Here is a 57,671-nt window from a genome sequence, read left to right on the forward strand (position 1 = left end):
CCACCTGATCCCTTGCCGAACTCAGAAGTGAAACGCAACATCGCCGATGGTAGTGTGGGGATTCCCCATGTGAGAGTAGGTCATCGTCAGGCTTCTAAATACAAAAAAGGCCACCCCGGATGGGGTGGCCTTTTTTGTATTTAGGATACGATGAATCACTGCCACTACCTCGCAGCGCAAAGCGCTGCCATGTGAAAGGTCGTGCGCGACCCCGGCCGCTCCGAAGGAGCGGAGGCACGGGCGCCGAAAGGCGCCGGGATGCCGTATCACGCACAGCGATGGCGAGCGTAGCTCGACACCCAGTGTAGGCCATTGTCAGGGCTTTTTTCATTGGGCTCTTTTTTGTACCCAAGCCTACGGGGAGCTTCCTGCGTTTATTTACTCCCGGCAAACCAACCATTACAGCCAGCCGAAATTCTTGAAAGAAGTGGCGAGGGCTACCGCCCAAGGCTCACAAAAATATCCGTCCCGCTGTTGCGGGAACTTTTTATCGAAAAGTCTCCGCTGAACAGCTCCACCCGATCACGCATGCTGCGGAGTCCGAAGCCGTCTCGCTCTGCTGCACAAGCCTTATCCACGTCAAAACCGACACCGTTGTCTGCGATACACAGAGTGACACGCTGATCCGTGCAGGTGAGCCGAATATCGATAATGCTCGCTTTACTGTGCTTCTGCGCGTTCGTCAACGCTTCCTGCGCAAGTCGGAAAAGCAGGGTTTCTATGTCTGGTGGAAGCCGGTTTTCCAACCCGGAAATACGCAGTGCTACCTGGATTTCAGTCTGATCCTCAATAAGCTGGCAGAGCCATTCGAGTGCGTGGGACAAGCCAAGGTCATCCAGCACTGCTGGACGTAACAATCGCGCAAGCTGGCGGGCTTCACTCAATGCAATTTCGGTAATTTCCAGGACTTCGGTTTTTTCGGCAGAGGCTTCCATGGTCGCGAGCCGAAGTTTTAAGGCCGTCAGTGTCTGCCCGATACCGTCGTGAAGCTCGCGTGCGAGCCTTTTGCGCTCCTCTTCCTGCACAGACCAGACACTGCGGGCCAAAGCGCGAAAGCGCTGCTCCCCATCAATCAGCTTGCGTGTTAATTTGTCCTGCTCGATGGACAGGCGTTGCAGGCGATCCATTACTTCAAGCTTATCCATCGAGTGATCTCCACGCTTCTGGAACCCACGGCAGTTTTAAAAACTCTTTGAGCTGGTCCTGTTTGATTGTACGGAGAAACCAGTGAGGAAGCTCCGAGCACGACCCGGAATTACACTCTCGCGCACTCTGCCGGATAGCGAACCAGGATTCAGCCGGAATCGTTTCAGGTTCCAGCCCCCGAGCCCAGCGCCAGATCTGGTTTGCAGGATCTATGGCATCCCGCTCGAGCTGCAAGCTATTTACGAGATACTGTCGCCAACTAGATTCCCAAGCAGGTAATGGTTGACCGAGCAGCTCCCTGATGACCGGTTCACTTTCTGCCGCGCGCCCGTTTTCAAGGAGCCACTCCGCTTTAATAAGTTGTTGGCGGGCGAGTTGGTCAGGAGTTGCACTATCCGTTAAAAGATCAAATTTGAGTTTGCCGCCATAGCGCAGAGTCAGCTCTGCGCGTAGCAAGGTGATTTCGTGTTCGGCTCGGGAATCTTGGAGTTCCGACGCCACCGAACTCGCTCTTACAAGCTCCGCTTCGGCCTTGGCCGGCTGGCCTCGCCATAGACTTAGTTGTGCGAGGTGAATTGATGTTGCAAGTTTCGCCTGCTGGTCTCCAATTTCTTCCGCTTCTCGTCGGCTCTGAAGCCATGCTCTGGTAGCCTGAGGCCAGCGCCCTTCCCGAGTATCCAGACTGGCAAGATATTGGCTGACATAGAGCATGCCTCTGCGATCGCCAATATTCTGGTGCCCCAGAAGAGATTGCTGAAAGTAGACCCTCGCACTTTCGTTGTCACCCGCCAACATCGCGATATAACCTACATTTGCCTGACTTTCCGCGATCAGGCCGAGATCGTCCAGTTCGCGGCGCAGCCCTAGCGCCTTCATATATTCTTGCTTGGCTGCGCTGTAGTTGCCGGACTCTTCGAGCAATACACCTTTATCGTTGTGAATACTGGCTTGAAGTCGTGGTGCATTCTCTAAGGCGAGTAAAGAAAGTGCGTCGTCGAGGTGCTGTTGTGCTTTATCCGGTGAGCCTGCGATGGCATTTAGGTAGGAAATATTTGCCAGCAGCCCTGCCTGACCAATCTTATCCCCAAGTGACCGCCTCTTTTCCAGAGCCTCCTGATAATATTTATCGGCGTGCCCCAGTTCACCTAGCCGTTCCTGGGCAACACCAATCGCCGCGAGGGTGTCCGCCTCAAGTTTCAATTGCCGCTGACTGCGAGAAAGCACAAGTGCGCGGGACAGCGGCTCTTCGATTGCCTTTAGTGCCGCGCCACTTTGAATCAGCTGGCGCCCGAGTATGTACCAGCCTCGCGCATCTGTGGGACTGTTGGCGAGCCAGCTTCGTAAATAGTCAATGCTCGCTTCCAAACTCTTGTGGTCTGCCAGTAGATCCGCGTGTAGGTGTGCTAAACGACTGTTGAAAGGCAACCGCTCGCTAAGAATTTCAAGAGAGCTAAGTGCTTTTTTACTGTTACCCGCGAGCCTCTGTCGCTCAAACTGGATTTGCAAGGCGAGTGTTGAGCTCGGGTTGTCGAGTAAGCTGTGGGCTTCATCTATGGCTTTTGTTGCTTCGCGGATATCACCGAGCCCATCGTTTGCCCTGAAGTGCAGGTACGAGCTCAAAGCGTGGGGCCATGTTACCGTTAGCCATTGTGAGAGTTTCGCGGCGAGTTCAAATTCTCCCATGTCGAGGTGGCGTCGTACCTGTACAACCTCGGCGCGAAACTTATCTGGAATGGCGATGGCCTGGGGCGCGCGCTGGTCCAATTGCGTAAGTAGCCTACTCCCTGCCAGATCGAGCGCAGAGAGCACATTCTCTGGCTCTATCATCTGGTGTATGGTGTGCGCCTTTTTTTGCCCGGGTGGACCGTAGCTGACGGTGAGGCTCCACTCATCCCCTATAGGTCTGATTTCAGATGTCACCACCCACACGGCCCCAAAGGCCTGTAGTAACTCTTCCTGCTGACTGGTTGAAAGAGGGAGTGGCCAACTGACCTGGCTGATGTAGTTCAAAACCGGTTGCTGCTCTGCCAGCCTCACATTCGGGGAAGACGCAAGCTGACTGTGTAACTGTTCCGCCGCTGTGCGGGAAAGCCAGGCTGGTACCGGTGGTGAGTATTCTGCGGGCAGCACCAGCAAGGTGGGCGAGGTGTGTTTACCTGTATCGGACGGTGCAGGTTGATACTTCCAGAGTGATAACCCCAAAATCACGACGAGCGGAAGTGCCCAGCCCCAGCGATAATTGCGGGGCGCCTGCGCAATACGCAAGCGAGCGTTACGAGCGCTTGTGGGGCGCCTGCTGGGACGTTTACTGAGCAGCTGGAGGATAAATTGACTGAGTTGTCTGGGCACCTCTTTACACCTTTCACAGGGTGCCAGCGGACGGACGCTTAACCGGGCGATCATCCGAGCACTACTTTCTTCACCGTCAAACGGAAGAAATCCGGTAGCTGACTCGTACAGAATCACCCCGAGGCTGTAGAGGTCACTGCGGCCATCGAGGGCTTTTCCCTGAATTTGTTCGGGAGAAGCATAATCTGGCGTGCCAGACGGGGCATCGGCTTTTTCACCCAGAGCGCGAGCGACGCCAAAGTCGGTAATAAAAGCCTGCCCTTCCGGGTTGATCAAAATGTTTTCTGGCTTCAGATCGAGGTGTACGACATTGTTCTGGTGCGCTTGATCCAGCGCGTCCAGCAAGGAGTGTGCGAGTGAGACTACGACCTGCGGTTTAAGTCGCTTTTCCCGGTCGAGCTTGGTTGCCAGGCTTTCGCCGGGAATATAGTCCATGGTGTAAAAGTAACCGTGCTCGGACTCGAAAATATCGTGCAGGCGAACCACATTCGGGTGGCTGATTTTTCGCGCAAGCAAAACTTCTCTGCGCAAGCTTACTCCTGCTTGCCGGTCGAGAAGTTTTAAAGCCACTTCAATCCCAAGTTGCTCATCCATTGCCAGGTACACTGAGCCGTAACCTCCACGGCCTACCAAGCACTGGATAACAAAACGATTTGCAAGGCGCTCACCGCTTTGCAGGGGATGGAAAAGATTGCTTATTGTTTTTGTTGTATCAGGATCTGTTTCCACTAGTGGAAAAACCTCATTTCCAGGCTGAAAGACTGGGAAAATGCGTTTCAGCAGTGCTCCGGTTCAGTTGATCAAGATCCGCTTTAAGCAATGTTGCCGCAATTGCCATGGATGCATTGTCTGCCATGGCCTCGAGAATACTTAAATCAAGCTCAGTAATCCCTTTTCCCATTAACAGGCTATCCGTATAGAGGACGCCAAGTTGTCTATCGTCCATCACCAGCGGCAAGCAGGCAAGGGCACGAATGGCATTGAGCTGGATACTGGGCTGGCTGGAAAGAAACTGATGGTCAAGACTGTCAGAGGTTACCAGCGGGCGGCCGGAGCTGAGCACTTCGGCTACCGCACTGCGCGACCCGGCAAAGTCAGCGCGTTGCAAAACTTCGGGTGTTACTCCATGCATTGCACTAACCGATAGATTACCGGTAGTACCTTTAAGTAGGATAAAAGCGCGATCGGTGCCAGCCAGCTGGATGACGCCTTCCAGTATTCGGGCGAGCATCTGCTCCAGGTCACCGCTGTTGGACAGTTGCTTGCCTATTTCTTCACAGTGCTTCCAACGCTTGTCTGCTTGGCCTTCGAGGTGATCCAGCTGCTGTATCCCCAGGAGTTGGAAACGCGTCTGAATCTCACCGATTGATAGCCAACAGTCATCCGTTAAATTGGCGAAACTGACATTTGCGCCGTGAATTCTCGTGCCATTTTTAGATCCCAGATCACGAAGCGTCCAGACATTATTCACCTGTTTCAGCTCAGCGTGACTCCTGGATACGGAGGGATTATCTATATGTAAGTTGCAGTCTGTGCTGCGGCCCAGTCTGTAAGTCCTGTTATCCTCTAGGCAAATTTCTTTCACTGGACGGCGAGGATAGTAAATACTGAACTGAGCCGGCACAGAATTAACCTTGAGAGAGACTGAAACGCAGGGTTGAACTTGCGCCGAGTAAATCACCAGCGGTGTTGGTCAGCGGGGAAGTGGCATGCCAGACATTACTGATTAATGAGCCGGCGAGGCTATCTATCAGGCCAATCACCAGGTCCAATGTGGCGATTGCAAGTAGGATATTTCCCTGTTCCCAAAAGAGCCGGGAAAGATTTAATTGGCCCAGCAGGCGGTTAGTGGTCAACCAGCTCAGCTTACTGGAGCTGATCGCGTTGCTTAACCTTTGATACTTGAGCGCTATTACGTCGTTTGGGTCTCTGTTGTCGCGGACCACCATCCACTCGGAGAAGTTGCCAGTTCTGAGGCGGGCGCGGTACGAGCCTTCACTGTGCTCGGCGGTTAAATCCTGAAAGGTCTCACCTTCGTGCGACTTGAATACCCTGAAATTGTTGTCAAAGTGAATATCGTGGGTATAGACCATGACATCGGCGGCTCCGCGAAAAGAAAGTTCTTCACTTGCGGGAGGTTCAATAACAATCATGACTGGGAAATCTGCAATCGGCTCGACGCCCTCGGGTAACCTGGCGACGACATTGGGGTCCGTCACGGAGAAGATATAAGAGTCCACTCCTGCGCTCGTTGCATCCAGGTTTTTTACTGAGTCAAAAGTGAGGGTGAGTTCAACGGAATTGCTGCCTTCGGAGATGGTGAATTGCGCACTATTCTCCGTAATTTCCGTTTCGGTAATGGTGGCCAAAGACGGCAGGCTCAAGGTACATCCGAGAATAAATGTAAGTAAGCGCGACATGCTGTGCTACCCCGGAATCGTTATCGGAAATATTGTGTTCATTTTGATCACTTTTACATCTAACTACATCCGAAAATAAAAATAAAGCCAATTTGAGAGGTGTGTCATGGAATTTTGTCAATAGTGCGACATTGATTCTCATCACTGAAATTAAAACTGGAAAGTGCAGATATCGAATCACCGCAAAGAAGTCTGCCTCTGTTCTCCGTTGAAATTTTAAGCGCCGCCTGTAGCGTAATAGCCGCGCCATTCCGGTCATATATCCCAAACTTATCCCCAGCTCTGTCCAGTGTTTCTGTGAGTAACCGGGTTGTGCATAACCCGGAAAACTCTTAAGAAATCAAATTCTCCACTCACACCGACGAGAGGCATCTGCCGGGGCTGAGGCTTGTGGATCGCGCCAAATGAGTTGGGCTGTGCACAGTTCAAATGGCAGGTGCGCTAGAAATGAACACTCCAGCCCAGCGATGCGGATTCCACCTGATATTCTCCCCGAAGTTCCTCGCTGCCGACTTCAGGGAACAGCTCCCACTCCGCGCGAATAGTCCAACGATCTCGCAGTTGATAACTCACCCCTGCGCCATACCCCCAATGAAAACCACTGCCCGTTTCCGAAAACACGCCTTCCACGGGAATGGCCACCGGTTGCAGAGACCCGTCCTCAAGCTGGAATACTGCCAGCGCGTCTCCTCGCTGCAGCGAACGCAATTCATTAAACCAGAAGCCGCCACCCAGCTTGCCAAAGACACTGAATCCCGAGCGCCCCACAGGCAGGTGGCCGACAACAAAAGCATTGCCCATCCGGTTGGTTATACGGTCCTTGATGGCGAGTCGCGGAAATTGCGGATTGCCGACGACGAAATTTGATGTGGATGTTGCCGTCTGTCGTAGATCGGCTTCTACCGCGAAATTAGGGCTCCAGCGCCACCCCGCGTAGAGTTTGGCTCCCTCGCCCGCGTCACTGCAGTTGGATAGCGTTGCGACCTGACTCTCGCTGTTGAGCCGGTCAACGAAGCTACTCGTGTCACTACATATATCATTGAGGGCGGTTGCCTGGAGTGCGAGACCACCGTAGCGATGGGAATAGAAATCGGCACTGGCAAGGCTGCTGCCCAGCAGTGTAAGGGGTACCACAAGCAGAAGGAGGGGCCTGACCATGGCGATACCTGCTCTGGAGTCGGAAGAATCGTGTCTTGATGGCCGGCTTCCGTAAATCCGTGGAAACTGGCCTGTGCGCTGAAGCTCAGCCCACCCATCACATCATATTTTGAGGTGCGCGCGCAATTCCGCCAACTTCTTGGCATTTTCAGCTTTCGACAGCGGTTTCGCCGCTTGATGTTCCAGCTGGACCTGTTTTGGCGCGGGCAAGCTTTCGCCCGCCATCAAGCGCTCGCAAATTTTTTTATAGTGGCTGGCGAATACGGGATAAGCGGAAGCTTCCGGGTTGTTCGCCAGGAAAAACCAGTCGGCGGCGCGGCCCGCGTGGTATACGGCGGGATGACTCCACTTGTGGTTGGCCTTGGGGCTGGGGGCATTGCAGGCCTCGCGGTAAGCGGCGCGCGGATCCGGAAGACCGTTATCGCCCTCGGCGCAGAACTGCAACATCTTGTGGATAGTAGGCAAATATTCGGATTGCTTGATGGCGCGTTTGGCACCGGCAACCATTTCCTCGGGGGAGAATCCGGCCAGGGACTCCAGCCACAGGCGCTTGGCATGGTTCAGCGTCTGTACGTCCTGAAAAGCGGAGTTGAACTGGTTGTGGTAGCTCAATTTCAGCAGCCCGAAAACTTCATTCAGTGCCCGCTTGCGCGCTTCCAGCTCGGGATTACCAGTTTGTGTCTGTGACGATGTCCCAGACTGACGTGTCTCTGGTGCGCTGGTTACCTGTGTTCCCGGATTCTTGTGGCTTGCCATGTTGTTGTCCTATCGCGAACTTGTTGCGTTCGGCCCACTTGTGCCGCGCATGGCGCACAAATACCGCGTCCCAGCTTTTGCGGGCGGCATTCTGGCTGCGCCAGTAAAGGATGAATTCCGGAACCAGCGATAGTGCAAAGTCCCGATCAATTTCACACTGGTTCAGCAGGTGCCCGAGGCAGTCGCTGGAGGGCTGCCAGTTGCGGGAAATGGGTTTAGCCACCGGGTTCTTTTCGATGCCCTGGCAGTAGTAAGCCCACTCCGTGCGCGCATACTCGATAAACTGCTCGCCCCAACGGGCGCTGTGGCCGCCACGCTCCAGCCATTTGTAAATGAACTCGGGCAGTAATTCTGCAGCAAAATTGGGGTTGATGGCCAATCGGCGCAGTTGTTCCCAGGTATTTTCGCTGGGCTGCCAGTCCCGGGTCATGGGCTCCGGCTTGCGCTTTTCGATAAACGGGGTGTCCTGCTTTTCCCAGTCCTCGGTTACCCAGTCGTTAAATTCAAGATCCCAGGAAACGGATTGCTTGGCACTGTTGCGGTGGTATTCCACAAAACGCTGCAGGCAGCGCTGAACGAAAGTACTGGGCACCCCCTCGTCTGAAAGCTTGCGCAGGGTTTCCTCCCCCGGGCGCCAGTGGTCAGGCAGCGGTTGTTTGCGCCCCTGGGTAGCCCGGAAGGACTCCCACTTGTTTTTTACCTGCTTCAGAAACAGGGAGCCGAAAGAGTGCCGGCTCTCACCGCGGTCTCGCCAGTAGGTCACGAACTCCGGTAACTGCTCCCGCACGAAGTGCTCCGGCACGCCCAGCTGCGCGATGCGCGCCATGGTTTCATTATCAGGCTGCCAGCTGGGCGAAATGGTATTGGCCGCGCGGGGAGCGGGGGCCTGAGCTATTGCAGGCCTGTTGGAGCCCTGCCCAGCTTGTAGCGAGAATTTGAGCATGGCACTGCTGCCGTAGGGGGCCGCGCCAAGTAAGAGGGCCCCCTGATTACGTAGACTGGTGGAGACCCGCTGGATATCCACAGGCTCCCAGAATGGCAGCAATTGTTGAAGCTGCTCGCCCCCTACGGTGTACCAGTCCCGACCGGGGTGTGACTCCACGGGCAAAAACGGTAGCAGGTCGCCCAGTGCGCCCAGCAATACTGCCTCCTCCAGGCCGAGGGTGGTGGCCAGAGTGGGGGAGATCACGAGGGGGCGTTCCGGGAGCAGGGGGTGTTTCATGCCGCGATGATACCACCCGAGGGGATGTCACCGGGAGGGTAAATGGCCCCTGGACCGAGGGGAATCCCCGACTCATGGGTTCCCACATCGCGCCTGAGACGTCCGGAAATAGTCTCTGTAACGCACATTCGGTCGGCGGCAGCTCGGGCTCGGGTTAGACGCCCTGCGCCGAAATACGGTAGGCGCAGCGCCTTGCTCCGTTTAGCAGGTATTCGCATCGATCCACCTGCGCGCCGGGCAGACACTGGCGGAAAATTTCCAGCTCCGAGCGGCAGAAGCCCTGGCACTGCCGGGCGGCCGCGCAGATCGGGCAGTGGTTTTCCAGCAGTAGCCATACGCCGCGCTTCTCGCGTACGGCCTGTGCCATGTAGCCTTCCCGATCGCGCAGCTCCGCCAGTTTTTTCACCCTGGCGCCGAGGCTGTGACACTTGGCCAGCGCCGATTGGTACTCTGTCAGAGACTCTTTCTCGCGCTGGCCAATCAGCGCGTCCAGTCCCTGCTCACCAAAGACTTCCCGCACGTTGTCGATCAGCCGCACCGTGAGGTCGCCGTGGCGATCGGGAAAGCGTTGCTGGGCCTTTTCGGTCAGCTCCCAGTAGCTGGTGGGGCGACCGACCTTTTCCACGCGATCAAAGCGGCTGAGGAGCCCACCGTCTGCCAGTTGATGCAAATGCTGGCGCGCGCCCACGGCGGATATCCCGAGGCTTTCTGCAATAAATGGTGCTGACTGTGGCCCGCGGGTTTTCAGCAGGTAGAGGATCTGCTCGCGGGAATCGCCGGCGGAACTCGACGTCGACTTTTTTGATGTTGCCCTGGTCATTGTGCGTCCGCCTTTTGCGGCCATGCATCCGCTGTGCGCTGAATAAATGCAAACCAGATCGCGCCGGCAATACACAGCAGGCCGCCAAGCATCAGCGTCCACTGGCTGCCGAGTAGCGCCACACTACTCCCCAGCAGCGCAATCATGGTGCTGGTCAGGCAAAAGTTGGCGGTGAGCAATCCCATCACGCGGCCCTGGCCGTAGTGTTCGAAGCGTTCCGACATGGTAGCGGGGAAGACTCCGTTTACCGTCGCGATACCCACGCCAATCAGGGCAAACAGGGCAACGGTGCCCTGGGCGCTGGTTAGAGGTAACAATATCAGCAGTAGCCCGAGGGCGAGCGCACCCCTGAATATGAGGGGCTCGCCACCGAATCTGCGTTTCAGCGCCGGTATCGCAATGACGCTGGTGGCAATCATCATGCCGGTGACCACGACGGTATTCCACGCAATCTGATGGGGCTGAAAGCCAAATTTTTCCACAAGCCAGAAAGGATAAAACTGGTAAAAGGCATTCACCCCAAGGGTGAACAGAAGATTGAACAGTGCCAGGGTACGAATCGCGGGCTCGCGCCAGAGTGCGAGGGAGTTCTTTGTGCGCACCAGTTGCAGCAGGCTTGTTTCCTCTACATTTTGTGCCACATCTGCCGGTATCAGTAGCCGCGAAATAAAGGCACAGGCGAAGACCGCCAGAGCACCCGTCCAGAACACGGTGACCGGGCCACTGGCCGCCAGGTATCCCCCTGTCAGCGGCCCCAGTAGCCAGCCGGCGTAAGAACAAGCCATTGCCAGCGACAGCGCGCGGGTCCGATCAATCGCGGGATGCAGGTCTGCGGCCATGGCCCGCGCTATCGCAATATTGCCCTCACACAGGCCGGTAACAAAACGCGCAAAGGCAAACAGCAAGTAGTTCTCCCAGCTGAGTGCCAGCGCCGACAACGCATATCCCGCAGCGGCCAGTACAAGGGTAAACACCAGCGTGCGCCGGCGACCATACTGATCCGATAAGGCACCCACCACACTGCTGCCGATCAGTAACCCCAGTGGAAACAGTGCCAGCAAAATACCGAGCAGCAGTTGGGGTGGCAGCCCCATAAACCGCGTCAGTTCGTTCGCCGGTCCGTCCAGAAATAGCGGCGCCAATACCGGGTAGGGCAATGCGATACCGGCGGTGCCGATTAGGGTGACCAGCATGACGGCGAAGAGAGTAGCTTTGGGGTTAGGCATGGGCATGGCGATATAAAATAAGTAATTGCTTTTTATATTACGGTAGCACGTCTCTTTGATAAGAAAAGCAAATGCTTATTTATTGTGGCCATAGCGCTGAGCAATAACCCTGCGCGATGATCTCACTAGTCTGCTTTCCGCTACCCTGAGTGGGATCAAAGGTTTGACTACCTGATGCTTGCATTCCCCCTGCGGTAAGCTTTTACCATCACTGTTAACAAGCTTTGAGAAGCGCGATCGCACTTATTCATTGAATTCAGGCACGAGGAACTCATGACCAACAAAACCGCTTCGCCCGCCAAGACCTTTCAGTTACAGGGTGTCAGCTGCGCCGGCTGCGTGAAAAAAATCGAGTCTGCACTGGCGCAGGTGGAGGGGGTTAATGACGCGAGGGTGAACCTGGGGGACAAAACCCTGGTGGTTCATGGCGATGCTGAAGCGCAGGCCTGTATCAGCGCGGTGGAGTCCGCCGGCTATGGCGCGGAAGTCGTGCAGGCAAATGCACGGGAGCTGCGTGAACAGCAGCGGCAAGAAGAGCAAAGCCATTACCGGCAGCTGCTCTGGCGGGCGGGCATCGCGCTGGGTATTGGCGTGCCCCTGATGATCTGGGGACTGGTGACCGGCGAAATGGGCGTGCACAACAGCTTTCAGCAACTCGCTTGGGGAGCAGTCGGCCTCGTCACTCTTGCGGTACTGATTTTCTGCGGCGGCCATTTCTATACAGGCGCCTGGCGGGCCTTCCGCCATCACAGTGCCACCATGGATACACTGGTCGCACTCGGCACCGGCACCGCCTGGTTGTTTTCCATGCTGGTGGTCTTGCTGCCACAAGTCCTGCCTGAATCTGCACGCCACGTCTATTTCGAGGCCAGCGCCATGATTATCGGCCTGATTAATCTCGGCCAGGCACTTGAGGTGCGCGCCCGCGGCAAGACCAGCGCGGCGGTGGAAAAACTATTGGAGCTGCAGGACACCAGCGCACGGGTAATCCGCGATGGGGAGGAAGTGGATATCCCCATCGAGCAGGTGCAGGCCGGCGACAAACTGCGGGTACGCCCGGGAGAAAAAATTCCCGTGGATGGCAGCGTGCTGGAAGGCGAAAGCCGCGTCGATGAATCCATGCTCACTGGCGAACCGGTGCCGGTAAAGAAAGCGGCGGGCGATGGACTCAGTGCGGGTACCCTGAACAAAAATGGCAGTCTCGTATTCACCGCGGAGAAAGTGGGCGCGGATACCCGACTGTCGCAGATTGTTCAGATGGTCAAAAACGCCCAGAGTTCACGGGTGCCCATCGCGCGGCTGGCGGACACCATCTCTGCCGTCTTTGTACCCAGCGTCATGATCATCGCGGTGGTGGCCGCCCTGGTCTGGTACAACTGGGGCCCCGATCCAAAAGTCGTCCATATGCTGGTGGTGTTGACCTCGGTGCTGATAATCGCCTGCCCGTGCGCCTTGGGGCTTGCCACGCCCATGTCGGTCATGGTCGGGGTTGGTAAAGGCGCTGAGAATGGCGTACTGGTGCGCAATGGCAAGGCACTGCAGCAGGCTACCGATCTCGATATCCTGGTGGTGGATAAAACCGGTACCCTTACCGAAGGTGCACCAAAGCTGACGGATATCGAAAGCGAAGGTGACGAGGACGAATTGCTGCAACATCTGGCGAGCCTGGAAAGCCGCTCCGAACATCCACTGGCGGAAGCGATTGTCGCAGCGGCAAAAGAAAAAAGCCTGCCGTTGGGTGAGGTAAAAAATTTCGAAGCGATAACTGCCCACGGAGTACGCGGCGAGGTCGATGGCAAAACCATTCTGCTGGGTAATCGCAAACTGATGCAGCGTGAAGGCATTGAAACCGGACAGTGGCCGGAGAAAGCAGAAGCGCTTGCCGCACAGGGGCGCACCGCCATGTATGCGGCAGTGGATGGGGCCATGGCCGGTGTGATCGCCGTAGCCGATCCCATTCGCGAAGACGCACAGGCTGCGGTAAAACGTTTGCAGGAACTCGGCCTTCGCATCGAAATGCTGACCGGTGACAACAAGGCTACGGCAGAGGCGGTCGCCAAACAGCTGGGTATCGAGCATGTGCACGCGGACCTGCTGCCGGAGGACAAGGAAAAGATCGTGGCCGACCTGCAAAAGGGCGGCGCCAAAGTGGGCATGGCCGGTGATGGTATTAACGATGCGCCAGCATTGGCGCGCGCCGATGTGGGCTTTGCCATCGGTGCCGGTACCGATGTGGCGATCGAGTCCGCGGATGTCACCCTGATGCGCTCGTCCTTGCACGGGGTTGCCGATGCGGTGGAGTTATCCCGCGCGACCCTGCGCAATATCAAACAGAACCTGTTCGGCGCATTTATTTACAACACCCTCGGTATCCCCATCGCCGCCGGTGTGTTTTATCCAATCACCGGCACACTGTTGAGCCCGGTGATTGCCGGTGCCGCCATGGCGTTTTCCTCGGTGACTGTGGTGAGTAATGCCAATCGGCTGCGGTTGTTCAAGCCGTCTCACGACTCGGCAAAATCCAACGGAGGTGACGCCTGATGGAATCCGTGCTGATTAATTCACTGGGTCTGGCCGCCATCGCGTTTACCCTGTGGTGGTTCTGGTTGGCGCCCAAGCAGCAGAAATCGCAGGCCGCTGAAGCCAGTGAAAAACTGGAAATCCTGGTCAAGGACGGTGTTTACGAACCGGAGCGGGTGCGCGTGGCCGCGGGCAAAGAAACGATACTGCATTTCCGGCGGGAAGACGCGTCGCCCTGTGCCGAGTGGGTGTTGTTTCCCGACCTTGAGGTGAGCGTGCAGTTGGCGGTGGATAAAGTTACCCAAGTAAAAATCCCCGCGGCGGACGCGGGAGAGTATCCATTTCACTGCCAGATGCAGATGTATCGCGGTAAGCTAGTCGTCGAATAAGGATCACTTTCCTGTAGGAGCCTGTTTGTAGGCGAACTATTCCGACACCGCGGGTGTCCGCCTGGCAGCAGGCTCCTACAGATCAGATATTAAAACCAGGCATGCAGCCCGATCACCCATAAAGTATCACTGACCGATTCTCCGTCCTGCCGCACAAAGTCTGCGGTATTGCCGAATTTCTTTTCGTAGTTCACGCCGATATAGGGCGCGAACTGCGGGGTGAACTCGTAGCGCAGGCGCAGGCCGGCTTCAATATCAGAAAGGCCGGAGCCGGTGTGCTGTTCGGGAGAATTCTGGCCGAAGAAATTCACTTCGATTTCCGGGCTCAGGATCCACTGCTGGGTAAACAACAGTTCGTACTCGGCTTCCACTCGAAACGCGGTATCTCCGTCTTCGCCGATAAACAGTGACGTATCCACTTCGAAGAAGTAGGGCGCCAGACCGTTCAGGGTAATAACGCCCCAGTTGCGGCTGTCGGTTTCCAGTTCAAAGTCGTGGCGCACGCCCAGCTGCAAATCCCAGTAGGGGGCGATGGCACGGCTGTAAAGCGCCTGTAGCTCGCTTTTCTCTGTTGTTCCATCTTCCCGTTCAACCTCAGTTTTCAGCCACAGTTTATTGAAGTCGCCACCAAACCACAGGCTGCCCTCCAGTGCGCTGCCATCGTGCTCGCGCGCTTCCAGCTGGTCGACGGTGACCTTGGTTAGTAGCACCTCGTGATCCATTACGTGATCCGGCTGGTTCGGCGCATGTTCCAGGTTCGATACGGCTGGTGCCGGCGAACGGTCGTGATGTTCGTGTTGCATGTGGTGATGCTGATGTTCGTCTTGATCAGCGAGGGCGCAGGCGGGAGCGATCGCAGCCACCAACAAAAAGTTTTTCATTGACCTCATCGTTAAACCACCCTCACTTCGCGGAACATCCCCGGCATGTGATACAGCAGATGGCAGTGGTAGGCCCAGCGACCATAGGCGTCCGCCGTTACCAGGTAGCTGATGGTGGAGCCGGGCTGCACGAGTATCGTGTGCTTGCGGGGAATAAATTCCGGGTCACCGGTTTCCAGTTCACTCCACATGCCGTGCAGGTGAATGGGGTGGGTCATCATGGTGTCGTTCACCAGGGTGATCCGCAGGCGCTCGCCGTATTTCAGTAGCAGCGGTTCGGCATTGGCAAACTTGATCCCATCCATGGACCACATATAGCGCTCCATATTGCCGGTCAGATGTAGCTGGATTTCCCGCTGCGGCTCGCGCCGGTCGATGGTGGGGGTGAGGTTACGGATATCCGCGTAGGTGAGCACGCGGCGGCCGTAGCGGCTCTGGTGATCGCGCAGGCCGATACCCGGGTCATGCAGACCATTCGTCGGCATGTCCGCGCGCATATCGACACCGGGGCCGTACTCGCTGGCGTGGTGTCGCACCAGCGCGTTGCTGCCGAAGCCGGCACGGCCGAGGCCGCTGGTTTTTCCCGGCATCTGGTGGCCGGCGTGCTGGCCCATATGCTGGCTGTGATCCATGGCGCTCATATTGTGGCCAGAGTGATCCATCGAACTCATGTCAGTCATGTCATGACCGCTGTGGTCCATACCCTGCATGTTGCCCATCTCGTGCGCAGAATGATCCATGCCCATATCGCGATGGGTCAGCACCGGAGCGTAGTCCATCGCCGGTACTTCGGCGCGCAATTCTGGGTGCGGTGTCAGCGTGCCGCGGGCATAACCGCTGCGATCAATGGTCTGGGCGAACAGGGTGTAGGCGCGGTCGTCGGCGGGTTCCACCACCACGTCATAGGTTTCCGCCACGCCGATGCGGAATTCGTCCACGCTCACCGGTTCGATGTTCTGCCCATCGCTCGCCACCACGGTCATTTTCAGCCCCGGAATACGAATATCGAAAATCGACATGGCGGAGCCATTGATAAAGCGCAGGCGCACCTTTTCGCCCCGTTTGAACTGCGCCATAAAGTTGGCGTCCGGCGTCTGCCCGTTCATCAGGCAGGTGTAGGTGTAACCGGTGACGTCGGAGATGTCGCGGTCGGACATGCGCATCTCGTTCCACATCTTGCGGTCGCGCCAGGTCTGGGCCACGCCCTTCTGGCGGACTTCCTCCCACAGGTCGCCGGCGGTGCGACGGCGGCGGTTGTAGTAGTGGCCTTCCTTCTTGAGCTTGGCGTAGATGTCGTGGGGCGACTCGTCGCTCCAGTCGGTGAGCAGGATCACGTGGTCGCGATCATAGGTCACCGGGTCCGGTTCGGCCGGGTCAATCACAATGGCGCCGTAGTGACCCTGTTGCTCCTGGAAATCCGAGTGGCTGTGGTACCAGTAGGTACCGGACTGGGTGATCGGAAACTCGTAGGTGAAGGTTTCCCCGGGACGAATACCGTTGAAACTGAGCCCGGGTACGCCGTCCATATTGCTCGGCAGGATCAGACCGTGCCAGTGGATGGAGGTGTCGTGAGCCAGGTGGTTGGTGACATTGATGGTGACGGTGTCCCCTTCCTTCCAGCGCAGCACCGGCGCCGGTACACCACCATTGACCGCCACTGCGGTGCGCTCGCGGCCGGTGAAGTTGACCGGCAGATAGTTCACGTGCAGACCAAAGCGATTGCCACGTAAAACGTCGGGTAGCGGGTTGACCGTTTGTGCCGCGGATTCCCGGCTCGCGGGCAGTCCCGCGAGCGCCGCACCGGCGGCCATGCCGGTGACAAAACGCCGCCGGGAGACCGGCAGCGTGGTGACGGACTGATCAAAAAGATGCTTCATTACGCGACTCAGAACTGTTGCTCGGCGTTTTCGATGCGGGCGTAAACGCTGTGTCCACCGTCCTTGTGCAGCAGCACCACGTCATAGGGGGTAAAGCGGTCGCCCACTTCCATACCCGGACTGCCAAGCGGCATGGCCGGAACCGCCAGACCTCGGGCGTTGGCCGGTGGGCTTTGCAGAAACTGGCGGATAAATTTGGCCGGTACGTGACCCTCAAAAACATAGTCGTTGTCGGAAACACTGGTGTGGCAGGACTGGAATTCCGGGGCGATATCGAAGCGGTTCTTCACACCGTTCAGGTCATCCACATCCTTTGCGTCCACCGCAAAGCCCTGTTCGTTGGCGTGATCTACCCACAGTTTGCAGCAGCCACAGGTGGCGGATTTGTACGTGGTCAGTGCAATGGACGGTTGAGTGGAAGCCGCTTTGGTTGCCGGGGTTGATGCGGTGTTCTGGGTCTGATGCGCGCGGTCGCAGCCGGCACTGAGCAGGGTAGCGCCCAGCAGTAATGCAGTAAAAAATTTCACGGTACTGGTCTCTCAAATTGGAATGCGATCGATTGCCGGATTTCCGGCGAGGGATCGGATTGTCAGGAAATCAACAGAGAGGCAGCATGCGCCAGCGGTGGGCGCACCTGTCCTGTGTCAGGCAGGGATGGGTGGGCGAATGTCGGATTCCGGCGCCGGGGAAGAACCCAGCGGCCGGTAGGCAGTAGAGGATAAATTGCGGATAAGGAATTCGGTGTCTGCCGCCGTGGTAGGCAAGGCGCTGGCACAGTGGCCCGGGCAGCAGCTGCAAGCCTGGTCACAGTCGTGTGGCGCGCCCGTGGCAGAGGCATCCTCGCAAGCGCGATTACTGCAGAGAGCAGCTTCTGCGGGCTGGTGATGCTTGGGGGAGGAAATACTGTGGCTGACTTCGGCGACCGGCGTTTCGACCTGTTCGCCCTCATGGCACGGCTGCGCCAGCGCTTCGCCACCAAGGGCAAGCAGTGCGAGCAGCAGGAATGTGCGGAAGACGTTGGTCATTGTGCTGGTTGATAGTATTGGTTGAAAGCGCCGGTTGAGTGAAATTTATCCGACGGGAATCTTAGGTGGGAATACCTGCTGGTGCAAGTCGACGGCTTCCTGTGGCTCAGCCGGGAAGGCCCCGCAAGATACGCTCCTGACTGATCTCGCCAATTCCGCCATCGGTGCCTGCGACCGCCAGGTGCAGGTGGGTTGCATCCGGCAGCGGCAGCATGGCGTAGTGAAATTGCCAGGGGTCGGCAGCGCCCGGGAGGTCGTCGGCAAACTGGATACCCTGCCCCAGGTGGAACCCCGCCAGATTAATGCGCGAGAGCCCTTCAGAAATGCCGGTACCGCGGCCCTTGAAGAACGCCTCTTTCATGGTCCACAGGCGGTAAAAGTGCACGGGTAACAGTTCGGGCGGTGAGGATGTCAGCAGCGACTGTTCGTCCGGGTGAAAATAGTGATTGGCGATACGCAGAAAATTGCGCGGCCTGACGGGCTGCTCGATATCCACACCGATATCGGATTCGCAGCTGACCGTCAGTGCAATCCACTGGCCACTGTGGCTGAGACTGAAGTGCAATTCGGGTACTTCAAGGAGCCGGGGCTTACCGGACTCCGCCACCTGAAATTGCAGGCTTTCCGGCGCCTGCCCACTGATATTGCCCAGTACCCGCCGCAACAGTGCGCGACTCAGCAGGAACTGGTAGCGGGCTTCCTCGCTCTTGTAACGCTCCCGTCGCGCGTGTTCATCAATGCTCAGTAGCGATTCAAGGGCGCGGGCTTCAGCGCTGCCCGCGGGAATATCGTCGGTATGTAAAAGCCAGACTGCGGGTAAGGTCATCGCGCTCAAAAAATCAGAAACTGTGAAGTCATGCTAATACCTGATCGGGAGGGCTGCCAGTGCTTTGAGTATCCCTGCGTTATTTGTTAGCTTTGCTGGCTCTATTAACAGTCCTTCCGTTTTGACGGTTTTTGCGACATGCCAAAACTTTCCATTAATGCCCTGTTTGGCTATCTGCTGCTGACGCTGCTGGTGATCCAGCAGGCGACGGCGTGCTATGACGGCCATGGGGATTTGGCAGAGCCAGTTGCAAATGCGGTCGCGGCGCAGCCGCTGGTGGACTGTAGTGATTCAGACTGCGGCAGCCCCTGTGACACAGCGGAGCTGGTCGGGCTGGATCAGGAATGCAATCACTGCTGTCACTGCCATGCCGGTACCAGCCTGTGCCTGCCCGCGGGTAACTATACCCAGTGGAGCATTCCCGGTATGCGCTGGCTTGCTACGGCAGACAGCACTTTCCCTCACGAGATTATCTCCGCCCTCTATCGACCTCCCATTGCCTGAGTGAACTGAAAATTCCGCGGATTCAAAGCGTTTCCGCTCACTGAACTTCAACCCTCACTCGGGAATTGTTTTATGTCTTGTTTTGCGACACCACGCTGCTGGTGTCTGTCTTTTGCTGCGCGTGCACTGTTTGCGCTCGCTGCGTGCATCCCCTTCTTGTTTATTCCTGTGCAGCCTGTGTCTGCTCAGAGCCACGATGCGCGGCCGTCGATCACCCTGTCCGAGGCCATCGCCAGGACCCTGGACCACCACCCCTCGCTCGCGGTGTTCGACTACCGCCAGCAATCTCTGGATGGCCGTGCGCAAACGGCGAGTCTGCGTCCTGCGCTCAACCTGGATACCGAGCTGGAAAATTTTGCCGGCACCAATGGTACGGACAACACCGAATTTACTGTCGGCCTGTCTTCAGTGATCGAACTGGGCGGCAAGCGCAATGCGCGCGGAGAGGTCATCGCCAGTGAACGGCGGTTGCTGAATCTGGAGCGTGAAATTCAGGCGCTGGATCTGCTCGGTGAGGTGACTCGCCGCTACGTTCAGGTGCTCTCGGTTTCCGAGCAACTGGTGCTGGCAAGAGACAGCGTGCAGCTCGCCGAGGGCGCGCTGGCTTCGGTGACGTCGCGGGTTCGCGCCGGGGCCGCACCCACAGCAGAGAAACTGCGCGCATCGGCAGCGCTTTCCCGTGCACAGCTGCAGCAGCAGCGTCTTGAAAAACAGTTGCAGGCCGAGCGGATCGCACTGGCGGCTATGTGGGGGGAGACCAATGAGGACTTCTCTGTAGCCGGAGGGCAGTTGTACCGGATGCCGCAGGCCGACGATTTCCAGAACTATCTCGACCGCGCCAATCGAAACCCCATGCTGATGCGATTTGCTTCCGAGGCGCGCGTGCAGCAGGCGCAGTTGCGGCTGGCAAGCAGCGCCGGCCGCGCGGATGTGAGCTGGGGGCTTGGGGTGCGCCAGAGCAATGAGACCGACAGCACCTCGCTGGTGGCGGGGCTAAGTGTGCCACTGTTCAGTGGCCGTCGCGCCCGGGGCGAAATTGCCAGCGCCCGCGCCGCCCTGCAGGGCACCGCTGCTCGAGAGGACGCTGTGCGTTTGCAGTTGCATACCCAGCTGTATCGCGCCTATGCCGGCCGCGCCCAGGCGGTGCAATCTGTGCAACACCTGCGCGAGGAAATTATTCCGACACTGACCCGCGCTATGGGAGAAACCGAGACCCTGTATCGCGCCGGTCGCTACACCTATCAGGATTGGGTTGCGGCGCGGGAAGAATTACTCGATGCCCGCCGCGCACTGATCGACAGTGCCACGCAAGCGCTGCTGGCGGGGGCTGAAATGGAACAGCTTACCGCGGCACCGCTTCTCGCCAATCATCCTGTGCCCTCGATTGCACCAGCGACAGTGAATGAAAAATGATTTCAGGTAACACCATGTTCAAAACAGCACACATTGCCATGTTTCTGCTCGCGCTCTCTGTTCCAGGCTGGGCCAGCGACGACCATCACCATGAAGGCGACGGTCATCACGAAGAAAGCCACCATGACGAAGGCGTGGTAGAGCTATCCGATGCCGCGCTTGCCCGCGCCGGGGTGGCAATTGCCGTGGCCGCGGCCAGAGAAATCGAATCCACCGTCACTCTCTACGGAAAACTGCAACCGGAGCCCACGGCGATCAGCCATATTCGCGCGCGCTATCCGGGGCTGGTTTCCAAGATTGCTGTCAGCATTGGCGACCCGGTGAAAAAGGGACAGCTGTTGGCTTCGATCAATTCCAATGAAAGCTTGCAGGAATACACACTGCGCGCGCCCTTTGACGGGGTGGTGATCGAGAAGCACGCGGGACCCGGGGAATTTGTCAGCGAACAGGTGCTGTTTACCGTGGCGGACTACAGCAAGCTGTGGGCAGATTTGCAGGTGTTTCCCGAGCGGCTTGGCAACGTGCAGCGCGGTCAGCCGGTCGAAATTATTGCCGGTGAACAGACGTTTCAGGGAGAGGTGCAAAACCTGGTGCCCGCTGCCAATGGTGCGCCTTTTCAGCGCGCGCGGGTACCATTGGATAACAGCTGTGGTAGCTGGTCATCGGGGATTTTTGTTCAGGGGCGCGTCACCGTTGGTGAAAAAAACGTGGCAGTCGCCGTCGACAATCGCGCACTGCAGACCCTGGACGGTGAGACAGTGACTTTTCTCGAAACCAAACCCAACCACTTTGAACCGCGCCCGGTGCACCTGGGTTTGCGGGGAAGCGAATTCAGTGAAGTACTGGACGGAATCAAGGCGGGTGAACGCTATGTGGCGGAGAACAGCTATCTGATCAAAGCCGAGCTGAAAAAATCTGCCGCCGGCCACGCGCACTGAGGAAATACTGCATGATTGAATCCATATTGCGCTTTGCCATCGAGCGGCGCTTGCTGGTGCTTTGCAGCAGCCTGATTATCGTTGCCCTGGGGTTGTGGAGCTATCAACGACTGCCTATCGACGCGGTGCCGGATATCACCAATGTCCAGGTGCAGATCCTGACCGAGGCGCCGGGCTATTCACCTCTGGAATCGGAGCAGCGGGTGACCTTTCCAGTGGAAACCGCGCTGGCGGGTCTGCCTCAACTTGAATATACCCGCAGCCTGTCGCGCTACGGTCTGTCTCAGGTCACCGCGGTATTTCGCGAAGGCACTGATATTTACTTCGCACGCAACCTGATCGACAACCGGCTTACTTCCATTCGCAGCCAACTGCCCGCAGGGCTGGAGCCCACCATGGGCCCTATCGCCACCGGCCTCGGGGAAATTTTTCTGTACACCGTCAGTGCGGCGGACGATGCACGACAGCCGGACGGGACGCCCTACGACAGTACCGCACTTCGGGAAATTCAGGACTGGATTATCAAACCGCAGCTGGCACTGGTGCCAGGGGTGACAGAGGTAAATGCCATCGGCGGATTTCGCAAGCAGTATCACGTCACACCGGATCCGCGGAAGTTGCTGACATTTGGCGTCACTATGGAGGATGTGATTACCGCGCTACAGCGCAGTAATCAAAACCGTGGTGCCGGCTTTGTTGAAGTTGGGGGAAATCAGTTACTGGTGCGTTCTCCTGGGCAGTTGGCGTCGATTCCCGATATTGAAAGCGTCGTCGTGAAACCCGCTGCAGGCAGCGAGCGCGATGGCTTCCTGGCCCCGGTCACCGTTGCCGATATTGGTAGCGTTGCGATCGGCAGGGAATTGCGAACCGGCGCTGCCACAGAGAATGGTCGTGAAACCGTGCTCGGTATGGCGATGATGCTGATGGGAGAAAACTCCCGCAGGGTTGCCGCTGACCTGGGTGAAGCCGTGCATAAAGTGCAGCATTCTTTGCCTCAAGGGGTAAAAGTTGAGGCCGTCTACGACCGCACGCGACTGGTAGATCGCGCCATCGATACCGTTCAGAAAAATTTGCTGGAAGGCGCGCTGCTGGTGATTGCGGTGCTGTTTCTGATGCTGGGGAATTTCCGCGCGGCGCTGATCACTGCCGCGGTTATTCCCCTGGCGATGCTCGCCACACTCACCGGAATGTTGAGTACCGGTATCTCCGCAAACCTGATGAGTTTGGGTGCACTGGATTTCGGGTTGATAGTGGACGGTGCAGTAATCATCGTGGAAAACACCACCCGGCGTCTGGCGCAGGCCAGTCATGGCCGCGACTCGGAGCTTCCACTCAGGCAGCGTCTGGACATAGTGTATAACGCCACCAATGAGGTTATCCGGCCCAGTGTACTGGGGGTGCTGATTATTACTCTGGTGTACATCCCGCTGTTTTCACTGACCGGCGTGGAGGGCAAGATGTTCCACCCCATGGCGGCCACTGTGGTTATGGCGCTGCTCGCGGCTATGGTGATCTGTTTTACCCTGGTGCCGGCGGCAGTGGCGATATTCCTGCGCGGGAACATTCGCGAGCGGGAGAATGTCGCGGTGCGCAGTCTGAAATCTCTGTACAGGCCGATATTGATTGCCGCCCTGCAGCTGCGCTGGCTGGTAGTTTCTGTGGCGCTGCTATTTGTGTTGTTTTGTGGCTGGCTCGCCACCACTCTGGGTTCGGAGTTTGTGCCACAACTGAACGAAGGTGATATCGCCACCCACGCCCTGCGCATTCCCGGCACGGGTTTGGAACAGGCGGTGAAAATGCAGAAAGAGCTGGATGTGTCACTGGGCGCAGTGCCTGAAGTCGCACGGGTATTTTCCCGTATAGGCACCGCGGAAGTCGCAACAGATCCGATGCCGCCCAATGTGGCGGATACGTTCATTACCCTGAAACCGCAATCGGAATGGCCCGACCCGAAGCTTCCTCGAGAGGAGTTGATCGAGCGTTTGAAGGCCGCGATTGAGGCGGTGCCAGGAAACAATTACGAATTCACCCAGCCCATCCAGATGCGTTTCAACGAACTGATTTCCGGGGTGCGCGCAGATCTGGCGGTGAAACTCTACGGTGACGATCTCGTCCAGCTGCGACGCTCCGCTGAAGAGATTCTTGCACAGGTGCAGCAGGTCGAGGGTGCGGCAGACGCCCGCCTGGAGCAGGTGGATGGTCTGCCAGTGCTTTCCATAACGCCGCGACGTATGGCGCTCGCCCAATACGGTTTGGACGCGGAATCTCTACAGGGCTACGTGGCCGCTGCTATCGGTGGCACCAGCACGGGACTCATGTATTTCGGTGATCGCCGTTTCGAATTGATGGCGCGGCTGCCGGAAGACATTCGACAGAATATCGACGATTTTTCCTCGCTACCGGTTCCCCTTCCCAATGGTGGCTTCGTTCCACTGGAAGAAGTTGCCGAGCTGACGTGGACGGAGTCACCGGCCCAGGTGAGCAGGGAAAACGGTAAGCGACGCATAGTGGTTACCACCAATGTACGTGGTCGCGATCTGGGATCATTTGTGCAGGCGGTGCGTGAGCGTATCGACTCGGAAGTGTCACTGCCCGCTGGCTACTGGCTGGATTACGGTGGCACCTTTGAACAGCTGCGTTCCGCCGGCGACCGGCTTTCCATTGTGGTACCGGTGACGCTGTTGATGATTCTGCTGTTGTTGATGATGGCGTTCAGCTCTCTGCGCGATGCATTGATTATCTTTACCGGGGTGCCTCTGGCGCTGACCGGTGGTGTGCTGGCGCTGTGGCTGCGAGATATGCCGCTATCGATTTCTGCAGGTGTAGGCTTTATCGCGCTTTCGGGGGTGGCGGTGTTGAATGGTCTTGTGATGTTGTCGTTTATACGTGAGCGCTGGCGCGAGAGTGGGGAGTTGTATACCTCAATCGTAGATGGCGCCATGTTGCGGCTGCGGCCGGTGTTGATGACGGCGCTGGTGGCGAGTCTGGGTTTTGTGCCGATGGCGCTCAATACCGGAACCGGTGCGGAGGTACAGCGGCCACTGGCGACGGTGGTGATTGGGGGAATTATTTCGTCCACACTGCTGACACTGCTTGTTCTGCCTGTGTTGTACCGATGGGTGCATGGGCGATCCCGCAAATTTTCCCCTGTGGCAGAGGGAGGGTAGAATTGTCGACTTTCCGGGGTTCCTTGTCTGAGAACTCCGGGCGCCTTGACCGGTATCTTCTCCCCGGGACACGCCGTAAACCCATCCATGGGGGCTCGGCTGCGGCCATCCGGGCCGCAGACGGTCCCGGGGAGAAGATCCCGATCAAGGCTTAATTTCAAACCCAAGTGCTACTTGCTACCAGTAGATATCTTGGGATATCCGGTACAGAGAGAAACCCTTGGCCAAAAAATCCAAAACTGCGTTTGTCTGTAATGACTGCGGAGCCGACTACACCAAATGGGCGGGGCAGTGTAATGCCTGTGGGGCCTGGAACAGTCTGAGTGAAGTGCGGCTGGGGCCTGCGCATACCGATAGCCGTGCGGCGAATTTTACCGACGCACAGGCGGGCTACGCGGGTGCCGCGGGGCAGGGCAAGGTACAGAAGCTTTCCGAGATTGATCTCAGTGAACTGCCCCGGATTCCCACCAATGCCAGTGAACTGGATCGGGTACTGGGCGGTGGGCTGGTGCCGGGTTCGGTGGTGCTGATTGGCGGACATCCCGGCGCGGGCAAGTCCACGGTACTGCTGCAGACCCTTTGTCATCTCTCGCAAAAGCTGTCGGCACTGTATGTGACCGGTGAAGAGTCCCTGCAACAGGTAGCCATGCGCGCGAAGCGTTTGGGGCTGCCGGCAGATCATCTGCAGATGTTGTCCGAAACCAACGTCGAGCAGATCTGTCTCACCGCCGGTGAGGTGAAGCCCAAGGTGATGGTGGTGGATTCCATTCAGGTCATGCATATGGCCGAAGTACAGTCCGCGCCCGGCTCCGTGGCGCAGGTGCGCGAGAGCGCGGCGTATCTGACGCGCTTCGCCAAGCAGACAGGAACCGCATTGATCCTGGTGGGCCATGTCACCAAAGACGGCACCCTCGCAGGGCCAAAAGTGCTCGAGCACATCATCGACTGCTCCATCATGCTCGAAGGCACCCACGACTCCCGCTTCCGCACCCTGCGCGCACACAAAAACCGCTTTGGCGCGGTCAACGAGCTGGGGGTGTTTGCGATGACCGAACAGGGTCTCAAGGAAGTCTCCAACCCCTCTGCGATCTTCCTGCAGCGCGCCGATGAAATCGCTGCGGGTTCGGTGGTGACTTCCGTCTGGGAAGGTACTCGCCCGCTACTGGTAGAACTGCAGGCATTGGTGGACGACAGCAGCCTCGGCAACCCGCGACGCGTTGCGGTGGGGCTAGATCAAAACCGCCTGAATATGCTGCTCGCAGTGCTGCACCGCCACGGCGGTGTCCTTGTGGGCGATCAGGATGTGTTTATCAATGTGGTGGGCGGTGTAAAGGTGATGGAGACCAGTGCCGATCTGACCCTGCTGATGGCCGTGGTGTCCAGCTTCCGCAATCGCACCCTGGACCGGGATCTGATGATATTTGGCGAGGTAGGTCTGGCTGGTGAAATTCGCCCGGTACCTTCTGGTCAGGAACGGCTGAGAGAAGCGGCCAAACATGGCTTCCGAAAAGCTATTGTTCCGGCAGCCAATCGGTTAAAAACCGATATTGAGGGGATGCAGGTGATAGCGGTGAAAAGCCTGTCAGAAGCACTGAGTGCATTGGATATGGCTTAGTTTTCTCTGGTACTGAAAAACCTAATTAGCAAAAAAACCAATGCTTTTAAGTAGCGCTAACAATGCCATGCTGAGGCCAGAAATCATGAAGGGCCAAAAAAAAGAAATTGCCAAAATCTTATCGAACCGGTTTGTATGTTTGTTCAATAGCTCGGAGTTGGCGTGGAGAAAAGAGACGGGGCTATTTTCTAGAATTTTGTGTATTTTTCTTGGTGTTGCGAGAGCTTGGGCGATGTTGATAATGTTCCAGCCGCTCATAAATTCCATGCCTAAATGCTGCTGAAGATCTGGATTTTTTCTCAGCTTTCGCCCGGTTACTTGTCCGAAAATCACAAAAAGAATACAGCTGATGAAGCCTGGGATGAAAGCGATTCCGAGTAATGCCGAAAATGTACTCATGACTATTTTAGGGCCTCCATAATAAAGTCGTACCAGCTTCCGCCGCTTTCTTGAACGAGACTATTCATCGCCATTGACGATCCTGCAGATACTGCCACAACGGCAACGCCGCCGACTATCAACCCCACCCAGCCGACGGGTGTCGCAATCATAAGGAGCCCAAGTGCTGCGGCACCAGCCTTAGCTGTAGCTACTCCTGTTATAGCACTCGCAGCGAAGCTGCTCGATTCGACGAAAAGGTCTCGCTCCCAATGCCCCCCAGCCTGATAGCTATTGTGGACCTTACCAACGCGGGACCCAAAATCAATCACGGCCAAGCCATTACCCAATAGTTTGGTGTGTTGACTAAGTTTGACTAACCTGTGTGCCTCAATTTCACTACTCAGCTGCAATTTCGCCACATTCCGGCTGCTGCGAGCGATATTGGTGCCGCGCTCGGCACTGGTCAGCGGTGTGCCACGGCGTGAGCGAATATGGCTGGTTACTACATGTAATTCCGCGCGAAACTGTGTCTGCATCCGGTTGAAGGCGGCGTGCGCGCTCTGTTTCAGCTGGGCCTGGTTACCCGCTTTGCTCTGCTTGGCATCCCGATAGGTGAGTAGCGCTACCTGGTACTCCTTTACCGATTTGGCAAAAGTACTGATTCGCTCGCCGTAGACACTAGTCGAAGCGCCAGCCAGGGCGATATTGTAATCCTTGAGTTGCTCCATCATGGCTGCTATCGCCAGTGTATTATCTTCACCAAAGGTTAGCGACAGCTCGGTAACGGGCTGGGATATGTGCTTTGGTGCCAGTAGCGTTTGGATTCGCTTGCCCTGAGCGTCGCTGTGGCCATTTAACAGGTACGGGGTGTTGGCTTTGGCAAATTTGGGCGTGGGGCAGTGCAGTTCGGTGAGCTGCTGGATGTTAACGCTACATGCCTGTTGAAGGGCGGGCGAGCTGAGGCTTTTGTTGCAGAGGTATACGGTACTCACTTTCAGATCCTTTGAAAATGTGCGAAACAGGAAGGCTGAAAATTTTACCGTCAATAAAATCGTTGTTGAAGCGAAATTCGGAGTATGAGCGTACCAGTCAGCGGTATCTGTGAGGGGTAGGCCGCTCGCAATTCGAGCGGCCTTCGGGCTCTGCTTTACATTTTCCAGTTAAACCGCAGCCCCGCGGTACGGGGTTGTCCCCATACCCCGTAACCCCAGTCTGCCCCGAGCGTATTCTGGTAAGTAAAATACTCTTCGTTGGTGAGATTACGGGCGAAAGCTTCCACGCTATATACATCGGAAGGTGAATGCCAGCTGACCTTGGCGTTTGCGAGGCCATAGGCGGACTGCATGGAATAGGGGTCGTTTTCTACCTGCAGGTAGTGATCATCCTGCCATGCATAATCGCCCTGGAATACGAGCTCGCCGTTGCTGCCCAGGCTCTGGTAGTAGCGTGCGACCAGGTTGTAGGTGAAACCCGGCGCGGAGGGAAGTTCGTTGCCGTCGAGGGTGTAAGTATCTGCGGCGACGACGAAGGACTGTTCGGAATCAAACTCGGTACTGAGCCAGCCTGCCCCGGCAATCACTTCAAAGTTTTCGGTAATCGGCGCGGTCAGCTCCAGTTCCGCACCGCTACCAGTGACATCACCAGCGTTGGTGATGACACTGCCCTCGGCGACGCTGATAAATACCTGCGCCTGAAAGTCCTGTACCGAATAGTGGAAGGCGGCGGCGTTCAATCGGTAGACATCGGCAATGGTGGTTTTCAGGCCCAGCTCGAAATTATCGATGGTCTCTGCGCCGACGGGATCGGTGGCGAGATCGTTGCGGTTGTAGCTGCCAGAAAAGCCACCGCTTTTAAAGCCGGTAGAATAGCTGGCGTAGGCCAGTGTCTTCTCGGACGGACGCCAGTCGAGGCCGATGCGGCCGGTGGTGGCCTGGTCACTCAGGTTCTTTTGTGTATCCACGGCATCGGCGTAAAAGCTGGGGCCGACATCCTGTGAAAAATCGCGCTGTTCTTCGGTATAGCGCAAGCCGCTCACCAGTGTGAAGGTGCTGCTGAGATCGTATTCAACCTGTCCGAACAGAGCCCAGGAGGTGCTGTCGAGGGTGACAATTTCCTGGTGCCACAAACCGTCCGCTGTTGTCGGTGCCTGGGTATTCAGACCTCGGTCATCCTTGTAGTAATAAGCCCCGGCTACCCAGTTGCTGTTCTGGGTTACACCATTCAGCCGGACTTCTTGTGTATATTGCTCCGCATCTACTGCGTACTGTTCGTCAAACCAAACTGCGGGGAGGCCGTCACCATCATCCTGCAGCAGCTTGTCCAACTCTTCGTAGGCGGTAATCGAGGTGAGGGTAAACCCTTCAAAGTCGTGGATGAGTGTGGCGGATGTACCGAAGGTGTCGATTCTGGTTGTCAGTCCATCGGCGGCGCCACTGGCGACATATTCGGGTCCGAAGTTCCCGTCTACCGCCTGTTCTCCCGAGATTCCTCCCAATCCCGGGTTCGCGCTGAAGCACTTTCCGTTTTGAATGCGCACGATAGAGCAGGTTGCAGCGCCAGCGTCCGGCGATTCCAGATATCCCAGATGGGCAAACCCAACAGATTGCTGATCAGCACTGCTGCCGTGAAGGTTTAACAGCAGGCTACTGTGATCCGCGAGGTCGATCTCAAGCTGTGTACGGTAACCGTAGCTGTCGGTGTCGTTGAGTTTCTCTCCAGTTACCACATTGGTTTGCCAGCCGTCATTGTGTGTGCTTTTGACGGCGACCCGTCCGCGGATATTTCGGTGCAGTGGGCCACTCACAGTACCTTCGAGGATACGTTCGGAATAGCTGCCATAGCTGGCGCTCGCGGTCGCCTCCAGCGTTTCAGTGGGTTTGCGCGATACATAGTGCACCAGACCACCGGTGGTATTGCGGCCGTACAGGGTACCCTGGGGGCCGCGCAGCACTTCCACGCGCTCCAGGTCAAACAGTTGAATGGCGGAACCCGCGGGGTTGCCGCGATAGACATCATCAACATAGATGGAAACCGGAGATTCCCAGGAGTCGGAGAAATTCACCAGACTGATGCCACGCAGGCTGACGGAGGGGCTGGACGCTTCGCCGAAGATGGCGAAGAAATTCATGTTCGGCACTTGCTGGGTAATATCCAGCCCTTCCTCGAAGCCCATTTTTTCGATGGCATCACCGGAAAAGGCGCTCACCGCAACGGACACGTCCTGCAGGGACTGTTCGCGCTTTTGTGCGGTGACGGTGACTTCTTCGAGAACGGATTGCTGGGAGAAGGCGCCGCTGGCGGTGAGTGTGCCGGCGAGTGCGATGGCTACGGTGAGCAACTTGCGGCCGGGCAGGGTGCATGGAAAAGCTTGTGCGTCAGAATGGTGATGGTTGCTGCGTTTTGGTGCAGGCATATTGTTCTCCTTGTGATCGCGCGCGTTCCGTAAGAATCCGAGCTGGATTGCGCGATTGAATAGCGGGCGTCATTGCCCAGAGTGCACGGTGATATTGCATCGCCGCAATGGTGCTGGAAGTTTTCTTAAATGAAATCCAGAAAAAAGAGCGCCAGACTGGCTAAGCTCTGGAAATACCCTACCAAAAATTACGGTTTTATCGCAATTTTGTTTCGGGTTTGAGGGGGCGGGCTTGGAGGGAGAGATATTGAAACCGTATTGCGAAGGTGAAATTTATTCCCTTCGCAATACGTGGAAAATCAGGTGCTTGCGTTACTTGGTTAAACGCAGCATCAGCTTCATCATTTTATTCGCCAGATTGCCGTAAGGTGGCATCAGCAATTTCAGTGGATCCAGCGGGCCCTGATAGAACACCGGGCGCAGTTTGGAGAAGGTCAGGAAACCTTCGTAGCCGTGGTAGTGGCCCATGCCACTTTCGCCCACACCACCGAAAGGAATATCGTGCTGGCCAACGTGCAGTACGGCGTTATTCACGCTGACTCCTCCGGACATCACGTGATCAATGTAATAGTCCCGCAGTTCCTTGTCTTTGGTGAATGGGTAGATCGCCAGCGGACGGTCGCCGCTATTGATGTAGCTGGCCACTTCTTCGCGGTTTTTGTAAGTCTTGATCGGCAGTAACGGGCCGAAAATTTCCCGCTGCATTACGTCCATGTCTTCACTGACATTGACCAGAAGGTGCGCGGGGAATTTTTTCAGGGTGTCGTTGCGGTCACCCTGTCCGTCGGTCAGGTCGATTGCGGTCGCGCCTTTCGCCAGCGCATCGTCAAGGGTGCTCCAGATACGCTGGAAGGATCGATCGTCGATTACCGAGGTGTAGTCCGGGTGCTGAATATCCGGATAGCGCTTTTTGAAAACGCGTTTCGCTTTTTCCACAAACGCATCGACCTTGTCTTCCGGCAGTAACAGGTAGTCTACCGTCGTGCAGATCTGTCCGGCATTGAACAGCTTCCAGAACAGAACCCGCTCTACGGCGGTATCGGTGTCGTAGTCGGGACCGACGATCGCCGGGGATTTGCCGCCAAGCTCCAGGGTAACCGGGGTCAGATTTGCTGCCGCTGCGGCCATAACCTTGCGCCCGGTTGCTCCGGAACCGGTAAAGATCAGGTGGTCGAATTTGAGGGTGGAGAACTCTATGCCGACGCCGCCGGTCTCCTCGAGAAATACCAGTTTATCCTGGGGGAAATAGTCGCTGCTGATACGTTGCAGCAATGCAGTGAGGTTGCGGGAGTTTTCCGACATTTTCACCATGGCGCGGTTGCCGGCGGCAAAGATATTGATCAGCGGCCCGAAGGACAGGTTGATCGGAAAATTCCACGGCACGATCACGCCCACTACACCCAGTGGCTGCGGAATGACCTTGGTCGATGAGGTCGGAAACGCGGTGATGTCGATATGGCGTCGCTGGGGCTTCATCCACTTCTTCAGGCGCTTGATGGTGTCCTTGATACCATCCAGCGCGGGAAAGATTTCTGCGAACAGGGTCTCATGATGAGAGCGGTTACCGTAGTCGCTGCTTACCGCCTGCACCAGTTCGTCCTGATGGTCGCGGATCATCCGGGCCAGGGATTTCAGGTCTTCAACCCGCTGCTGGTAGTTGGGGGCGGGGTTGGCCAGGTAGGCCTGGCGCTGGTTGGCCAGCAGGTTTTCCAGGGTTGCGGTTTGGGCGCCTTCGCTGGTCAGGGTCTGGGTATTCATCATCGCTTACCTAACTGTGTTTCCGGTGATACCTGGGGCGGTGTTCCGGGATAGATGCTGGTCAGTTTTGCACAGGATACGGGTTTTCCCCGGAAGAGAGTTGACCGAAGGCGTCGGCAAATTGACAGATCGCGCAACCTCGAGCCTCGCTGACTGTTTAGTCGGACCTTTGGTGCAGCCAGGCTCTGGGGCTGGCGCCCATGATGCGCTTGAAGGCACGGGTCAGTGCACTGAGCTGACTGTAGCCCACCAGTTCCGCGATCTCGGTCAGTGAGCGGCTGCCTTCCAGTAAGTAGGTACACACCTGCTCCACGCGGGTGCGGTCCAGTAGTTGCTGAAAACTGGTGCCCTGCTGGTTGAGACGCAGCTGCAGCGTGCGCGGTGCCATGTTCGCGCTGTCGGCGACCTTTTCCAGGGTCACTGGCCCTCGTGGCAACAGGTTGGTAATGGTCCAGAGTAACTGTTCCTGGAAGTCATCCAGTTGCTTTTTCTTCAGAAAATCATTGATCAGGCCGAGCATTTCCGGGTTTGCACCGGCAACGGGGCGCTGCAGCAGTTCCCTGGCAAACGCGATCCCGTTGTGCTCCTGCCCGAATTGCACCGGGCACTGGAACAGTTCACGGTAGGGTGCGAGTCCTGCGCTCCCTGTCGGGGCTGTACCGCACAGCTGGACCGAGCGCAGGGCGACGGGCTCGGCGAGAAGAAAGCGGATCAGATTAAATCCGCTGGCCACCAGATTGTCACTGTGCTGGCGGGAAGCGGCGGAAGGACCGGCGAACTCGTAGCGTGAACACAGGTAGGCGGTATCCGCCGACTCCTCCAGCCATACCTTCAGCCCCTGGGCCGTCTGTCCAATGGAGGAGGTGATCGTCTCCATGGCATCGCGCAGGGTCGGGCACTGTTGCAGCAGCAGGCCGATGGTGCCGAGGGCGGCAATACTCTGCTGTTGGGCCAGCTTGAGGCCGAAGTGCGGGCAGCCACTCAATTGAGCCCCCAGTTCCAGCAGTTCAACCTTGCTCTCCATCGGGATCATCAGGTCCGGACGATCCAGATAATCCGCAGGCAGCGCAAGGCGTTGCAGCAGTGCCCCGGCATCGACGCCGAAACTGCCAAGCAGAGACTTATAACCGGTGAGCGCGCTGGCGCGGACCATTGGGAGCAAGGGGGGCCTCTCGAATTCTGAATCTCGAGGCATGATACCCAACCTGCTCCCAATATTGCGATAAATAGCGCCTGCGCAGTTTACAGCTGCTATTCGCTACGTTGTGGCTCACCAGACTCTTCGGCGACCTGTTGCGCCAGCGCCGCGAGCAATGGCGAAACACGGGATTCACGCATTTCCCGGCCGATCTCATCCAGTTGTTGTTGCAACTGACTGCGCTCCCCGTTCAGATTCAGGGGCTCGTCCCCAGAGGGTGAGGACTGTAACGGAGATGGCAGAGGCTCCACTTCCGGTGTCCAGTACGGCGCGCCTGCCGGCAGTTCTGGACTGGCTGCAGGCCGCTGGAAATCACCAAAAATGGAGTTGTCCCGGAAGCCCGCGAAATCGCGGTGCATTTGTAGCGGGCTGGATTTGTGTGAATCCTCCGGGGTGCTGGTATCGATACTCAGATCATTGCCAAATACCCTCGACCAGTCGTTGGGGTAGTAGCGCCCTTCGACCGAGCCAAATGCCGGGTCGTAGTGATCGCCACTGCGCCCACCCTGCAGGTTGCTTGAAACATTTTCCGTTTCTTTGGAGATCAGGCGGCCGTGCAGCTCTGGTGCCTGTCGCTGCCACTCCCGCGGCGGGTAGATATATTCCGGATACAGCTGAGAAAGGGTGATGTTGTCGACGTTGGTGTCGTTCTCGATTTCTGTCTGGTCCGTATCGATATTGTCGTCCGGATTCTGATCCCGGCCGTGGTTGCCATCGTCGCCGATAGTGGCCGTGTTTTCCGTCTGCTGGATTGTGGCATCCAGCGGGTAATTCACGGTGACGGCAAAGGTGATACTGCCCTGCTCGCCGGGTGCGAGCGTTCCCACATCAAAGGTGTAGGTATCACCGGAACGGACCCAGCCCGGGGTTGAGTTGGCCGCATCAAAGGTAGAGTTGGGTGGCAGGGTTTCCGTGATCACCACGCCCGTCGAAGTGGCGTTGCCGCGGTTGCCATAAGAGAGCGTATAGACGATGGATTCCGTCGGGCGGGGCTCGACGTCTTTGTCATCCTTGTCGATAAACAGGTCGACAAACTCGATTTCAAATGTCTCGCTGTCGGAGTTGTTCGATGGGTCGGGGTCTGCACCATTTGACCCGTCGTCGGTGATGGTCACGATATTGGTCTGTGCGCCGACAGTTGCGGGAACCTGATCCTGAACCGTTGTGGTCAGTGTAAGACTGACACTGTCACCGGCATCGAGATTGCCAATATTCCAGGTCACGGTGCCCGCTTGCGTATCGACGATTCCACCGTCACTGGCCACGAAGTCGGTGAATAGCGACTGATCTGGCAACTGGTCCGTAACCACCACGCCGGTGCCGTTTTGATTCCCCACATTGCTCGCGACGATGGTCCAGCTGATGGTATCGCCAGGGTTTGCCGGGTCTTCAAAATTCTCGATCTTGTCGATTTGATAGTCCGGCGCTGCGAGTATGACAACAAACGGATCATCACGGTCAAGAGTAGTATTGTTTCTGATGTCCTGATCTGGGCCACTTTTTCCATCGTCCTGTATATTTGCAATGTTGGTAAAGGATTGCAGGCCGGACGGTAGCGGATCTGGAATGATTACCGCAAACTGAATTGACCCGGTCTCCCCTGGAGAAAGCACTCCGACATCGAAAAATAGCTCGTCACCGATGCGAGACCACCCCGGTGTGGAGTTACTTGGATCAAAGGTAGTTCCTCCCGGAATGGTTTCGTTTATGGCCACTCCTGTGGCAACTTCCGTTCCTAAATTGGCGTATTGAATGGTGTAGGTAACAACATCACCGGGGAACACGACGCCGTCTTCATCATTGACCGCTTTATTGATTGCTACATCTACATAAGTAATGTCGAATTCAGCGGTGTCTGTATTGTTTGCCGGTGAGGGGTCAGGTCCATTGGCGCCATCATCGTTTACCGTTACGGTATTGGTCTGGGTTGGGACAGCCTCTCCATCAGTTACAGGAAGCTCCCGAATTACCACCGTCGACAACGTAAGTGTGACGGTTTCCCCCGCCTCCAGTTCACCAATATCCCAGGTTACAGTTCCCGCTGCGCGATCGACGACACCGTCATTACTGGCAGAGAACACCAGAAAATATTGAGTGTCAGGTAGCGTATCGGTGACCATTACACCGGTACCGTCCTGGTTGCCTTGGTTAGTAATTTCGATCGTCCAGCTCACCAGGTCGCCGGGGTGTGCGGGGCTGATGAAGTCATTGATTTTGACGGCCACGTAGTCCGGGGCTGCGGCGATCGGGGTTACTTCGTTGTCCGTATTGTCATCCGTATTCTGATCGGGGCCGTTTTCGCCATTGTCATCGATGCTGGCGGTATTGCTGGTTTCTACCACGCCGGTTGGAATCGGATCGTTAAAGATCACGGCAAAGTCGACACTGCCGGTTTCGCCGGCGGCGAGAGTGCCGAGGTCGAGGGTCAGGATATTGCCGTTCTGCACCCAGCGGGGATCCGAGTTGGCGGCATCGAAGGTCGAGTACTCCGGCAGCGTTTCGGTAATGACTACACCGGTCGCTTCCTGCGTACCGTTGTTGGCGTAAGTCAGGGTGTATACCAGCGTATCACCCGGCTCTGCGGTAGCCCCGCCATCGTCTTTGTCGATGGACAACTCCACATAGGTGATATCGAACTCGGCATTATCGGTATTGTTGTCCGGCGTGGGATCCGGACCGTTGTTGCCATCGTCGTCTACAGACACCGTATTGGTTTGCGTGGGAATGGTAACCGGCACCGAGTCCACCACATCGGCGCTGAGTGTCAGGGTGATAGAATCACCGGCGGCGAGGTCACCGATGTCCCAGGTTACGGTGCCGGCATTCAGATCAATCACACCGCCGTTGCTGGCGGTGAAATTGGTGAGCAGGCTGGTATCGGGCAGAGTATCGGTAACCACTACACCGGTACCATCCTGATTGCCCTGGTTACTGATTTCGATTGTCCAGCTAACGCTGTCGCCAGGTTGCACCGGGCTGGTGAAGTCGTTGGTTTTTACTGCGACATAGTCGGGCATGGCGCCAATGGGGGTTACCTCATCGTCGGTATTATTGTCGGGATTCTGGTCGGGGCCGTTGCCGCCATCATCTTCGATACTGGTGCTGTTGCTGGTTTGCGTCACCGTCGATGGAATCGGGTCGTCGAAGATCACGGCAAAGTCGACACTGCCCGTTTCTCCCGCAGCGAGGGTACCCAGATCCAGAGTCAGGGTATTGCCATTCTGCACCCAGCGCGGGTCCGAGTTTGTGGCATCGAATGTAGTGTAGTCGGGGAGTGTCTCGGTAATGACTACACCGGTCGCTTCCTGGGTGCCGTTGTTGGCGTAAGTCAGGGTGTATACCAGCGTATCACCCGGTTCCACAGAAACGCCGCCATCGTCTTTGTCGATGGACAGATCCACATAGGTGATATCGAACTCGGCATTATCGGTATTGTTGTCCGGCGTGGGATCCGGACCGTTGTTGCCATCGTCATCCACGGTCACCGTATTGGTTTGCGTGGGAATGGTAACCGGCACCGAGTCCACCACTTCGGCGCTGAGTGTCAGGGTGACGGAATCACCGGCGGCGAGGTCACCGATGTCCCAGGTTACGGTGCCGGCGTTCAAATCAATGACACCGCCGTTGCTGGCGGTGAAGTTGGTAAACAGGCTGGTGTCGGGCAGGGTATCGGTGACCAGAACACCGGTGCCATCCTGGTTGCCCTGGTTACTAATTTCGATTGTCCAGCTCACCGGATCACCGGGTTGCACCGGGCTGGTGAAGTCGTTGGTTTTTACCGCGACATAGTCCGGGGCTGCGTCGATGGGGGTGATATCCGTATCGGTATTGTCATCGGGCGTCGGGTCGGATCCGTTGCTTTCGTCGCCGTCGATGGAAACGGTATTGCTCGTCTGTTCAATACCGGCCGGAACCGGATCGATGATGGTAACTACCAGACTGACGGAGCCGTTCTCGCCGGCGGCAAGATTCCCAACGTCAAACGTCAGCGTGTCGCCGTTCAGGACCCAACCCGGGTTGAGAGACGGGTCATAGGTGACATATTCCGGCAGGCTTTCAGTGATCACCACTCCCGTGGCCGGGAGATTGCCGCGGTTGCCGTAATTGATGGTGTAGGTAACAGTGTCGCCGGGTGCGGCGGGGTTATCGGCATCGATTCCGCCGTCGTCTTTCGTGACGAACAGGTCGACCGCTTCGATATCGGCGGAGACCTGGTCGCTGACGTTGTACTCACGCTCGATATCGCTGTCGTTACCGCCTTCGGGTGTATCCAGTGACGTGTAATCTGCAACGGTGGTATTGGTGGTGGTCTGACCTATGGCTGCGGGATCGGTGGTTACCCGTGCATCGATGGTGATGGTGACGGTGGTGGTGCTGTCGATTTCACTGATACTGATCGACAGCAGGTTCGCCGCGGAGTTATCCACAATCGTCGGCGAGCCGCCGGTCACATCAATCTGTACATTGTCTACCGAAGCGATAAAGGGCGGAAGCGTATCGCGAATGACCACGTCGTACGCATCGGCGCCGCTATTCGGGTCCAGTTCCACGGTGATCTGGTACTGTGCCGGCCCTCCCAGTGTCAGGGGGGGGCTGGTCAGCAGTTGCTTGTCGATCATCAGCAGCGGTTCCACTACATCGACGGATGCACTGGCAGTGGCGCTGCCATCAAGGGTGCCTTCATTGTCGGTAACGAATTGCAGCTCCACATCGTTGGGGAGAGTGGTGCCCTGAACATTGGTGGGGATATCGGTGACGCGCAGGCGATAGGTGAACGTAATGGTTTCTACGGTGCTGTTATCCGTGTCGGTGTTCTCCACGGTACCGAAGTCCACGATTAGCGTGTTGTTGGCGGCATCGTTGACCATGGTGACCTGATTCAAATCGATCGACACGGCATCCGGATCGCTGGCGACAATGCTGACCAGATCCACGAACTCGAAACCTGGGCCATAGACATCGGTAATGCGCCCGGTAATGGAGGCTTCGGGCAGTGCAACGGTCACCGAAAAGGTAACCACTTCGCCGATGGTGGCCTCGCTATCACTATTGAGGTCGTCATTCTGCGAGGTAGAAACCAGCACTTTTTCCACGGTGGGAGAATTTACCGTGATAACGGTGTCATCACTGACGGCGTAATTGTTGAGCCCATTGCCCTCGCCGTCACTCCCATCGCGCTCGCCGGCGTCCCCATCAGGGCCGTCCGCATCCAGGCTGCTCCAGCGGAGGTCGGTGTCATTGAAAATTTCTCCACCCGCGATGGTGTTGGCGAGTGTGCCCGTGATGGTCAGAGTCACGGTGGTTCCGGGGAGAATATCCAGCTCCGATTGCGGATCGATTAACAGTCGATTATTTACATCGTCATGAACGAAAAAGTTGGTGACATCGGAGCTGCCGCCGGCCAGTTCCAGCGTTGCACTGAAACCTGTAATTACGAATTCGTCCGGCAGTTGATCTGTGAAGGAAACATCGTAGGCGGTAGTGCTGCTGCCGTCATCAGGGTTTTCCATCACGATGGTGTAGGTGATTGGGTCGTCGTTGTCTCCCGTACTGGGGGTCGCGGATTTATCGATCAGTAACCGAGGCTCGATCACGGTAATGTCGGCGGTCTGGGAAACCGCCTGATCGTCAGGGTCGATCTCACCGTTGTCATTGGAATCCCAGATAAAGGTGGCGGTGTTGGTCAGGACCGTTCCGTCCTGATTGCTGGCGACATTCAATACTCTGACCGTATACTGCAGGGCGATGGTGTTGGCACCCGGGTCGTTACTCGCATTACTGTTGGTCAGGTTGCCGAGGGAAAAGGTAATTTCCCCGGTGGTACCTTCGGGCGGAGGGTTCAGGGTAGCGGGATCCGTCAGGTCTCCCGGAAGGTCGGAGGTAATATTGCTGCCGACAATCACCTGGTCGAGACTGACAAATTCCAGTCCCGGTGGCAGCAGGTCGGTAATGGTGGCCAGAGGGACCTCGCCTTCCGGAATATTGAAATCGGATTCATAGCTGGCGGTTTCCCCAATGACTACTTCGGTGAGGCCGTTAAACGGATCCTCTATCGAGCTGCTGGTGACCTGCTTTCCCTCGGCCAGAATGGATGTTGTGGTGAACGAATTGGAGCCGATTGCGCGGTAGTCGTTTAGATTACCCAAACCGTCAACGCCGGTGCGCTCATTCGGGTCCTGTCCATCGATGCTGGTCCACTCGGCAAAAGCGACGTTGGTGATGGTGGTGCCGGGAACAATAAACGCGTCCACCGTTGCGGAGAATTGCAGGGTCAGGGTTTGTCCCATTAACAGGTCAAAGGTCTGGTTCGTCGCCATGGAGATGGTATTTCCGTTCACCACGAACCGGTTAAATACATCCACCCCATCCAGTGTCGCGCTCACCAGGGTAACGCCGCCCAGCTCAGACGGCAGCGTATCGGTAAAGGTCGCGTCCCATGCATCGGTTTCCGAGGTGCTGGCGTGGGAAATGACCACGGTGTAATCGATCTGGTCATTCGCATCGATGCGCGAAGACGCCGATGAAAAGGTCTTTTCGACCTGAAGTTGCGGTTCGATTACCGTAATATTTTCCGCCGAAGCAGTCGCTTGTACAGTGGGGTTATCATCCCCATCAGCGGTGCTGTCCCAGGAAAATTCCGCGCGGTTATTCAGCGTGTCGCCACTCTGGTTTTCAATAATATTTTGTACCAGCACCTCGTAGGTGATGGTGATGGTTTCGCTGCTACTGTTATCCCGATTGACGTTGGTAAGGTCGCCGAGATCGAAGGTAATCTGCTGGCCGTTTTCGTTAACGATCAGGTCACTCTGACTCCAGGGATCGCCGCTGCCATTCTGGATGTCTCCTGACGCGCTTACCGAAACGATATTGAGAAATTCCAGCCCCAGATCCAGGGTGTCCAGTATCGAAGCGCTGGGTGTTTCACCTTCGGCGATTGTCAGGGTGAGGGTATATTCGGCGGTTTCACCGATAACCGCCTCATCGTCAAGATTGTTTGCTGAATTAATGCTGGTGCCATCCAGTGATTTGCTCACCGTATTTGCACGGATAGTAACCGCAGCATCGTCCTGCCAGTTGGCGTTTGAGTTACCCTCGGTGTAATCGTTGCCCTCATCCACGCCACCGTAAGCTTCAAGCGTGGCGGTGTTTATAATTTCCTGATTAGACTGGACATCGCTGACGGCCTGTAAGTCATAAGTAATAACAATAATATTGCTGCCGTCGGCGGTATTGCTCGCGTCCGGGTCCCGACCCTGGTTTAGTGCGCCCTCGGTCGATGAAGGATCGTCGATGACGATGCCACTGCCAAACAGATCCCCGCTAAACGTGAGGGCAGTCCCGCTACCGGTGTACACCTGCAGATTAAGGTCGGCCGCGTTGCCACCGGGGTAGTCGAAACCGGGAGGAAGAATATCGCTGATTGCAATATTGAACGCATCGGAGCCGCCGGTATTTTCCACGGTGATGGCAAAGCGCACCAGGTCGCCGGCATCTACCTCACTGAGGTTGGAGTCGATAGGAATCGCGCCGAGGTTATCACTGGTGATCAGCCCTCCAGTCCAGGGTGGTGCTGTAGCAGTACCGGGCTCGGCGAAATCCACCGGCGCGTTCGGGTCCGGATCAAACACACCATTGCTGTTGTTGGTGGAGACAACGCCTTTGGTAAGGCTCAGCTCCGGCGACAACACCTCCAGCTGCACCGCATCCGGATCCAGCACCGTGGTGCCGTTGGTGTTGGTGATGGCAATGGAGGAAACATTGGTCAGCGACAGACCGTCGGTGAAGGGCTGATCCTGTACCTGTACGGTGAATAGCAGCTGGACGGTGCCGCCATTGGAGTTGTCCAGACTGGAAGGATCGAAATCCCAGGTAATGGAATTGTTGCCGGTGTCGGCGCTGGTGGTGGTGCGGGAGCCGTCGAGATAGCCGGGCGGCCAGTTACCGAAGTCCGTGTTGGGGCCAAACCCCCACTCGTTGACCCCGGGAATACTGGCGCCGTTACCGGTATCGATGAAGGTTGGTGCCTGTGCCAGAAACACAGGCAGTGGCAGGTAGTCGGTTACACTGATTCCTTCAAAGTCGATGGTACCAAGGTCGATTTCCAGGGCAAAAGTAACGGTATCGCCCACACTGATGTCATTGAGATCCGCTGGGTCAGTACTGTCATTGACCGCGAATACCGATTTACTGGAGTTTGCGCTCTGGATAACGATTTCTTCGCTGCTGCTGTTTTCTACCGTCTCACCATTGGCGGAAACCGCTGTCGCGGTGAGTGTTGCCTGGTTGCCGATTACATCCAGCGCATCGACCGAGCCACCGGGACCCACGTACTGTTCGCGAATGACCGCTTCATAGGTGATGGTGATGGTGGTAGTACCCTGGGTGACGCCATCGGCAAATAGATCGCCGTCGAGGCTGCCATCGGTGAGGCCCTGGTCGATCAGTTGCTGGGAAATATTCACGTCCACAGTGGTGGAACCATCACCGTTGATCACGACCGAGGAGTTGCCCGCAGCCACCGGCGACGGGCCAAAATTGCTGCCATTGAGTGACAGGCTTATGGAAATAGAGGCGGGGTCCACTTCAATACCGTCGCCAACCAGGTCACTTACCGACAGATTGTCCAGCGACATATAGTCGGAGACCTGCATGGTCAGGGTGTACTCGATCGTATCCCCCGGGGTATAGCCCGGTGTGCCCGTGTCGTTCACCAGGGAAACATTTTTTTGCAGAGCGCTGGCGGTGGCAACGATCTGTGCATCGTCGCTGCCACTGATATTCATGCTGTCGTACACACCGGTGGCGGATGCGGTATTGAGTACCACATCGTCTGCCGCATCATTGACCACAATCGGATTGCCGTTGGCATCCACCTCCGGCACGTAACCGGAATAGGTGATAACAATATCGTTGTCCGCCAGGGTGCCCTCAACGGGCGTCAGAAATGTGACAACCAGTTCCGAACCTACCTGCGCCCCTACCGGCGGTTCCGAGATTGTATAGTCGGTACCTTCGACCAGGGTGCTGCCGACTGCGCCACCGACGCTAACGGTCCCCGGTTGGTAGTAGAAATTTTCCGGAATCTGTTCGGTGACGACGAGGTTTTGCACCGGGGACATATTGGCGATGTCCACATTTACTCGCCAGGTGACAGGCTCACTGGGGCCGGTAACGGTTTCGCCATCGTCGCCGATCGATGCGTTGTCCCCGTCGCCATCCACCGCCACTTTGTCCACCAGCATTACCGTGGGGGTAATCTGGGTTTCGATGGGCAGAGCCACGATCGCCTGATCTGTGTCCGGGTTATTGAGCGGGTCGTTGCCGTAGGCAAATCCCGGGCGGACATAAATTGGAATCGGCACGCCCACCATAGCGCCGGCAGCCTCATCAATCAGCAGGGAAACATCGAGTTCGTAGGCGGGCTGGTCCGGGGTAAACGAACCGAAGGGCAGCTGGATTGCATACCAGGTCGCGCCCTCCTCACCGGGGGGCAGTGAAATATCCCCGGTCTGATTGAAATCGTAGGGGTGGTAGTCCACCGGATTACCGCCACTGTCTACCCACTGGCCGTTTTCATAGGTGTAGGTTTCTACCTTGGCACCGAGCAGCCCACTGACATTATCAACCTCGAGGCCGGGTCCGACGACAATGTCCATAAACGGACCGTAACCGGTGGTATCGCCGGCATTGTCGAAGGTGAATGTCATATCGGTGGACTCGTTGATAAAGTCCTCACTGGGCCCGTCCACCGTGGCGGTGGGGGTGGCAACCATCAGCCCTTCCCAAGAACCTTGAAGCAGCTTGGAAAAAATAATATCGGTTTCCACATCTCCCCGGTTCTGCTCCAGTTCCCAGTCACCGCCACGCAATGCACTGCCGGTGGCATCGTCCGAGGCGGCGACATCGGCACCGGTGAGATCCGCGATCTGCGCGATAAATTTTTCCCCAGTCAGGCTGTAGCCGGTATTACATCCGTACAGCAGGATATCGGCACCGCTACTCAAGCTGCTGGACCAGCTCTGTAATTGCGCGCGGTGGTTGTTGCCTGCTTGTTCAGGCGCGCGCTCGTAAGTGGCCTCGGAGTCGGTATCAGACAGCGAGGCGAGCGACAGGGTGTCCGCGCCGACATCAATGCCGCCGGCACCGCCATGGGAGATCAGGTGAATGGCATCAAATGTCTGGCCGCTTTGCTGGATCAGGTCGGAGACCGTCTGCAGGGTGTTGCTGGCGCCGAGCGTCAGTAGTGTCACACTGCGTTCGCCAATGGTGAGCTGCATCGCGTCGCCGTGGGTGTTCACCTCCGAAGACTGCTGCACCAGGTCGTCTACCAGCGCTTGCGCATCGTCGAGTCGCAGATCGATGACGACCAGCTCGGTTTTCGCCGCGTGCGATGCGTTTAATAGTCCGGCAGACATTTGCTCGGCAAAACTCTGCTGGCTGTTTTCCTGCTTGTCTTTGTGTGTGTCGCTGCGCAGGGTTATGTCATTCCCGTCCGCCGTATCGGCATCGCCAGGACTTACCGTCTGACTGACATCCGCAGCTACCGAGGCATCCAGTAGTACACGTTTTTCCAGGGTGCGGTGCAGGCTGCTGAGCCGGCGACCGTGCTGACTAATGGCATTGGCCAGGGATGATCTGGAAAACTCATTGAATTCCATGGAATACCTCTTTCCTTGCGGTAGCTGTCGGTCATCGTCCTGATGGCCGGGAAAATTGCTTCAAAATATCGTGCTTACAGCGCGCGGTCAGACACCGCTCTCGCGAATCAGTACACCGGCAACCCGCTGCGTCAGCAATTGCAGAAGACTTACCGGCTCGCCAAGCAGTACCAGATGGCCGGTACGCTGGGCACTCATCGGAACGGATGGCCCCGAACTGGCGTCGTCACGTGACGTTTGGGGTACATCAAAAAGAATCAAATGCAGCGCCTCGGCAGAGCGGCGCGGGTCGTCGGCCAGTGATTGCAGAGGGCCGCCGTTGACGGAGGCGAGCGCCGGATCCTGGATGCGCCGCGATGCAATCTGTTCCACCGCAAGTACCGTCACCGGAACCGGTTGCCATTGGCCAGAGAGAAACAGCCTGCCTTTCCGCTCTGCGGTGTCAGCAACATTCAGACGCTTATTCTGTTGTGCTTGCGCATAGGCGCGGCCCGCGAGGCTGCGACGATCGGCGATGGTCAAAAACGGCTGATTGAGATCCAGAAACTGATCTGTACCGAGCCCTGGCAGTACCCAGTCCACGACGCCGGAAATTTGTGCCGAAACTTGAAGTTGCCGCTGCTCGGTTTCCAGTGCGCGCAGCAACTGGCGCTTGCTCAACAGGTCCTGCAGGTAGACCCCGTCGAGGGCGTCCAGGGTTTCGGCAAACCCATCGCTGTGCTGGCGGCGTTGTAGCAGGTTCAATTCGGTGCGAGTGCGGGCAATACGGTAGGCCAGCTCGTCGTTATGAAACTCGGCGATGATCTGCCCCTCGGTCACCGCTTCTCCGCGCCTGACGAAGCGGCCCAGTGTCGCGCCAGCGGGGGCCATGGCCTTCTGCTCTGCGGAGAAGTAAGTGGCCGCGGGAATCTGCACCGGCCAGGGTAACGGGATCAGCAGCAGGGCGAGAAGTGTGAAGATGGTGAGCAGCGCCCAGGGCCGGAATAAACTTAACCATCGGCAAAGACGCGGAATCAGTGGTGTCTTACCCTGTGAACTCTGCATCAGTTCCTCTCCCGATTGTGATCTCGACTGGTCGCCGTCGCGCCTGGAATTCTGCTCCTTCAGGTAACCCAGAAAACCGGAAATCTCCCGGAAGGCGGGCACGCAAAGCAAAAGGCCAATACACAACAGGAACACCAGTATGCCGGCGGCCTTGAACAGTAACTGGTAAGCGGCGTAACTGATAAACGCAAACACCATCAGCCGATATACAAGACTGGCGAGCCCAAACAGAATTAGCAGTTGTTGCCGGCGACCGGAGGGGGCTGGGTAGTGGCGCACCAGCCGTGACCAGATCCAGTGACGCAGGCTGGTGTTTGCGGTTTGCTGAAGATTCTTTTCGCCGGTGTAATCACTCAACAGGTAGTAGCCGTCGAATTTCATCAGCGGGTTGGCGTTGATCATCAACGTGGTTAATAGCGAAGCGGTAAACAGGTAAAACATCAGCGCACGCAGTGGGCCGTCGTCCAGCAGGCACCAGGCCAACGCGGCGGCGACACCGAGGGCGCACTCAAAGGTTACCCCGGCGGCGGAAATGTGCAGGCGCGCTTTGCGAGGCAGGCGCCAGGCATCGGTGATTTCACTGAACATGATTGGCATCAGCGCGATCAGCCCGACGCCGATACTGTTGGCGCGGATGCCGTACAGGCGCGCTACGCTGGCGTGACCCAACTCGTGCACCAGGCTGAGCAGCAGATAGCAGAAAAAGAAAATGACCGCGCCCACCGGATTCCAGCCCGCGTCGAAGTAGGCAATAAATTCAGACCAGTGCTGACCAACAGAGACGGCACAGAAAAGCACCGTGCACGCCAGCAGCGCGTAAAACCAGCCTGCGGCGGTGGCGCGGGCGAGGGGCAACAGTAGCCGGCAGCTCAGGTCGGGGACAAACAGCGGACGCCGCCAGAACAGGCTTTTTTGCAGTTTCACCAGCCGCTGCTGTGCCCTGCTCACCGATGCGAGCTTTGCAGACAGCGCATCACTACTGGTCTGCAGAAGTTCATTGTCTTTGACAAAACGCACCACGGATTCAATTTGCCGTGGATCGATTTTGCAGCCCTGCTGAGCGGCAATTTCCGCCGCAACCTTCTCTGTACTGCCCAGGTGCCAGAGCTGCAGCACCAGTACTTCCAGCTCGCCAAGTTCCAGGTACTGGCCCCGCAAGGGGTCGAATAGTAGCCAGGTGTGAAAGCGATGATGCTCGAAATTCCCATGATGCTGGTCGCCCTGCTCGTTGCTGCGGTGAATTTGCAGGTCGCTGCGCAGCGGTGCCCAGCAAGTGCACGGTGTGCTCCCCGGAGAATCTCCGTTAGCGGTGGTGGAGGCTGGATCGTCGAATGATTGTGACTGCACCGGTGCGGTTACCTCATTGCGGGTGTCAGACTCCGGCCCAGCGACGGGCGGAGGCCAGCGGGCGGCGCAGCAGATAATAGATCAGCGGCACCCGTGCACCGTATACCCGCGCATGGCCGCGGGTATTGATATGGATCTGGGCGTGATCCTGCCCAATGGTCGCCAGCAGTCGGTAGCTCGCCGGCAGATTCTCGCCCTCACTGGTCAGCAGGCTGTGGTAGTGCAGTTCTCCTTCGATGGGAGCGAGTGGGTCGGACTCCGCATAAAACACCACTCGCGCATTGGGCGGAAGGCGGATCGCATCGCGGGTTGGCAGGTCTATCTGGATCTGGCGCGCATCCGGCTGCACGATCTCCATTACCTTTTCACCGGCGCGCACCCGCCGGCCGATCCATTCCGCCCGGTCGGTGTATATGGCCACGCCGGAGGCCTGCGCACGTATGCGGGTTTTGTCCAGCTGTGCCTGTTGGAATTCCAGGTCCAGGGTGCGGATGGATAGATCGGTTTCCGCTTCCGCAAGCTTGTGGCCGGCGGAGGTCTGCTGAAAATTATACTGGCGTGTCATGCGCAGGCGTTCGCTGTACAGGGCAATTTCCTGCTGTACGCGATCGATCTCTGCGTTGACCTCAGCATCTTCCAGGGTAAATAGCAGGTCGCCGCTGTGTACCGGCGCATTGGGTGGAATATTGATTTCACGTATCACGCCATCGGTGCGCGCGGACACGATACGCGGCTCTATGGCCGCCAGAGAGGCCGGAGCGAGAACACTCTGGCGCACCGGGATTACACAGATCGCTGCAATTGCTGCCGCGGCGATCAGCGGACGGCGCCCCAGCCATTTTTTTAACCACCCTTGTTTCTGCCCCCGCAGGGCCAGCAGCCCGTGACACAGTGCCGCACCGATTTCCCGGAAAATCTCCTGCTCCTGAGGTGAGAGTTTGCGCGCGCGCAACAGGGCCAGGCAGCCCAGTAGGTCCCCGTTGTTTTTTTCGATGGGTAACAGTGCAAGGGTTCGGGCGTTGAGGGTGGCGGAAGCCTCCGGCGGTGCGTCACCCGCGGTATGTATCTCCACCTGAACCGGTGTGTGCGGAGACGCTTGCTTGCGTGCCTCACCAATATAACCCTTGACTTCACCGCGCCAGCGCTGTGCTTCACTACTGGTCGGGTCAACACTGGTGACATTGGATGCCGCAGCAAGATTCAGTTGAGGGCCGCTGAAATACAGGCAGGCATCAAACGCGAGCAGGGACTGGCTATCGGTACAGACGATGCGGCCAATCTGTTGTTCATCGGCTGCGTCACGGAGTTTTTTTTGCAGGGACAGAAATCCGTTGAGCTTCTCCAGTAGCTTTGCATCCATCTCAGTTGGCTCCGCGATGATCGCTCTTACCGGAGCCGCCGGCGAGGAGGTCGCTCGTGCTTTTCGCCCGCTGGAACCGGGCTTCGCCGCTCATACCGGAAATCAACAGCCGGGATGTATTTATTGAGTCTTCGCCGGAATCAATAACACCGATGACCCGTACGGTACGGGTTACCGGGTCAACCACGGGGACAATGCGCTGCAAGGTGGCGGAGTAGGTCAGACCGGTTTCATTGATCATGACCTGGAAGTTGTCACCCAGGGAGAGCTTGGCGAGCCACGCAGAGGGAATGATGGCTTCGACTTCCAGCCCGCGGTTGTCGACCAGCTCGAACAGTGGTGCGCCGACTTCGGTGCGCTGGTGCGGTTCCACCGTGCGGCTTACGACATAACCATCAAAGGGGGCGCGCACTTCGCAAAGGCTGTTGCGGTGAGTGAGCACCTTGGCATTGGCAGTGGTCTCTGCCAGCTGTGCCTCGCTCTGCAGCATTTCCAGTTCGCTGATATTGCCGCCCAGCTGGCGCAGTGAAATATTGGCATCGAGCTGGCGGCGCGCAAGTGCGCGCTGGGATTCGGCGCCTTCGAGTTCGGCTCTCAGTTCTGTGCAGTCGAAACGTGCAAGCAGATCATTTTTGTTGAAGCGGTCGCCCGCGCGCACATGGACTTCGATGATGCGCGCGGCAAGTTCGCTGGATAGCTGCACCCGGCTGAGTGCGTTGAGCTTGGCGGGGGCGGTGTTCTGGTCCCTGTTGGTGCGTGGCTCGCCCGTGGTTTGAGCGAAGCCACCGGCACTGACCATTGCCACACAGGTTGCCAGCAGCACCGTGGAAATAACGGTTCGGATTTGCATGACGGGTACCACCTGTACATCTGTCGCAGCCACATCAACGCTGTGAGTGACCTTCAATTACTGAAAATTGCTGAACTTCAGGATTCTGGAAAAGCCCCGGTAAAAGTCTGCGGCGTTTACCAGTGCGCTGCGGCTTGCCCGTCTTCACGGATTTCAGCTTCGCGCTTCTCCACGCCCTCCGGGTTGTAGCCACCGATTGGCAGCAGTTCCATGCTGGCGCTCTGGGTGCGCATGTCGGCGACCTGCTGTTCGATCACTTCCAGCGGCTGGCGGTAATCGATATAAAACTCCGGCTGGAAACCCACCGCGTTGCTGAGTCGACTATTGGCGCTACGCCAGTCGGCGTAACTTACGTCCTGCTGTACGCTGGAAAGCAATGCCTGGGTAGACGCGTGGATATTTTCGAGCTCTGTTCCCTGGCTGGACTGCCAGCGCGCGCGGGACTGGCTCGCCATCTGGCGGTCGATATCCGCCAGCTCCAGCGCATAGCCGTGATTGAGTTGCGCGCGTTTTACATGGCTGTAGGCGAGGTCGACCTGGGTGAGCACCGCCACGGTCAATGCGGCGCGACGAACGTCACCGAGGCGCTCATTGTCGCGGGCGTATCCGATCAGGTCGCGGCCGGCGACCACGGTGCCGAGTAAATCCCAGGTCAGGCGCAGGCTGCTTTCGGCCCAATCGTTGTACAGCAGGTAGCTGTTGTCGTCGTAGAAATACCCGGTGCGCAGTTCAAGGCCGGGCAGCAACTGCAGGCATGCTTTGCGGATTTCTGTTGCGGCGATGCGCTCGCGGTAATCCTCTTCCAGCAGTTCCGGGCGGTTGCGCAGGCTGTATTGCTCCAGCTCCAGCACACTCATTTCCGCGAAGGGGCTGCGCAGTACATCGCTGGATGCGGCGCTGACCGCGAACTGAGTGCCGGGGGGGAGCCCCATCAGCGAGGCGAGTTCCATCTTTGCGTTGTGCATATCGCCTTCCAGCGCTAGCAGCTGCTGCATCAGGTCGAGCAGGTCGCGACGGTAGGCCAGGCTGGCCTCGGTCTGGCGCAACCCGCGCTCGGCGCTCTCGCGGGATTTTTCCAGTGCGCGCCGGGTCTGTTCGATCAGCCCGGGCAGTTGCCCCTGGGCGCGCTGGGCGGCGGCGGCCATCCAGAAGGCGTATTCCACGTCCATGATCACGTTGTGCATCAGCTTGCGCTGGCGCTCGATTGCAATCATCACGCCATCGGCGGCCTGTTTGGCGGAGAGATAATTGATACCGAAGTCGAGCACGTTCCACGACAGCTCCAGCCCGGCGGTACTGTAGGTTTTATCCAGGGAGGTGGACTGGGCGAGTGATTCGTTGCCGTTTACGTCCTCACTGCTGGCGAAGTGCTGTTTGTTGCGGTGGTTGTAACCGGCACTGGCGGCAATTTCCGGCAGCATGTCCCAGCGCGACAGGCTCAGGTTGCGGTTGGCGACCGCCGCCTCCATCAGCTTGAGACGATTGTCCATGTTGTAGGCGATGGCCCGCGCAATGGCTTCATTGAGATCGATGGGGCCGGTGACCGGTTGTTGATTGCCGAAGGCGGTTTGCCAGTCACCACTCGCGCGTTGATCTATGGTGGCGTCGTCCATGGCGGTCGGTTTTACCGAACAGGCAGATAGAGTCACGAGGGTGACGCCAAATGTTGCAATAAAAGCCGCAATTGGGGCCTGGCGCATATCTCTGAGTCCTTATAAATACTTATCGACTACAACGCGGTACATCTGCGCCCGTTAAATCTAGTACAAATGTTTCAGAACGCTGTGCGGGGCGTATTTGTCCTCCGGGTTTCGTCGCGGGAGGACACATGAGTTGTGGCGGGCGACGCCTGCGAACTCCTGTGCGGTGCCACTGGAGGATCAGGCGGGACGGTGTAGGATTGTGTGCAACATCAAATGATCGGGTTTGGTTTGGCCAATCCGTGTGTCATGGGGGGGAGGCGGCGGCGATGTTTCTGGGGCACAATCCGGTATCTGGTAGAGAATCCTGCCAGCGATAGAAAGACAATAATAAAAGCTGTATATCGACGATAAGAGAGACCCGTCCCATTGGCCAATATAGAGTTCAGCGGCGTCAGCAAGCGCTATGACGATGGTCCCGCAACCGTGCCCGGACTGGATCTGGAGATCCGCGATGGCGAATTTATGGTGCTGGTGGGCCCGTCCGGCTGTGGCAAATCCACTACCCTGCGGATGATTGCCGGGCTCGAATCCATCAGCGGTGGCGACCTGTATATCGGTGGTCACCGGGTCAACGACCTGCCGCCCAAGGACCGGGACATCGCCATGGTGTTCCAGAATTACGCCCTTTACCCACATATGTCCGTGTTCGAAAACATGGCATTTGGCCTGCGGGTGCGGAATTTCCCCAAGCTGGGCATTGATCGCCGGGTGCGGGATGCCGCCGAGACCCTGGGGTTGTCGGATCTGCTCGCGCGCAAGCCCGGCCAGTTGTCCGGCGGCCAGAATCAGCGGGTGGCCCTGGGCCGTGCCATGGTGCGCGATCCCCAGGTATTCCTGTTCGATGAACCGCTGTCCAATCTTGACGCCGAGCTGCGGGTACAGATGCGCGGTGTCATTCACCGGTTGCACCGCCAGCTGGGAACCACCTCTGTGTACGTTACCCACGATCAGGTGGAGGCGATGACGCTCGGCACTCGCATTGCCATCCTCGATCGGGGCGAGTTGATGCAGGTGGGCACGCCTCTGGAGCTCTACAACGATCCGGACAATACCTTTGTCGCAGGCTTTATGGGCTCGCCGCCGATGAATCTGCTCGCGGTGACGAATGACGGCACCCAGCTCACCTGTGACCTGCTCAAGTTGCCGCGCCCGCAGCTGAAAGGGCTGAATCGCACACTGGTTTTTGGGCTGCGCCCGGAAAAACTCGTGACCGCGGCCAGCGCGCCGGCAAACTGGCCGCGGCTTAAGGGCGAGATCGAACTGGTGGAAAGCCTCGGTGCGGAAATGCTGGTGCACCTGCGTGCCGGTCACTCACAGCTGGTGGCCCGGTTACCGGGGCTGCGGATGTTTGTCCTCGGCGACACGCTGGAGCTCGCGTTCGATCCCGCCGCGGTGTACCTATTTGATGGGACTAGCCAGCAGCGCATTCGCGGTGATGGCGTTCGCACCGGAGTGCACACGTGCTGAATCGTCCGTGCAGAAAGCGCCGGGGAATTTCCCTGCTGATGCCCATGTTGTTGCCCATGTTGTTGCCGCTGTTGCTGGTGGGCGCCGCCCCTGCCCACGGGGCGGAGACTCTCGTTCTCTGGCACAGCTACCGCGGGGCCGAGCGCGCCGCTTTTGAACAGCGTATTGAAGATTACAACCGCAGCCAGAGCGCGGTACAGGTCAAGGCGCTGGCGGTTCCCTTTGGTGGCTTTGCCGACAAGTTATCCGCGGCGTTGCCCCGGGGGCAGGGGCCCGACCTGTTTGTCTTTGCCCACGATCGTCTCGGCGGGTGGGCCAGCTCGGGGCATACCGTAGAGCCAATTGATCGCTATGTGAGTGAGCGTTTACTGCGGCGCTTCCCGGCAAACCTGCTGGATGCGATGACCTTTGCGGGCGACCTCTACGGGTTGCCGTTCGCGTTCAAAAGCCCCGCGCTGATCATGAATACCGACCTGGCGCAGTCGCCGCCGCCCACAACCGACGCCATGGTGCTAGAGGCGCTGCGCCACACCGACCGCGCTGTCGGGCGCTTTGGCCTCGCCTACAGCTACACCGAACCCTTTTTTCACGGCGCTCTGATGAACAGTTTCGGGCGCGGCCCGTTTGATCGCGGTGGCAACCTGGATCTGGATAGTCCGGCCAATATTGCCTCGCTGCAGATGCTCGCGCGCTGGGCGCGCCACGACCGGATATTGCCGGAGGATCCCAGCAGCACGCTGGTGACGGACCTGTTCAATCAGGGGCGAGCGGCGATGGTGATCAGTGGCCCCTGGATGCTGGGGGAAATCTCTCCGCAGGTGAATTACCGGGTGGCACCGCTACCGCTCAACAGCGAGAGCGGTAAACCCCTGTCACCCTGGGTGGCGGTTGAGGGGCTGTTCCTGTCGCCCTGGTCACAGCACCCGGAACAGGCCGTGGCACTGATGGAGTTTCTCACCAGCCGCGCCTCCGCGGAGATCATGGCCATCGAGGGGGGACAGCTACCGGCGAATATCAGTGCGTTTGAACACCCGAGTATCGCAACCAACCATGTGGCCATGGCGTTTCGCCGCCAGCTGGAGCACACGGTGCCGATTCCCAATCTGCCGGCCATGACCCTGCTGTGGGTTCCCCTGGAAAATGCGTTGAAAAAAGTCGTCAAGGGTGTGGCGCAGCCGGAAGCGGAGATGCATCAACTTCAGCGGCAACTGAGCGCGGACCTCGCGGGTCTGGAGCGCTCCCGCCGACGGGGTGAAACCCCGGCGCAGATGCCAATCTGGCTGTGGGCGATTCCAGTTGCACTGATGGTGCTCGCGGCCTGGGGCTGGCACCGTTATCGCAAGCGCCTGATGGCGAGCTGGCAGACCAACCGAACCGCTTACCTTTATATCTTGCCGGCCATGGTCGGCATGCTGGTACTGGTCTTTTTCCCGCTGCTGTACGGCCTGCTGTTGTCGTTTACCGATACTACGGTATTCAATGAGCACGCCCCCCTGTGGTCGCGGTTTGTCGGGCTGGACAACTACGCAGCGATTCTCGGTGATTTTCACTTGTGGCGGGGGCAGGGCAGCGAGCGCAGTCTGGACTTCGATAATTTTTACTGGACGCTGCTGATCACCGTATTGTGGACCGCCAGCAATGTGGTGCTTGCAGTGGGGCTGGCGCTGATTCTGGCGCTTGCCCTGGACAGGCCTATTTTCGGGCGCAGTTGGTTCCGCCTGATTCTGATTCTGCCCTGGGCCATTCCCAACTACATTACCGCGCTGGTGTGGAAAGGCATGTTCCACCCGCAATTCGGCGTGATCAATCAGGGCCTGCAGGTGCTCGGGCTGGCGCCGGTGGCGTGGTTCGATTCCATCGGCGCGAGCTTTTTTACCGGGCTGGTGACCAATGTCTGGTTGAGTATCCCGTTTATGATGGTGGTCATTTTAGGCGGCCTGCAATCCATTCCGCGGGAACTGTATGAGGTGGCCCGGGTGGAAGGCGCCGGACGCTGGTTCCAGTTCCGCGCGATTACCCTGCCGCTGCTGAAACCGGTGCTGATCCCGGCGGTGATCCTGTCGGTGGTGTGGACCTTCAATATGTTCAACGTCATTTATCTGGTCAGCGACGGCGCACCGGCGGGTGCCAACGATATTCTGATCACCAAGGCGTTCCGAATTGGCTTTGAAAAATACCAGTACGCCTACGCCGCGGCCTATTCCATGGTGATTCTGGCATTGCTGTTCTGCTATGCCATGTGGCAGGTGCGCGTGAGCCGAACTATGGAGGGCGCGCGGTGACTACCGCAAGAGAAGCCGGACCTATGCCCGGAAGGGTCAGCCTGCGCGGCAAGCGGCTGCTGCGCGATATTTGCAGCGCCCGTTTCGCGCTGCTGATTTTCGCCTCGCTGATCGTGATCTATCCGCTGTTGTGGGTTGTCAGCCTCGCCTTCTCCGGCCAGCAGTCCCTGACCCTGGTGCGACTGACGGAAGACGCCAGTATTACCGAGCAGTTAATGGCCCTGATTCCGCTGCCGGAACAGTGGACTCTGGCCAACTTCCGCGCGGTACTGACCGAGCAACCGTTTCTTCGCTGGCTCGGCAACAGCCTGGTGGTTGCCATGGCCACTACCGCTATTGGTCTGACCCTGAGCTGCACCGCGGCCTATGCATTTTCCCGCTTTCGCTTCGCCGGTCGGCAGCGCGGCATGATGTTGTTCCTTATTTCCCAGATGTTTCCCGCGGTGCTGATGTTGATACCGCTCTACGTGATTGTGGTGCAGTGGTTGGGGCTGGGGAACTCCTGGCTGGGGCTGATCCTGGTGTACTCCATTACCGCTCTGCCATTTTGTGTGTGGATGCTGAAAGGGTATTTCGACACGCTGCCGTTTGAGATAGAAGAGTCCGCACTGCTCGACGGTGCCAGCCACTGGACCATTTTTATCCGAATCATCCTGCCCCTGGCACGCCCCGCCATTGCGGTTACCGGCTTGTTCGCATTCATGACCGCGTGGAACGAGTTTATTCTCGCCTCGATCTTTATGGATGATGAATCCCTCTACACCGTTCCGGTAGGCCTGCGTTTTTTTGTCAGCGACTACGCCTCCGAGTGGGGGTACTTTGCTGCCGGCTCCATTCTCGTCTCTCTGCCCGTTATGCTCCTGTTTCTCGCCTTGCAGCGCTTCCTGATATCCGGGTTGTCGGCCGGTGCCGTCAAGGGTTGATCAGTAGGCAGTAGTTGCTCCCCGCTTCTCGCCCCGCACTGGTGCTGTAAATGGCTCACGCTGGTGCAAAAGCGCGTCATTCTCGTAAGTCATTGAAAAGTAAGTGCTTTCCCGTTCCCGCTTTGCGGGAATCAAGGTGGGATAGTCCATTTTTCACCAATTTCCCAAGGTGGGACGACGCAATTTGGCGCGCAGCGGGAGTATAGGCTCGCGCCAGATCGGGTTATCCTGTTGCGGTCTCAAGTGGTACCCACCCTGGCGAAAACCAATAAATAAAATGACGTGACGATGGGGGAGACAACTCCATGAACAGAATGACCGGATTCAAGAAGAATTCTATTGCGGTGGCCATCGCCACCCTCGCGGGTGTAAGCGGCGGCGCCCTGGCTCAAACCGAAGCAGATGCAGCACTGGAAGAAGTGGTGGTGCTGGGTATTCGCGGCAGTCTCGATAAATCCATGGATACCAAGCGCGACGCCCAGGGTGTTGTGGATGCCATCTCCGCGGAAGATATCGGCAAGTTCCCCGACACCAACCTGGCGGAATCTATGCAGCGGATCTCCGGTGTTTCCATTGACCGTGTCAACGGCGAAGGCAGCCGGGTCACTGTGCGCGGCCTGGGTCCTGACTTCAACCTGGTGACCCTGAACGGTCGCCAGCTGGCGCGTACCACCGGTGGCCGCTCGTTTGATTTCCAGAACATCGCCTCCGACATGGTGACCGGTGTGGAAGTGGCCAAAACCAGCGATGCCACGCTGCCGTCCGGCGGCATGGGTGCGACCATCAACCTGCTGACCGCGCGTCCGCTGGAAACTCCCGAGCGCACCATCCGCTTTGCGGCCAAAGGTGTGATTGATGAGTCCTCCGATGATGCGGATATGACGCCCGAATTCAGCGGCTTCTATTCCGATACCTTTGCCGATGGCAAATTCGGTGTGGCCATTTCCGGTAATATCTCCGAGCGCGAAAGCGGCAGCTCCCAGTCCACCACCCCCGGCTGGATGAGTGCCGAGGGCCAGACCAACAGCAACGACTGGGGTGGGTTCCTGCCACTGGAAGGCCAGGTAAACCGCCCGGGTGAGGGTGACATCTACTCCGCCCCGCGCAGCCTGGTGTACAAATTTGAAGAGCAGCAGCGCAAGCGCACCAACGGGCAGCTGGTACTGCAATGGGCGCCGAACGAAGACGTGACCGCGACTGTTGACTACAACTACTACCAGAACAAGATCGCCAAACAGTTCAACGATATTTCCGTGTACCACACCTGGGGTGAGTGGGGGGGAAGCCAGGAAGGTATCTGGACCGACGGCCCCATCTCTTCCCCGATCATCTACTCCGAATTCGGCACTGGTGGTGACGTGGCCATGGGCGGCGGCAGCACCGCCGAGGTGTTTGAAGGTGACATGTTCGGCGTGAATCTCGAGTGGCAGGCCAGCGACCGCCTGAGCCTGGAACTTGATGCCCAGCACTCTGAAGCCGAGCGCCGCCCGGACAGCCCCTGGGGCACCGGCGGTACCCTGAGTCTGGCGGCGCTGGTGCGCCAGGGTTCTACCATCGATTTCACTCAGGACCTGCCGGCACTGCATGTCATTACCGAAAATGGCCTGAATGCATCGGATATCCTGGTCACCGGTTCTGTATTCCAGAACAACCGCGATCACTCAGAAATCGACCAGTTCCGCTTCGGCGGTAATTTCGAGCTGAATGCGTCGAGCGATATCGATTTTGGTATTTCCCGCCAGGAAGTCAGCAATACGTCTCAGGAAACCTTTGTACAGCGCAACAGCTGGGGTGGTGCCGGCAGCCCGGCCGATCTCCCGGACGAGTTGTTCACCGCGAAAGATCTGTCGGACGAATTCGACATGTCCTGGGGTGACTTCTCCGAGATCGATGGCAACCAGACCGCCCTCGATACGTATTTTGCCTGGGACTTCAATGCCGTGCGCGCGATCGCCGAGCAGCAGTTCGGCAATGATCCCACGGATCTGTCCCAGGCCACTGCGCTGGGGGATTGTGGTACGGCATTCTGTGCCTCTACCGACTGGGGTTCGCAAACCGACCGCACCACGGTGGAGACTACCAACGCCGCCTACGCCCAGTACAACTTCCGCTCCGAACTACGCGGCATGCCCTATCGCGTGAATGCCGGGCTGCGTTTTGAAGAAACCGAAGTGGTATCCACCTCCATCGTGCCCACCTACGACACCGCGACCTGGTCTGGTGGTACCGAAGTTGTGCTGACCAGCAGTGACGGTGCACGGGACTACCTGACCCAGACCGGCGAATACAGCTACGTACTGCCGAGCCTTGCGTTCAGTATCGACCTGACCGATGAAGTGGTCGCGCGCGCGGCGATCAGTGAGGCGATCACTCGCCCGGGCTACAACGACATCAAGGGTGGCACCACCGTTGGTGGTCAGGCGAACAGTGGTATTGGCGGAGGCTCCTCCGGCAACCCGGGCCTGAAGCCGTTTGAGTCCCTGAATTACGACCTTTCCCTTGAGTACTACTACGGCGACACCAGTTACGCGTCCGTCGGGTTGTTCCGCAAGGAAGTGTCCAACTTCATTAGTGGCGGTATCACCGAAAGCACCATTTTCAATATCCCCAATCCGTCCGATGGCGCGCTGGTGGATGAGGCCCGGGCCGCAATTGCAGCGGGTGCCGATGTTTCCATTCATGAATACATCGCGCAGAACTACGCCGATAGCCCCTACGTCAATGTGACTTACACCGACGAGGGTGAGATCGACACCGTGCAGATCACCGGTAATCCGGAAACCGATAACGACATGGTGTTCCGCATCAGTCAGCCGGTGAATGGTGAACTCGACAACACCATCGACGGTATGGAGCTGGCGGTTCAGCACTTCTTCGGTCAATCCGGTTTCGGTATGCAGGCGAACTACACCATTGTGGATTCCGACCTGACCTACGATCCGTTCCTGATCATGGACCAGGAATCCATGATCGGCCTCAGTGATTCCGCCAACCTGGTGGGTTTCTACGAGAAAAATGGTTTCCAGGCGCGTATCG

General features: G+C 57.6%; 35 protein-coding genes and 1 rRNA gene (1 of these 36 running past the window's edge). 12 read left to right on the top strand and 24 right to left on the bottom strand.

What is annotated here, in order from left to right:
* A 5S ribosomal RNA gene (gene rrf, locus ACXAG1_RS12130) occupies nucleotides 1-92 on the top strand; the annotation flags it as partial.
* A 345-nt stretch (nucleotides 93-437) separates the two neighbouring features.
* On the opposite strand, the gene ACXAG1_RS12135 is transcribed toward rrf, so the two are convergent.
* From ACXAG1_RS12135 to ACXAG1_RS12175, 9 genes are all read right to left on the bottom strand, one after another.
* The gene (locus ACXAG1_RS12135) at nucleotides 438-1,145 is read right to left on the bottom strand and encodes a sensor histidine kinase (protein WP_475090881.1); all 708 of its coding nucleotides are present in this window, start codon (nucleotides 1,143-1,145) and stop codon (nucleotides 438-440) included.
* Nucleotides 1,138-4,224, bottom strand: coding sequence for a protein kinase domain-containing protein (locus ACXAG1_RS12140; protein WP_475090880.1), 3,087 nt, complete (start codon nucleotides 4,222-4,224; stop codon nucleotides 1,138-1,140). Before ACXAG1_RS12140 ends, ACXAG1_RS12135 begins: the two co-directional genes overlap by 8 nt.
* A gap of 13 nt (nucleotides 4,225-4,237) precedes the next feature.
* Nucleotides 4,238-5,176: an FHA domain-containing protein gene (locus ACXAG1_RS12145; protein ID WP_475119822.1), complete on the bottom strand. Its 939-nt coding sequence runs from the start codon at nucleotides 5,174-5,176 to the stop codon at nucleotides 4,238-4,240.
* A complete protein-coding gene (locus tag ACXAG1_RS12150; RefSeq protein WP_475119823.1) occupies nucleotides 5,124-5,915 on the bottom strand; it encodes a DUF6689 family protein in 792 nt (263 codons plus the stop codon). Before ACXAG1_RS12150 ends, ACXAG1_RS12145 begins: the two co-directional genes overlap by 53 nt.
* 441 nt (nucleotides 5,916-6,356) lie before the next feature.
* A complete protein-coding gene (locus ACXAG1_RS12155; RefSeq protein ID WP_475090878.1) occupies nucleotides 6,357-7,073 on the bottom strand; it encodes an outer membrane beta-barrel protein in 717 nt (238 codons plus the stop codon).
* Nucleotides 7,074-7,175: 102 nt separating this feature from the next.
* Nucleotides 7,176-7,829: a replication protein P gene (locus ACXAG1_RS12160; protein ID WP_475090876.1), complete on the bottom strand. Its 654-nt coding sequence runs from the start codon at nucleotides 7,827-7,829 to the stop codon at nucleotides 7,176-7,178.
* Complete coding sequence (locus ACXAG1_RS12165) at nucleotides 7,741-9,051, bottom strand: DnaT-like ssDNA-binding domain-containing protein (RefSeq protein ID WP_475119824.1); 1,311 nt, start codon at nucleotides 9,049-9,051, stop codon at nucleotides 7,741-7,743. Before ACXAG1_RS12165 ends, ACXAG1_RS12160 begins: the two co-directional genes overlap by 89 nt.
* Before the next feature lie 154 nt (nucleotides 9,052-9,205).
* Complete coding sequence (locus ACXAG1_RS12170) at nucleotides 9,206-9,871, bottom strand: helix-turn-helix transcriptional regulator (protein ID WP_475119825.1); 666 nt, start codon at nucleotides 9,869-9,871, stop codon at nucleotides 9,206-9,208.
* Nucleotides 9,868-11,097 carry an MFS transporter gene (locus ACXAG1_RS12175; RefSeq protein WP_475119826.1) on the bottom strand — a complete coding sequence of 410 codons (1,230 nt, stop codon included), beginning with the start codon at nucleotides 11,095-11,097 and terminating at the stop codon, nucleotides 9,868-9,870. Before ACXAG1_RS12175 ends, ACXAG1_RS12170 begins: the two co-directional genes overlap by 4 nt.
* Nucleotides 11,098-11,370: 273 nt before the next feature.
* Between ACXAG1_RS12175 and ACXAG1_RS12180 the strand changes: the two genes are divergently transcribed.
* Both ACXAG1_RS12180 and ACXAG1_RS12185 read left to right on the top strand, forming a co-directional pair.
* Complete coding sequence (locus ACXAG1_RS12180; protein ID WP_475119827.1) at nucleotides 11,371-13,638, top strand: heavy metal translocating P-type ATPase; 2,268 nt, start codon at nucleotides 11,371-11,373, stop codon at nucleotides 13,636-13,638.
* Complete coding sequence (locus ACXAG1_RS12185) at nucleotides 13,638-14,006, top strand: cupredoxin domain-containing protein (RefSeq protein WP_475119828.1); 369 nt, start codon at nucleotides 13,638-13,640, stop codon at nucleotides 14,004-14,006. Before ACXAG1_RS12180 ends, ACXAG1_RS12185 begins: the two co-directional genes overlap by 1 nt.
* An 89-nt stretch (nucleotides 14,007-14,095) precedes the next feature.
* On the opposite strand, the gene ACXAG1_RS12190 is transcribed toward ACXAG1_RS12185, so the two are convergent.
* The 5 genes from ACXAG1_RS12190 to ACXAG1_RS12210 all read right to left on the bottom strand — a co-directional run bounded on the left by ACXAG1_RS12190 (nucleotide 14,096) and on the right by ACXAG1_RS12210 (nucleotide 18,615).
* On the bottom strand, nucleotides 14,096-14,809 hold the full coding sequence (locus tag ACXAG1_RS12190; protein ID WP_475119829.1) for a copper resistance protein B: 714 nt from the start codon (nucleotides 14,807-14,809) through the stop codon (nucleotides 14,096-14,098).
* A gap of 89 nt (nucleotides 14,810-14,898) precedes the next feature.
* Complete coding sequence (locus ACXAG1_RS12195) at nucleotides 14,899-16,764, bottom strand: copper resistance system multicopper oxidase (protein WP_475119830.1); 1,866 nt, start codon at nucleotides 16,762-16,764, stop codon at nucleotides 14,899-14,901.
* Nucleotides 16,765-16,772: 8 nt separating this feature from the next.
* On the bottom strand, nucleotides 16,773-17,291 hold the full coding sequence (locus tag ACXAG1_RS12200; protein ID WP_475119831.1) for a DUF411 domain-containing protein: 519 nt from the start codon (nucleotides 17,289-17,291) through the stop codon (nucleotides 16,773-16,775).
* Between the two features lie 117 nt (nucleotides 17,292-17,408).
* A complete protein-coding gene (locus ACXAG1_RS12205) occupies nucleotides 17,409-17,789 on the bottom strand; it encodes a hypothetical protein (RefSeq protein WP_475090862.1) in 381 nt (126 codons plus the stop codon).
* Between the two features lie 106 nt (nucleotides 17,790-17,895).
* Nucleotides 17,896-18,615 carry a 4'-phosphopantetheinyl transferase family protein gene (locus ACXAG1_RS12210; protein WP_475119832.1) on the bottom strand — a complete coding sequence of 240 codons (720 nt, stop codon included), beginning with the start codon at nucleotides 18,613-18,615 and terminating at the stop codon, nucleotides 17,896-17,898.
* A gap of 138 nt (nucleotides 18,616-18,753) precedes the next feature.
* Here ACXAG1_RS12210 and ACXAG1_RS12215 point away from each other — a divergent pair, with 138 nt between their 5' ends.
* The 5 genes from ACXAG1_RS12215 (at nucleotide 18,754) to radA (ending at nucleotide 26,252) form a co-directional block, all read left to right on the top strand.
* Entirely contained in the window at nucleotides 18,754-19,119 is a 366-nt protein-coding gene (locus tag ACXAG1_RS12215) for a hypothetical protein (protein WP_475119833.1), read from the top strand.
* Between the two features lie 177 nt (nucleotides 19,120-19,296).
* Nucleotides 19,297-20,532 (top strand): TolC family protein, encoded by a 1,236-nt coding sequence (locus ACXAG1_RS12220; RefSeq protein WP_475119834.1) that lies wholly within the window; start codon nucleotides 19,297-19,299, stop codon nucleotides 20,530-20,532.
* 14 nt (nucleotides 20,533-20,546) lie between these two features.
* On the top strand, nucleotides 20,547-21,470 hold the full coding sequence (locus tag ACXAG1_RS12225; protein WP_475119835.1) for an efflux RND transporter periplasmic adaptor subunit: 924 nt from the start codon (nucleotides 20,547-20,549) through the stop codon (nucleotides 21,468-21,470).
* Nucleotides 21,471-21,481: 11 nt separating this feature from the next.
* Complete coding sequence (locus tag ACXAG1_RS12230) at nucleotides 21,482-24,637, top strand: efflux RND transporter permease subunit (protein WP_475119836.1); 3,156 nt, start codon at nucleotides 21,482-21,484, stop codon at nucleotides 24,635-24,637.
* Nucleotides 24,638-24,857: 220 nt separating this feature from the next.
* Nucleotides 24,858-26,252 carry a DNA repair protein RadA gene (gene radA, locus ACXAG1_RS12235; RefSeq protein ID WP_475119837.1) on the top strand — a complete coding sequence of 465 codons (1,395 nt, stop codon included), beginning with the start codon at nucleotides 24,858-24,860 and terminating at the stop codon, nucleotides 26,250-26,252.
* A 21-nt stretch (nucleotides 26,253-26,273) separates the two neighbouring features.
* Here radA and ACXAG1_RS12240 read toward each other — a convergent pair whose 3' ends face one another.
* The 10 genes from ACXAG1_RS12240 to ACXAG1_RS12285 all read right to left on the bottom strand — a co-directional run bounded on the left by ACXAG1_RS12240 (nucleotide 26,274) and on the right by ACXAG1_RS12285 (nucleotide 49,960).
* Complete coding sequence (locus ACXAG1_RS12240; protein ID WP_475119838.1) at nucleotides 26,274-26,651, bottom strand: hypothetical protein; 378 nt, start codon at nucleotides 26,649-26,651, stop codon at nucleotides 26,274-26,276.
* Between the two features lie 2 nt (nucleotides 26,652-26,653).
* Complete coding sequence (locus tag ACXAG1_RS12245) at nucleotides 26,654-27,679, bottom strand: hypothetical protein (RefSeq protein ID WP_475119839.1); 1,026 nt, start codon at nucleotides 27,677-27,679, stop codon at nucleotides 26,654-26,656.
* 101 nt (nucleotides 27,680-27,780) lie between these two features.
* Nucleotides 27,781-30,045, bottom strand: a complete 2,265-nt coding sequence (locus ACXAG1_RS12250) for a TonB-dependent receptor (RefSeq protein WP_475090847.1) — start codon at nucleotides 30,043-30,045, stop codon at nucleotides 27,781-27,783.
* 312 nt (nucleotides 30,046-30,357) lie between these two features.
* A complete protein-coding gene (locus ACXAG1_RS12255; protein WP_475090846.1) occupies nucleotides 30,358-31,803 on the bottom strand; it encodes a coniferyl aldehyde dehydrogenase in 1,446 nt (481 codons plus the stop codon).
* A 157-nt stretch (nucleotides 31,804-31,960) separates the two neighbouring features.
* The gene (locus ACXAG1_RS12260) at nucleotides 31,961-32,956 is read right to left on the bottom strand and encodes an AraC family transcriptional regulator (protein ID WP_475093897.1); all 996 of its coding nucleotides are present in this window, start codon (nucleotides 32,954-32,956) and stop codon (nucleotides 31,961-31,963) included.
* Between the two features lie 98 nt (nucleotides 32,957-33,054).
* Nucleotides 33,055-43,659 carry an isopeptide-forming domain-containing fimbrial protein gene (locus tag ACXAG1_RS12265; protein WP_475119840.1) on the bottom strand — a complete coding sequence of 3,535 codons (10,605 nt, stop codon included), beginning with the start codon at nucleotides 43,657-43,659 and terminating at the stop codon, nucleotides 33,055-33,057.
* An 87-nt stretch (nucleotides 43,660-43,746) separates the two neighbouring features.
* Entirely contained in the window at nucleotides 43,747-46,050 is a 2,304-nt protein-coding gene (locus ACXAG1_RS12270) for a M50 family metallopeptidase (protein ID WP_475119841.1), read from the bottom strand.
* Nucleotides 46,051-46,075: 25 nt separating this feature from the next.
* On the bottom strand, nucleotides 46,076-47,410 hold the full coding sequence (locus tag ACXAG1_RS12275; protein ID WP_475119842.1) for an efflux RND transporter periplasmic adaptor subunit: 1,335 nt from the start codon (nucleotides 47,408-47,410) through the stop codon (nucleotides 46,076-46,078).
* 1 nt (nucleotide 47,411) lies between these two features.
* The gene (locus tag ACXAG1_RS12280) at nucleotides 47,412-48,260 is read right to left on the bottom strand and encodes an efflux RND transporter periplasmic adaptor subunit (RefSeq protein WP_475119843.1); all 849 of its coding nucleotides are present in this window, start codon (nucleotides 48,258-48,260) and stop codon (nucleotides 47,412-47,414) included.
* Nucleotides 48,261-48,376: 116 nt separating this feature from the next.
* A complete protein-coding gene (locus ACXAG1_RS12285; protein WP_475119844.1) occupies nucleotides 48,377-49,960 on the bottom strand; it encodes a TolC family protein in 1,584 nt (527 codons plus the stop codon).
* A 369-nt stretch (nucleotides 49,961-50,329) separates the two neighbouring features.
* Between ACXAG1_RS12285 and ACXAG1_RS12290 the strand changes: the two genes are divergently transcribed.
* From ACXAG1_RS12290 to ACXAG1_RS12305, 4 genes are all read left to right on the top strand, one after another.
* Nucleotides 50,330-51,430: an ABC transporter ATP-binding protein gene (locus ACXAG1_RS12290; RefSeq protein WP_475119845.1), complete on the top strand. Its 1,101-nt coding sequence runs from the start codon at nucleotides 50,330-50,332 to the stop codon at nucleotides 51,428-51,430.
* Nucleotides 51,424-53,712 carry an extracellular solute-binding protein gene (locus tag ACXAG1_RS12295; RefSeq protein WP_475119846.1) on the top strand — a complete coding sequence of 763 codons (2,289 nt, stop codon included), beginning with the start codon at nucleotides 51,424-51,426 and terminating at the stop codon, nucleotides 53,710-53,712. The genes ACXAG1_RS12290 and ACXAG1_RS12295 overlap by 7 nt, the downstream gene beginning before the upstream one ends.
* A 23-nt stretch (nucleotides 53,713-53,735) precedes the next feature.
* Nucleotides 53,736-54,635, top strand: coding sequence for a sugar ABC transporter permease (locus ACXAG1_RS12300; RefSeq protein ID WP_475119847.1), 900 nt, complete (start codon nucleotides 53,736-53,738; stop codon nucleotides 54,633-54,635).
* A gap of 305 nt (nucleotides 54,636-54,940) precedes the next feature.
* Nucleotides 54,941-57,671 carry the 5' portion of a TonB-dependent receptor gene (locus ACXAG1_RS12305; protein ID WP_475119848.1) on the top strand. The gene runs 257 nt beyond the window's last position, so 2,731 of the gene's 2,988 nt are visible here — the first part of the coding sequence; it begins with the start codon at nucleotides 54,941-54,943; its stop codon lies beyond the right edge, outside the window.

The organism is Microbulbifer sp. ABE4_465 (assembly GCF_056160765.1).

What these genes read in the sequence shown, in the direction of transcription:
- ACXAG1_RS12135 (WP_475090881.1), bottom strand. Translation starts at nt 1,145, where the DNA reads ATGGATAAGCTTGAAGTAATGGATCGCCTGCAACGCCTGTCCATCGAG.
- ACXAG1_RS12150 (WP_475119823.1), bottom strand. Translation starts at nt 5,915, where the DNA reads ATGTCGCGCTTACTTACATTTATTCTCGGATGTACCTTGAGCCTGCCG.
- ACXAG1_RS12155 (WP_475090878.1), bottom strand. Translation starts at nt 7,073, where the DNA reads ATGGTCAGGCCCCTCCTTCTGCTTGTGGTACCCCTTACACTGCTGGGC.
- ACXAG1_RS12160 (WP_475090876.1), bottom strand. Translation starts at nt 7,829, where the DNA reads ATGGCAAGCCACAAGAATCCGGGAACACAGGTAACCAGCGCACCAGAG.
- ACXAG1_RS12165 (WP_475119824.1), bottom strand. Translation starts at nt 9,051, where the DNA reads ATGAAACACCCCCTGCTCCCGGAACGCCCCCTCGTGATCTCCCCCACT.
- ACXAG1_RS12170 (WP_475119825.1), bottom strand. Translation starts at nt 9,871, where the DNA reads ATGACCAGGGCAACATCAAAAAAGTCGACGTCGAGTTCCGCCGGCGAT.
- ACXAG1_RS12175 (WP_475119826.1), bottom strand. Translation starts at nt 11,097, where the DNA reads ATGCCTAACCCCAAAGCTACTCTCTTCGCCGTCATGCTGGTCACCCTA.
- ACXAG1_RS12180 (WP_475119827.1), top strand. Translation starts at nt 11,371, where the DNA reads ATGACCAACAAAACCGCTTCGCCCGCCAAGACCTTTCAGTTACAGGGT.
- ACXAG1_RS12185 (WP_475119828.1), top strand. Translation starts at nt 13,638, where the DNA reads ATGGAATCCGTGCTGATTAATTCACTGGGTCTGGCCGCCATCGCGTTT.
- ACXAG1_RS12190 (WP_475119829.1), bottom strand. Translation starts at nt 14,809, where the DNA reads ATGCAACACGAACATCACGACCGTTCGCCGGCACCAGCCGTATCGAAC.
- ACXAG1_RS12195 (WP_475119830.1), bottom strand. Translation starts at nt 16,764, where the DNA reads ATGAAGCATCTTTTTGATCAGTCCGTCACCACGCTGCCGGTCTCCCGG.
- ACXAG1_RS12205 (WP_475090862.1), bottom strand. Translation starts at nt 17,789, where the DNA reads ATGACCAACGTCTTCCGCACATTCCTGCTGCTCGCACTGCTTGCCCTT.
- ACXAG1_RS12210 (WP_475119832.1), bottom strand. Translation starts at nt 18,615, where the DNA reads ATGACCTTACCCGCAGTCTGGCTTTTACATACCGACGATATTCCCGCG.
- ACXAG1_RS12215 (WP_475119833.1), top strand. Translation starts at nt 18,754, where the DNA reads ATGCCAAAACTTTCCATTAATGCCCTGTTTGGCTATCTGCTGCTGACG.
- ACXAG1_RS12225 (WP_475119835.1), top strand. Translation starts at nt 20,547, where the DNA reads ATGTTCAAAACAGCACACATTGCCATGTTTCTGCTCGCGCTCTCTGTT.
- ACXAG1_RS12230 (WP_475119836.1), top strand. Translation starts at nt 21,482, where the DNA reads ATGATTGAATCCATATTGCGCTTTGCCATCGAGCGGCGCTTGCTGGTG.
- ACXAG1_RS12240 (WP_475119838.1), bottom strand. Translation starts at nt 26,651, where the DNA reads ATGAGTACATTTTCGGCATTACTCGGAATCGCTTTCATCCCAGGCTTC.
- ACXAG1_RS12250 (WP_475090847.1), bottom strand. Translation starts at nt 30,045, where the DNA reads ATGCCTGCACCAAAACGCAGCAACCATCACCATTCTGACGCACAAGCT.
- ACXAG1_RS12255 (WP_475090846.1), bottom strand. Translation starts at nt 31,803, where the DNA reads ATGAATACCCAGACCCTGACCAGCGAAGGCGCCCAAACCGCAACCCTG.
- ACXAG1_RS12260 (WP_475093897.1), bottom strand. Translation starts at nt 32,956, where the DNA reads ATGGTCCGCGCCAGCGCGCTCACCGGTTATAAGTCTCTGCTTGGCAGT.
- ACXAG1_RS12265 (WP_475119840.1), bottom strand. Translation starts at nt 43,659, where the DNA reads ATGGAATTCAATGAGTTTTCCAGATCATCCCTGGCCAATGCCATTAGT.
- ACXAG1_RS12275 (WP_475119842.1), bottom strand. Translation starts at nt 47,410, where the DNA reads ATGGATGCAAAGCTACTGGAGAAGCTCAACGGATTTCTGTCCCTGCAA.
- ACXAG1_RS12280 (WP_475119843.1), bottom strand. Translation starts at nt 48,260, where the DNA reads ATGCAAATCCGAACCGTTATTTCCACGGTGCTGCTGGCAACCTGTGTG.
- ACXAG1_RS12285 (WP_475119844.1), bottom strand. Translation starts at nt 49,960, where the DNA reads ATGCGCCAGGCCCCAATTGCGGCTTTTATTGCAACATTTGGCGTCACC.
- ACXAG1_RS12300 (WP_475119847.1), top strand. Translation starts at nt 53,736, where the DNA reads ATGCCCGGAAGGGTCAGCCTGCGCGGCAAGCGGCTGCTGCGCGATATT.